This is a genomic window from Halomonas sp. BC04 (assembly GCF_000568385.1).
This window is the reverse complement of record NZ_AZQX01000411.1, coordinates 1-45,438: the sequence shown is the minus strand read 5'-3', so window position 1 is coordinate 45,438 and position 45,438 is coordinate 1. Positions and strand designations below refer to the sequence as shown.

Below are 45,438 nucleotides of genomic sequence, written 5' to 3'. Positions count from 1 at the left end.
TGTCGTTTGCATTGCCCAGGAATCCATTTATGACCCAATGGCTTACCCAAGCCGATTGCAAAGCGGTGATGCACTCCCTGTTTTGCGCTGAACTGGCCGCTTATCGGGGTGAACCAGTGCCTGGCTGGCAGGAGTTACAGGAGATTGATTCGCTCGAACGGTTGCATCTTGCTGCCTGTGTCAATGAGTTTTTCTGCTTGCATGAGACAGGTCTGGAAGACCGTCTGTTGATGACTTACAGCTTTGATGAATGGGTGTCTTTCGTGGCGGAAGCAATCACTGAAACGTCAGGGCTGACATTCCGTACCTCAGGGAGCACCGGTTCGCCCAGCGCTCATTTCCACCGCTGGGAACATATCGAGGCGGAGGCCAACGCACTGGCCCGTCGTTTAGCGTCGGTAATGTCGATGAAACGGGTCATCAGCTGGCTACCGCTGCACCATCTTTACGGCTTCATGCTGGGCGTTGCGCTCCCATGCGTGGCGGGTGTGCCGCGCAATGCCGTGAGTGGTGTTTCCTTGCCCGGTTTATCATCCGGCGACCTTGTCGTCACCGTCCCTCCACGCTGGGATTACCTGGCACGATCAAACACGCTGTGGCCAGGGCACATGGCAGGCGTTTCATCCACTGCGTCGTTATCACCTCAGACATCCAGCCGTTTGATCAACCAGGGCCTGATGGGGATGCTCGACATTTACGGCAGCACTGAAACCGGCGGTGTGGCGACTCGCTGGCAGCATGACATGCCCTATCAGTTGCTGTGCCACTGGCGGCAACATGATACCCAGAGCATTAAACGAGTTGATGACAATATCATCACTCCGTTATTGGATAAGGCTCACTGGCACAACGACACCACATTTACGTTAAATGGACGTCATGACGGCGTGGTTTCGATCGGCGGCGTCAATGTCAGCACTTCCTATGTCAAACAGCGATTGCTTTCGTTGGAAAGCGTCAAGGAGTGCGCCGTTCGTACCACGGGGAATCCCGCGCAGCAGCGCTTGAAGACATTCATCGTGCCGGCTAGTGGTCAGGAGCCAGTGGCGGCGCAAGACATTGCGCAACTGATTGCCAAGTGGCCCGCTGCAGAGCGTCCCGTCAGCGTCACGTACGGTGATGCCTTGCCAACCAATGCCATGGGCAAGCTCAGTGATTGGTAACAATCTATCAAGGAAGTTTCACCATGCATGACGGGCGGTTGACGCTGGATGAGATTGAGGCGATAGCGCTTGGCAACTTGGCGCTTACTCTGTCAGAGAGTGATAGGCGCGCAGTCGAGAAGGCCCATGAATTTCTTTGTGGCGCCATCGAGCGTCGACAACTCATCTATGGCGTGACGACGGGCTACGGTCCGTTGGCGACAACCTACGTTGACCCCACGCAGTCGGCGCTATTGCAGAAGAACCTGGTTTACCACCTGTGCAGTGGTGTCGGTGAGCCGCTGTCGCGTCCTCATGTCCGTGCGATGATGGCTGCACGTGCGATCAGCTTGGGACGTGGTCATTCTGGCGCCAACCCGGCGCTCGTCGAAAGGCTGCTCGCTTGGCTAAAAGCGGACTTGATTCCTGAGGTGCCGTCACGCGGTACCGTTGGTGCCAGCGGTGACTTGACCCCGCTGGCACACCTGGCCCGTGCTCTCAGCGGTGAGGAAGAGTGAGCCTCAAGGGCGGGGAGTGGATGGAGAGTGCGCTAGCCCATCAGCAGTTGGGCTGGCAGCCACTTCTGTTGCAGGGCAAGGATGCCATCTCGCTGGTCAATGGCACCTCAACCACAGTGGGTATCGCTGCCTTGAATGCCACTGGCGCACAGCGGGCGATAAAGCTCACTACGCTGCTGGTCTTGCTCTACGCGGAACTCCTCGAAGGCCACCGTGAGGCGTTTCACCCGGCGATCGGGGAGTTACGTCCTCATCCGGGACAACGGAAATTGCATCAGTGGTTATGGTCGCTTTCGGAAAGCAGTCAACTGCTTACCGCGTGGGAAGCAGCATCGGTGCCGCTTCCTGAAATGGAAAATGGCATCGAGCCGCACCGCCCGCTGCCCCAGGATGCCTACACGTTACGCTGTTCACCACAGGCCCTGGGGGCGGTGTGGGATGTGGTCGAGCAGCATGCCCAGACGGTGCGGATAGAACTGAATGCGGTGACCGACAACCCGCTACTGTTTCCTGACAATGATACTGTCCTTCATGGCGGGAATTTTTTCGGCCAGCACCTGGCTTTTGCCAGCGACCATCTCAACAATGCGTTGATCCAGATGGCCCTGTATAGCGAACGGCGCATCGCAAGGGTGACTGACCCGCTGAGGAACAAGGGGCTTCCCGCCTTCATGCAGCCATGCGATACCGGCTTGCATAGCGGGTTCATGGGTGCACAGGTGACTGCCACGGCGCTGGTGGCTGAGTTGCGTAGTCAGGCGATCCCTGCCTCGATCCAATCGATTCCGACCAATGCCGATAACCAGGATATTGTGCCGCTAGGCACGATAGCGGCAAGGCGCGCCAGCACCAGTATCGAGTATCTCTACCAGATATTGGCCATTGAAGCGTTGGTGCTGGTGCAGGGGGCCGAGCTGAAGGGCGCGAATTTGCTGAGTGAAGCTTCCCAGGCACTCTGTGCCTGGGTTCGCACCCATGCACCGACTCTCGAGCAGGATCGTCCGCTGGCAGAAGACATCGCCAGGGTTTCTCATGCGCTTTCCGACCCCGAAGAAGTGGCTTCGTTGATGGTGTTGCTGGACCCATAGACTTGGCCCCCCAGGCCGCTGCGCTACCCGACATGGCAAAACTCCCCAACTCCCGCTTATGCTGGAGAGATCGGGAATGGGCGAGATATCGCTCGGCGCGCAGAACAAGGAGATCGTCATGCGGCTCAGGGTGCTGTCAGACCTGCATCTGGAACATTTCGACGAGGGGCGGGAGCTGCCGGAGGTGGCGTCCGACGCCGTCATCCTTGCCGGCGATATCCACCGCGAGGCAGACGGCTTGACATGGGCTGCGGCGCGCTTTGCCGACCAGCCGATTCTCTATGTGCCGGGGAACCACGAGTTCTACGGCACCAGCATGCCCGTGCTGCGCCACACGCTTGCCCAGGAAGCCGAGCGACTGGGCATCCATCTGCTCGACAACCGTTCGCTGACGCTCAACGGGGTACGCTTCCACGGTACCACCCTATGGACGGACTTCGACCTCTATGCCGGTGAACTGGACAACGATCCGACGCTGACCGATCAGAAGGCGCGTTGGCTGATGCCGGATTTCAGCATCATCGAACAGCCGGCTGGGGAGACCTTCAGTCCCATGGAGAGCCAGCGGCTGCACGCCGAGGCACTGGCCTGGCTCGAGGCGGAACTGGCCGAGCCCTTCGACGGGCCGCGGGTGGTGGTCAGCCATCACGCGCCCCTGGCCGAGTGCATACCGCCACGCTACCGGGGTGACGCACTGTCACCTGCCTTTGCCTCGCACCTGCCGGCATTGATGGGGCGCGCGGAGCTGTGGATCCACGGCCATGTCCACGAGCCGGTGGACATGGCGTTCGCCGGCACCCGTGTCATCGCCAACCCCGGGGGCTACCCCGGAGAGTTCGATCCCCCGCTGTTCGTGTCGGATCTTGTCATCGAGGTGTAATCGGCGACCACATGGCTGGTGAAGTCCACCTCGTGGATGTTGTCATCCAGAAAATCGAGCAGGGCACGCACCGAAGGCAACAGCCCACGCCGTGACGGAAAGACGGCATGCAGAATCCCGCCCCGTGGCTGCCAGCCCGGCAGCACGTCGATGAGAGTGCCATCGGCGAGATCCCTCCCTGCCACCAGCAGGGCAAGCTTGACGACACCCAGCCCCTCCCTTGCCGCCTGATGCAGGGTTTCGGCGTTGTCGGTCACCAGCCGGGGGTGGTGGGGCACCTTGGCGGTGACGCCATCGGGGCCATCGAGAAGCCAGCTGTGCAGTTTGTCGACCTGTTCGAAATCCAGGCTTGGCAGTCCGGCCAGATCGCCGGGGGCGTGGGGTAGTGGATGCCGTTCGAACAGGGCAGGGGCCGCCATCAGTCGCTGTGGGCTGTTCGACAGCACCTTCATGGCCAGGTCGCTGTCCTCCAGCGGTGGAAAGCGGACCCGGATGGCGATATCGAGCCCTTCCTTGACCACATCGACGCGGCGGCTGGTGGCCTCGACCTGTATCTCTACATCCGGGCACTGCTTCATGAAGCGCACCAGCAGTGGCGAGATCAGGTAGTGCAATAAGCTGGGAGGACAGCTGAGCCGCACGGTTCCACGGGGCTGGCCCAGGTTTCGCTTGATCAGCTCATCGGCCGCTTCGGCCTCCACCAGCATCGCCGTGCAGTGGCGGTAATACGCCTGTCCAAGTTCGGTGACCGAGAGGTGCCGGGTCGAGCGGTTGATCAGGCGAGTCTCCAGGCGTGCCTCCAACTGCGCAATGCGCCGGCTGAGTTTCGATTTCGGAATGCCGAGCGCACGCCCCGCCGCCGCGAATCCGCCATGGTCCACCACCTTGACGAAATAGAAGAGATCGTTGAGATCCTGCATTCAGTGTTCCACTCATGGGACGGTGAGTCCGAATTATACCCTCTACTGCACCCGCCGTTCTTTCTTTAGTCTTGCTGCATCGGGGCCTTATGCCCCTCCAAAACCAGCAGGAGCTTCATCATGAAGACACTCCAGGGGGTATACAGCGCAGCCCGCGGCCATTGGGTCGGCGATGGTTTTCCCGTTCGCTCGCTGTTCAGTTACGACCGCATGGGTGCGCAGCACATCAGCCCGTTTCTGCTGCTGGACCATGCCGGTCCCTTCGAATTCTCCGCCGGTGGACGGCCGCGTGGTGTGGGTCAACATCCGCATCGTGGCTTCGAGACGGTCACCCTGGTTTACCAGGGCGAGCTCGAGCATCGCGATTCCACCGGTAGCGGCGGGCACATCGGGCCCGGTGACGTGCAGTGGATGACGGCGGGTGCCGGCATCGTGCACGAGGAGTTTCACTCCCGGGCCTTCACCGAGCAGGGTGGCGTTCTGGAAATGGTGCAGCTTTGGGTCAACCTGCCGGCGCGAGACAAGTCTGCGCCGCCGGCCTACCAGACCCTGCTGGCGAGCGCGATACCTGAGGTGTCGCTGCCCGATGGTGCCGGCAGATTGCGGGTGGTGGCCGGCGACTATCAGGCGCACCAGGGGCCGGCGAAGACCTTCACCCCAATCAATGTCTGGGACTTGCAACTGCGTCCGGGTGGGGTTGCCCGGCTTCCGGTGCCTGAGGGCCATACCACGCTGCTGGCGGTGCTCAGTGGCACGGTGCTGGTCAATGGTAGCGAACTGGTGCGTGAGTCTGGCCTGGTGTGCTTCAGCCGAGAGGGCGACGAACTGCAGCTCGAGCTAATAACGACGCCAAGGTGCTGTTGCTGAGCGGTGAGCCCATCGATGAACCCGTCGTGGGTCATGGCCCCTTCGTCATGAACAGTCCCGCTGAGATACAGCAAGCCTTCGCCGACTTCCAGCGTGGCAAGTACGGCGCCCTGAACGACTAGTGGCACTGGCCCACTGGCGTATTCCGGCAGCCGTGCTGCCGGGTTTTCCTGACGTGAAATGGAGACCGACTATGTCCTATACCTATAACCGTCTCGACAAGGACGATGTCGCCCTGCTGCTGGTCGACCACCAGGCAGGCCTGTTGTCACTGGTGCGTGATTTCAGCCCGGATGACTTCAAGAACAACGTGCTGGCGTTGGCTGATATCGCCAAGTTCTTCGATATCCCGACGATTCTTACCACCAGCTTCGAGGACGGTCCCAACGGACCCATGGTGCCGGAACTCAAGGAGATGTTCCCCGATGCGCCGTACTTTGCTCGGCCGGGACAGATCAACGCCTGGGATAACGAAGCGTTCCTGGCAGCAGTGAAAGCGACCGGCAAGAAGCAGCTGCTGATTGCCGGTGTGGTGACCGAGGTGTGCGTGGCCTTTCCCACGCTGTTAGCTCTGGAGGAGGGCTATGAGGTCTTCGTGGTTACCGACGCCTCCGGTACGTTCAACCAGACCACACGCGACGCCGCCTGGAACCGCATGTCCCAGGCCGGCGCCCAGCTCATGACCTGGTTCGGTGCCGGCTGTGAGCTGCATCGCGACTGGCGCAACGATATCGAAGGCTTCGGTGGACTGTTGGCCGGGCATCTACCGCAGTATGCCAACCTGATCCAGAGCTATAGCGCCACGAAGGCTGATCCGAAGCGGCGCCACCCCGGGCGGGCAGGATAGGCGCGGCCTATGCTGAGAGAGTCACCGTTCGGGGTTGCGCCAAGGCTTCACTCCCCACCAATTCGGCAGATAGACTCACTTCGTCCTCAAGGAGTGTTCCATGAGCAATCTCGTCAATGAAGGCAGGCTTTCCTCCTCCCTGGATTGTCCGCTGGTCGACGGCAAGCGCCAGGTTCAGCATGTATCGGCTCGCACCGCCGATGTAGGCGGGATCCCGGTCAATCGGGTGCTGCCCTCGCGCCAGCGTCGCCTGGTGGGGGCCTGGTGCTTTCTCGATCATGCCGGGCCGGCGGTCTTCAAGAGCGACAGCGCCGGCCTGCGCGTCGGGCCGCACCCGCATATCGGCCTGCAGACCTTCACCTGGATGATCCAGGGAGAGGTGCTGCACCGCGACAGCCTGGGCAGTGAACAGGTGATACGACCGGGGCAGGTCAACCTGATGACAGCGGGTCGCGGCATCAGCCATACCGAAGAGTCGGTGGCTGGCGAAAGCCACCTGCATGCCGCCCAGCTGTGGATCGCGCTGCCTGAGGCGAGTCGCAATACCGCGCCACGCTTCGATCATTATGCGGAGTTGCCGCGCTGGCAGTCACAGGGCGTCGAGCTGACCCTGCTGATCGGCGAGTTCGACGGCCGGCAGGCACCGACCCTGACGTTTTCCCCACTGGTGGGTCTCGATCTCGCAGCTGTATGGGCCGCAACGATCGACTTGCCACTTCGAGACGACTTCGAATACGCCGTGCTGCCACTGGAGGGTGAACTCGAGATTGGCGGAGAGCGCTTTGTCACCAATGAACTGGCCTACCTGGGTCGCGGCCGCGATACGGTGGAATTGTCGATGAGCGCAGGCGGTCGTGCCATTCTGATCGGCGGTGAGCCCCTGGGGGAAGAAGTGCTGGTCTGGTGGAATTTCGTCGGCCACAGTAAAGCGGAGATCGCCGAGGCCCAGCGCGACTGGGAGGCGGGCAGCGAGCGCTTCGGCAGCATTCCCGAATGGTCGGGCGAACGGTTGATGCCACCGCCGTTGCCGTGGAAGAGCTAGGAGCCTGTCGGACTTAACACTGATCTACTGCGAATCGTGACGACCGGCTAAACCCGACAGGCTCTAGGTGACACCCATGCACATTACGATTCTGACCATGGCCCTTTCACTGCCCGGCTGCGCGTCTCTCAAGGAGAAGCGGCAGCGCATGGGCGGCCTGCATGAGCGTTTCGGCCGCAATCCGGCGGTGGCGGTGTGCGAGAGTGGCGAGCACGACCGGCTGGAAGCGAGTGAATGGACCTTCGTGGTGACCGGCATGTCGCAGCAGAAGGTTGAATCCCTTTGCAGCGAAATCGAGGAGAAGCTCCAGCGCACGGTGGACGGTCGCGTGCTCGACGTGTCCCGGGAGAGCCTGTAGGCAGAACATGGATAAGTGCCATCTGGCCGAATGCAGAGTTGGCTGCACGGAGATGATGCAGGAAAGGCCAGCGCTGTATTTTGCTGGTGCAGCAGGGTTGCTGCAAGGCAGCACTCGTCGATATGAATCGTCAGAAAAGTTATGCAAGTTATTGATATTAATTGAGGTGATTTCGGCTTGGCATGTATTTCGTATAGGAATACATAGACAAGCTGAGCGGGTTGGCACCCGCAACCGAATTCAATGTCGCCATGCATGAAGGCGATAAACAGAGTGAGCTGGCGTGCTCCACTTGGGCCCCTTCGGGGGCCTTTTTTTTGTACGGTCGTATTCTTGGTGCCGGGCAATAGCATCGATGCCGGCATGCGCTAGGGCAATGGGACTTTAGTCGACGTGATCGATGGTGGGAGCCGCTACTGGCAGCATCGGTTAAATTTTTTACTCACGATAGGTAAAAATGGCAAACTAGCACCAATAAAGTGGGCCCTGGACGCTTCGGAAAGCCCCGATAACGCTGGCATCGCTTCCGCGCTACGTGGATGAAGGGTGCCACGACAAATGGTACGCATGGAAAAACCCGCTAGGCCCGCTGCGCCCGCCCGGCGCGCGGCGCGAATGACCTTCTACTATGCACTCATCGCCAGTGTATGGATTGTCGTGTCCGATTGGTGGCTCGGGGGACGTGTCGCCGGGGCCTCCTGGCTGACGCTGGCCCAGTCCGCAAAGGGACTGGGGTTTGTGGCTGCCACCAGCGTGGCGCTGTTTTTCCTGTTGAAGCGGGAGTGGCAGGCTGATGCGGCATTACTGCAGCGCAATCAACAGCAGCGGGCTGAGCTCCATGCCCTGAGTCAGTTTCGGGAAAGTGTCATCGAGAGTGCTCACGTCTGGATCAATGGGCTGGACCGCGAGGCGAGGGTGACACTGTGGAACGATGCAGCCGAACGCATCTCTGGGTACCGGCGTGATGAGGTACTGGGTAGTGACAGGATCTGGCAGTTGTTATACCCGGACCCCGATTATCGCAGCGAAATTGCTGGAGAAGTTCAGCAGATTCTGTGCGCCGGTGCCGAAGTCCAGGGTTTCGAAACCACCATTTGCACCAAGAGTGGCGAGGAGAAGGTGATTGCCTGGGACTCCAGGCAGCTGACCGATGAGCACGGTCAAGTTGTCGGGTCGGTGGCCATCGGCCGTGATGCCACTGCACGGCGTGCCGCCGAGCAGGCCCTGCTGAAGCGTGAACGGGAGCTGACGACACTGATCGCCAACCTGCCCGGCATGGCGTATCGCTGCCTCAACGATGCCCAGTGGACCATGCGGTTCGTGTCCAGTGCCTGCCTGGAGCTGACCGGATACCGGGCTGAGGAGCTGTTGGATAACCGGTGTGTTGCCTGGGCCAGCCTTATTCATCCGGAGTATCAGGAGCGGCTTCATGCCCAGGTCGATCAGGCTACCGAGCAGGGTGATCCCTTCGCCTTCGAGTATCAGCTTCGCAAGCGTAATGGTGAGCTGGTGTGGTGCTGGGAGCAGGGGCGTGCGGTGACCATCGATGGTGAGCAGTTCCTGGAAGGGATCATTATCGATATCAGCGAGCGGAAGAGGATGGAGCAGGCACTCGAGGCATTGGCGAAGCAGGATGCCTTGACAGGGCTGCCCAATCGGCGTGCATTCAACCGTCGCCTGGAGGAGGAACTGGCCCGGGCCCATCGCTATGAGCGCCCGTTCAGCCTGCTCTGGCTGGATTTGAATCATTTCAAGGTGATCAACGACAGCTATGGCCACCTGGCCGGCGACGCTGTACTGCGGCAGATCAGCCAGCTGATCAAGCACCATCTGCGCAAGATAGACTTTATCGCTCGATATGGTGGCGATGAGCTGACGGTGATTCTTCCCGAGATGTCATTCGAGGCTGGCCGGGAGACAGCCGAACGTTTACAGGCGCTGGTGGCATCGAAACGCTTTGATGCGCTCAACGGCCATACCATACCCCTCACGCTCAGTATCGGCGTGGCGGCGTTTCCCCAACATGGCAAGAGCGCCGTGGCGCTGTGTGATGCTGCTGACAGGGCCATGTATCAGGCCAAGAAGGGCAGTGACGCTCCAGATGTGAATCGCGGCCAGGCCTGATCGACGATTGCGAGCCGACCTATCTTGGTTTGAACAGGGTTGTGGGAACGGGACGGTCGCGGGGGTTGAAACAGGGAGGCGATATGGACGGATTCGTAGGGGCTGTTTCAGCTGAGGCCAGGCTGACGCCTGGGATTCCGGTGGGCATCAGCGCCTGCCTGATGGGCGAGCCGGTGCGCTACAACGGCGGTCACAAGCGCTCCCGCTACTGCCTGGAGGTGCTGCAGGAGTGCTTCGCCTTCGAGCCTTTCTGCCCCGAGCTGGAAGCCGGCCTCGGCGTGCCGCGGGAACCGATTCGCCTGGTCGGCTCGCCTGGCGAACCACCGCGGGTGAAGGGGACTGCGGACCCGCGTCTCGACGTCACCGAGCGGCTACGGGATGCCGGCGAGGCGTTCGTGGCGCGTCACCGTCACCTGCGTGGCTTCATCCTGATGAAGGGCTCGCCAAGCTGCGGGCTCGAGCGGGTCAAGGTGTATCACGACAACGGGATGCCGAGTCATTCCGACTCGGGCCTCTTTGTGCGCGTGTTGCGTGAGCACTTTCCGGAGCTGCCGCTTGAGGAAGAAGCGCGCATGAATGATGCCGTGCTGCGCGAGAATTTCATCACCCGGGTGTTCGCCTTCGATGACTGGAAGCGTCACGTCGAGGATGCGCAAGCGTTTCATGCGCTTATCCAGTTTCATAGTCGCCAGAAGTATTTGGTCATGGCGCATCACGTCGAGTCCTACCGTGAATTGGGTCGCTACCTGGGCAGCGAAGCCCACGCCCAACCGCTGGAAGCGGTGAAATACCGTTACCTGCAGGGGTTCATGTCGGCGCTATCGCATCCGGCCACCCGCAAGACCCATGCCAACGCGCTGATGCACGTGATGGGTTACCTGAAGCAGGCGGTGGACAGCGAAGTCAGGCAGGACCTGCTGCAGGCGGTGGAGGAGTACCGCCTGGGCCATGTACACCTCGCCGTGCCGGTGCGGTTGCTCAACCACTACGTGAAGCGCCACGGCTCTGACTATATTCGCCAGCAGACCTATCTCGACCCGCATCCTTACGAACTGGGTCTGCGCAACGCCATTTGAAAGAACCGCTGAAAACGACTTTAATGCTCGTAATGGTGATGGGGAGCTCACGATTATTCTGCCAGATATGGTATGTGCTTTCAAAAAACTGCCGGGTTTAATCCCGGCAGTCTCAGTGGTGTTATATCAACTTTTCCATCACATATGTTTCTTTAGAAGCAGGGGTGCCTGGTTGGTAGTGTAGTCGTAATATTTGCCAGATTAGAGAAAAACTCCTGAGTTGACTTATCCGACCTCGACATGGCTCCAGATGCATGCCTCTGCCTACGAACCATTCCTTTTGAGGCATTCTACAGTATTCTGGCCAAGTCAAACTCCTTGTCGTTTGTCTAACTAAACACTCCATAATCCTTTGGTAATTTCGGAGTTAACTCAAGGGCGACTCACTACAGTGACGTTAAGTTACGAGTTACGGCCGCCTTTCTTGCCTGCTTCGGATGCCTTCTTCGGATCATTGGCGAAGTTTCCACCGCTGTGCTGTCCGCCCTTCTGCCCGGCTTCGGAGGCCTTTTGCGGATCGTTGGCAAAGTTTCCGCTGCTTTCCTGGCCGCCTTTTTGACCGGCTTCAGAGGCCTTTCTCGGATCATTGGCGAAATTGCCACCGCTTTCCTGCCCCCCTTTCTGGCCAGCATTGGAGGCTTTCTGCGGGTCGTTGGCAAAGTTACCTGGATTCTGGTTGCTCTGTGCCATATCAGAACTCCTTTCTCGTTTACCTGTAGAACTACAGAAGCGAATCATACTTCCATTTATCGGCTTATCAGCACGGCTGGCGTCTGCCAGCAAGATTAAATGTAGGAGTGGCAGGGTGTTGTATCAATCCATATTGGGTTTCATGGTGCAAAGAATGGTTGGCGTTTATAACAGAAGATTTCCGACGGTGGCAACCCACGATAATCGATGCAATGTTTCTTGCAAGGACGTTATATCGCGATGAAGGTTCACGGATGGGCTAGGGTATCTGCAGGCAGTCATGCGATAGGCGAGGGAGAGGCATGTCGTCGACATTCGTTATGCTAAGCGGTTGTCTTCTGGTGGCGCTGGTGGTCTACGACGCTGTGCGGACGACCCTTTCGGCATCCGGTTCGGGCCCCATCACCCGGTTGCTGGGGTGGCTTGCATGGCATTCCGCGCTGGGGTTACACAAGCGGCAGTCCTTTCATGGTCTGCTTCAAGCCGTGGGCCCCTGGGTCACCGTCGCCTTGATGATGATCTGGGTGGGGTTGGTGTGGCTTGGCTGGTGGCTGGTGTTCAATAGCCACGAAGCAGCGGTGTACCATCCTGACACTGGCACCTTTGCCAATCCCATGGAGCGGCTCTACTTCGTTGGCTACACCATCACCACGCTGGGCTATGGCGACTTCGTCGCCGGTACAGGCAAGTGGCAGGTGCTGGCAGTGCTGGCAGCCATTAACGGGTTCTTTCTCCTGACCCTGGCGGTGACCTATATTCTGGCCGTGATGTCAGCCGTGGTACAGAAGCGGCAACTGGCGATCTCCATTCACGCGCTTGGCGACACCCCGGCCATGATCGTGCGTCGATTCGAGGAGGGGGGGGATTTCGCTGAACTGGCAAGCCAGGTCGATGACCTGAAATCGACCATTGTCAGTGTGGGACAACAGCATCTGGCCTACCCAATATTGCATTATTACCATCAGGGAAATGTCGATAGGGCACTACCGGTGGCCTTGTTCCGCCTCTATCAAGCGCTCGCCATGGTCTGTCAGGCCAGCGAAACGCTGACCCCCTCGGTGCGCGTCAAGCTGCACGCGACGCTTTACGCCCTGGATAGCTTTCTCACGGTATTGAGCGACAACTTCATACAGCCGGCCCACAGCGTACCCGATATCGAGCTGGCCTGGCTGCCGCCGATGCAAGCCCTTGGAAAGCCGGCCGAAGAGGTTAGGCATTACCTGGAAGGACTCGAGTGCCAATGCATCTGGCTTGCCTATATCGAGAAAGATGGCTGGGCATGGGAAGCGTTATGGAAGTCATGAATTGATGCTGCGAAAGGTAACTGGCGTCGCTCGCTACGTTTGCATCGGGTTCTTTCCCAGGTCTTCACTGGTTCTTGCGTCCACCCTTTGCCGGCCAAATTGCAGTTCCGCCAGGTGGCGGTAGAGCGGGCTCTGCTCGATCAGTTCGGTGTGGCGTCCGGCGGCGACCAGTCGTCCCTCGTCGAACACCAGCAGGCGGTCGGCGGCGGTCACGGTGGCCAGGCGGTGGGCGATWACCAGGCTGGTGCGCCCGGCCATCAGCCGATCCAGCGCCTGCTGCACCAGCCGCTCGCTCTCGGCGTCCAGGGCGCTGGTGGCTTCGTCCAGCAGCAGTACACGGGGGTCTTTGAGCAAGGCCCGGGCAATGGCCAGGCGCTGGCGCTGGCCGCCGGAGAGCTGCACGCCCCCGGGGCCAAGATCGGTGTCGAAACCGCGGGGCAGGGCTTCGACGAAGCCCAGCGCATTGGCATCGCGCGCCGCGTCACGCAGTTCATCGAGGCCGGCATCGGGCTTGCTGTAGCGCAGGTTGTCGGCCACCGTTCCGGTGAACAGCACCGGCTCCTGGGCCACCAGGCCCATGGCGGCCCGGAGTGCTTTCGGGTCGAGCTCGCGCAGGTCGATGCCATCCAGTGTCAGGCGGCCCCGATCGGGGTCGTGAAAGCGCAACAGCAGGCCGAGCAGGGTACTCTTTCCTGCGCCGGAAGGGCCGACCAGGGCGATGCGCTCGCCGGGACGAATCCTCAGGTCGAGGGAGTCGAGCGCAGGCATCTCGCGCCCGGGGTAGGCAAAGCGCACGCCCTCCAGGCGGATCTCCCCGCGGAGCGGCGAGGGCAGTGGTGTCGGCCGGGCCGGCGGTCGAATACTCGGCTCGGCGTCGATCAGTTCGAGCAACCGCTCGGCRGCGCCGGCGGCCCGCTGCACGTCGCCGGCCACCTCYGCCAGGGTAGCCACCGCACCTGCGGCGAGAACCGCATAGAAAACGAAGGCGGAGAGTTCGCCGGCCGTCATGGTRCCGGCCAGCACYGCCTGGCCCCCCTGCCACAGCATCAGCCCCACCGCGGCGAAGACCGCCAACATGGCCGCACCGGTCAGCCAGGCGCGCTGTCTCGTGCGCACCACGGCGGTGGCGAAGGCCTGCTCGACGCGCTCGCCGTAGTCGCGTCGATCGATCGCTTCGTGGGTGAAGGCTTGCACGGTGCGTATCCCATCGAGGGCTTCACTGGCGTAGCGTCCCAGCTCGGCCACGCGATCCTGGCTGTGACGGGAAAGCCGACGGACGCGACGGCCGAACCACAGGATCGGCAGTACCGTGGCGGGTATGCCGATCAGCACCAGCGCGGAGAGCCAGGGCTGTGTTACCAGCATCAGTGCAACGGCGCCCAGCAGCATCACCAGGTTGCGCAGCGCCAGGGAGATCGAGGAGCCGAACAGGGTCTGCAGCACGCTGGTGTCGGCGGTCAGCCGCGAGGCGATCTCGGCGGCGCCGCGGTCGCGGTGGGTGGCGCTCTCGAAGTAGGCCGGCTGAAGCTCGAGCAGATGATCGAAGACCTGCGTCGGAGGTCGCCGGCCAGGCGCTCGCCGATCCAGCTCACCTGGTAGTAGCGCAGGGCCGAGGCCGCGGCCAGCACGCTCACCACCGCGAGCATGGCGGCCAGGGTCTGGTTGAGTTGCGTGCTGTCCCGGGCCAGGAAGCCCTGGTCGATCACCAGGCGGAGCCCCTGGCCCAGCAGCAGCACGCTGGCGGAAGCCACCAGCAGGGCCAGGGCGGCGATGGCCAGCCGGCCACGGTAGGGCGCCAGCAGCTTGAGCAGGCGAAGCAGGACCGGGGGTCGGGGCGTGAAGTCATGGGAGGGTCGTCGCGATTGGCAGGCATGCGTACACGATACCATGCCACCCGAACGCTGCGGTTGGCTGGGCGACAGGAGACCCTGTCACGCGTTCAGCCCAGCAGTCGGCTCCAGCTGCCGTATTCGCCGCGTATCGGCCCGCGGCGCAGGCTCAGGGCGATCACGGCCACCCCACAGGCCAGGCTGTTGATCGTGGACAGCATGCCGGCGCCGTGCAGGAACGGCGTGAAGAACAGCATTGCCGCCAGCGGGATCAGCAGCCAGCGAACCGGGCGTGCCGACTCGGCCATGGCGATGATGCCCACGGTGATGATCAGCGCGCCCACCAGGTGGTCCCAGTTGGCCAGGGTTCCCTCGGCGCCGAAGGTGATGCGGGTGAGCATCAGCCAGGCGCCGATCAGGATGCACAGCGCCAGGTTCCAGGGCAGGCTCACCCCGGTGCCGAGCGCCTCGCCGACGATGGCCTGCGGCTTGCGCTGGAAGTCTTCATCCGGCGACTCGTTGGGGCCTTCGTCGGTATCGCCGGTGAAGAAGATCTTGAGTACCGGGGCGCCGGCCTTGTGGCGCCGCTTGAGGAATTCGCCAGTGGCGACGAACTCGTTGAAGGCGTAGGCGATCTGCAGCAGCATCGCGCCGGCCTGGATCAGGCACAAGGTGCACCAGGTGCCGATCAGGATCGGCTGGATGATGATGAAGGTCACCGAGACCACGCCGAGGGGCACGATCAATACGCCGAAGGAGGCAACGATCCAGGGCATGGTGCGCCAGCGGTTGGCCGCCCCGATGAAACCGAGCAGGATCTCCAGCATGTAGACGATGCCACCCAGGCCGGCATCGGGTATCGGCCAGGCTTCGGAGGCCTCCGAGGTGATGATGTCCTCGGTGCCGTTGAGGCCCTCGCGGGTGCCGTCAAAGAAGGGGTCCCATACGGCGTCGATGTGGCCCAGCTGGTAGGCGGCCAGATAGCGCGAAATAAAGAAGCCGACGAAGGCCAGCACGATGATGGGCATGCGCTGGAACCAGCTGGAAGGGTTATTGTTCCAGCCGGGCGGCGTGGTGGGGCCGGTCATCGCCGCCGCGGGGGATATGCCCGGGCACGGTCGTACCAGGGCGGCGAAGCCGATGGCCAGGGTGCCCACCAGGGTGCCGTTGAGGTAGGCGGCGGCACTGTCGCTCCAGAACACCAGCGGGGCGAACAGGACCCAGAGGCCGATCGCCGCACAAACCCAGCGCGCCCAGATGAGCTTCAGCGAGAGGGAGAGGGCGCCGAAAAGCGCCAGCAACAGCCCCGAGGCCATGTCGCTGTAGGCCATGGCGCCACCGTAGCCCAGCGTCGCAGGGGAGACCACCAGCCAGGCGCCCAGGCCGATGTTGAAGAAGTGCGCCCACAGGAAGCGGTAGTGCTCTCGCCGGGTGTGATTCTGGTAATCCTCGAGAACCCGTTCGGGGTTCTCCCCTTTCTCCTCGGCCTCATCGATCCAGTCGGGGGGAGTGATGCCATTCGCCTCATACCAGCCGCGAGGGTCGGCGAGCAGGTTGTCGACCATGGCCTCCAGGGTGTCGAAGACCTCATGCCGGGGTTCCCACCCCAGCTGATCCCGGGCCCGGCGGATGTCCAGTTCGTAATGGTCGTCGGCCATGTCGATCATGAAGGGGCGGATGAAGGGCTTCTCGCCCTTGTCGAAGTCGTCGGGCACCAGTGGTTCGCTCTTCTCCTCCAGCAGCGCCCCGGTCTTGGCCAGCGGCTTGGGCATCACCACGGTCTTCCACCGCTTCTTGCCGTGGATCAGCTCGCCCAGGCGGTTCTGCAATGCCTCGTAGCTGACGGCGTGCTCCTCGCCGATGAGGATCTCGTTCTGCTCGGGCAGGTCGTGGCGGCGATCGATGGTGCGGCGGAACGCATCGATCATGTCTTCCTTGTGCACGCAGGCCTGGCCGGCATTGGTATTGCCGGAGTAGAAATGGCTCTTGAGGGTATGTTCGTAGATGCGCGCGACCTGGTGAGAAAGCGTGGGCACGCTGGTCTTCTCATCGTACATGCCGGCCAGCCGCAGCAGGGTGTAGGGCATAGTGGCATGCTTGCGGATCACCGCTTCCGTGCGTGCCTTGGACTGGGGGTAGGCCCAGGTGGGGGCGATCGGGGTATCCTCGCTGACTCGACGGCCCGGCACCTGGGGTTCATGAACCAGCATGGTGCTCGAATAGACGAAGCGCTCCACGTTCATGGCTTCCAGCGCCTCGAGCAGGTTCCTGGTGCCCTGCTCGTTGACCTTCTCGTAGAGCGGGGACGCCTCGCCGGTGAAATCGAAGTAGGCGGCGAGGTGAACGACCGCGGCGATATCCCTGCCGTGACGGTCGGCAATCCTGTCCATCGCCGCCTTGATGGAGTCGACGTCGGTCAGGTCGAACTCGTAGCTTTCGTCCGCTTCTTCCGCTTCGTTCCTGTCCAGGGCTATGATTCGGTAGGTCTCGTTGAGGCTCTGCGTCAGGGCCGTACCGACGCCTCCAGCGGCTCCTGTGATGACGACCAGCGGTTTATCCCGGGTTGCCACATCCTTGTCATGCATGATCGGCTCCCTTGTCATGACCTTCTCGCAAATCCGTTGTAGCGCCTTCGCAATGCTGCACATTCAAGCTAGTCGGCTTTTTGCCGGCACGGCAAACGGGACTTGTTGCCTTGTGCCATTCTCTGTAAGAGTTCCATGGGATAGCGCTGCAATATTTCTCAGTTTGCTTGCCGTACCGTCAGGACAGAAAAAGGAGTTTCTTGCCCATGAAGAGTGTCGTTGCCATTCGCCACCTGGCCTTCGAGGACCTGGGAGTCTTCGAACCGGTGCTGGAGGAGCTGGGTTACCGGATTCGCTACCTGGATCCAGGGATGCTGGGCCCCGATGCCCTGGAAGCACTGGATGTGGAGAGCCCCGAGCTGATGGTGGTGCTGGGAGCGCCGGTCGGTGCCAACGACGAGGCGCTCTACCCCTTCCTGGGCGCCGAACTCGACGCCATTCGTCACCGACTCGACTCAGGTCGACCGCTGCTCGGGATCTGCCTGGGGGCGCAGTTGATCGCCCGCGCCCTGGGCGGAAGGGTGTTTCCCATGCCGGAGAAGGAGATCGGCTTCGCTGATGTCAGCCTGACCCGTGATGGGCTGGAAGGTCCGCTGCGCCATATCGGCAATCCGGATACCGTATTGCACTGGCATGGCGACATGTTCGAGACGCCACCCGGTGCCGTGCGCCTGGCCTATAGCCACGACTGTGCCCACCAGGCCTTCTCCTTGGGCGATACCGTGCTGGGGCTGCAGTTCCATCTCGAGGCCGACGCGGGGCGAATCGAGCAGTGGCTGATCGGTCATGCCGTTGAACTGGCGGGGGCCGACGTTGATCCGGTAGAGATCCGCCAGCAGGCCCGGTTGCTGGGGCCGGATCTGGAGCGGCGCGGTCAGCAGGTCTTCAGGGAGTGGCTGATGGCAGCGGAAGCGGCCAACCAGCTTATCCCTGCCGCTCCTTGAGCTGCTCCCTCAGTCCGCTGGGGACTTTCTTGATGATGAGCCGGTCCTGAGTCTCGTCGTATTCGATGCTGGAGCCGAGCAGGTGCGAGTCGAAGCTGATCGAGACGCCGTTGGAGCGCCCGGTGAAGCGACGAAACTGGCTGAGGGTTCGCTTGTCGGGGGGAATCTCGGGGGAGAGTCCGTAGTCGGCATTGCGAATATGGTCGAAGAAGGCCTTCGGCTGCTGCTCATCGAGCAGTTCCGAGAGTGCTTCGAGGGTCATGGGTTCGCCGCTGCGTGCCTGCTCGTTGGCATAATCGAGGAGCACGTCCGTCTTCTCCCGGCTCTGCTCCTCGGCAAAGTCTTCCTGTTCCACAAAGTCGCTGAAGGCCTTCAGCAGGGTACGGGTCTCGCCGGTGGCGTCCACGCCCTCTGTGGCGCCGAGCAGTTCGGCAAAGCCCTCGGCCAGCTTCTTGCCCCCGCGGTCCCGGGTCCAGGAGAGATATTGCCGGGAAGGGGAGTCGCTGCGCCACTGGCTGAGGTTGATCCGCGCCGCCAGACTCATCTGGGCCAGGTTTAGCTGTGCTGACGCTATCACGCTGTGGGCGTTGTCGATGGCATAGCCCCCGCGATGATGGAGCAGCGCCAGGCTCAGGTAGCGGGTGTCACCCTGCTGATAATCGACGAACAGCAGGTGCCCCGAGACCGAAAGGTGCGCATCGAGCAGTTCGGCGATGCGCTCTGCCACGTCACGGGTGAAGGCGGCAAAGTCGCTTTGGCCGTCCAGGTATCCCGTCAGCTCCCGTGGGAATCGCAGCGCCTGCGCATCCTCCACGTCCTGTGCGCTCTTGAAGTGACCCCAGGCCTTGGGCTTGGCGTGGTAGGCATCGTTGAAGCCGGCCAGGAGGTCTTCCAGGGTATCCGATGCTGTCGCTTCGGCAGGCGCCGGCTGCAGGGTGGTCGGCTGCTCGCCGGATGCCTTGGCGATGCGGTGGATGATGCTATGCAGTATCGGCATGAAAGGTCCGGGAAAAAGGGCGGGAAAGCGATGATACCCGCCCCGGGGCTGAGTTCAACCCGACGGTGGGCTCGGCAGGGGGCTCAGGCTTCGACGGCGGCCCGGGATGAAGGGGCGTCGGCCACCACGACACGGTTGCGGCCCTGTGCCTTGCTTCATAGAGTGCCTCGTCGGCGCGGAGCATGGCCGGGTCCAGCGTCATGTCATCCTCAGCCACATGGCTGATGCCTACCGTGACCGATAGCATGGGCGTATCGCCCAGCATGGGCAGGGACAGTCCGGACACTTTCCGGCGTAGCCGCTCGGCGATGAGGGTGGCGGTGGTGGTGTCGGCTTGGGGTAGCGCGATGATGAACTCCTCGCCGCCGTAACGACCGATGATGTCCGTGTCACGCAGTACCGACGCGCAGCAGGAGGCGATGGTGGCCAGGACCAGATCGCCCACCGCATGGCCATGATGATCGTTGAGCTCCTTGAACAGGTCGATGTCGACCATGCAGATGGCAAGCGGCGTCCCCTCGCGCTTGGTACGGTTCAATTCCCGCTCGGCCAGCTCGAAGAAATGGCGGCGGTTGGCGATGCCGGTCAGGTGATCGGTACTGGCCATGACACGCAGCTGCTGTTCGAGCAGGCGGCGTTCATCGATCTCGGCTTGCAGCTGGCGATTGATGTTCCGTTCCTCGATCAACAGGGCGAATTGCCTGCGCTGGAGACGGTTGAGCCGAGTGAGTGTCACCCAGCCCAGCAGGTTGGCGAAGCCGAGCAGTAGCAGGCCGCTGGCGAGCATGGCAGGCGGTATATCGGGCCGGTAACCGAGCGCGATGGCAAAGCGAGGACGAGATAGGCATTCCAGGCAAGAATCCAGGGCAGCCGGCTGGGCATTAGCAGGTAGAGCGTCGTGCAGGCCACCACCATGGTGGCGATATGCAGGCCGCCTGTGCCAGGGTGAAGGGGTATGGTGAGCAGTAGACCACTGATGCCGACGAAGTAGGCCAGGTTCACCGGCAAGCTTTGATGGACCAAGGCCGGCTGCAGCTTGACCGCCAGCGCCAGCGACAAGCAGGAAAGGGCAACGAACGCACGAATGGCCAGCAGAGCGAGGAACTCGCCGTTGAAGCCGAGCAGGGCGAGGTCGGCCAGGCTGAAGATGAAGAAGATGCCCGAGATCGCACACAGGGCGAGCATAAGCTGCCGGGCGTCCTGCGCCAGCATGGTGCGGCGATATAAGGCTTCCAGCGTCGAATCCTGGAACTCGGCTCGCCAGTCGAGAAGGGGCGCCTCCCTGGATTCGGTGTTGCCAGCAGCCATCGGCTCATTCCTTGGAAAGGAGGCACGCTTCGGTCTCATCGCAGGGCCAGGGTCCTTCCGGTTATTGTTTTCGTCTGTTTTCCACGGCACCGGTTCCTGGAGGAGCCGTCTCGTTGTACCTCCAAAGCATGGACGCGAGTCAACCGCTTTACCAGTCACTCCTGTGCGCGTTCGATACACAAGATTACACGGTGGCAAGGCAGTACAGGCAACAACGCCAGTTACGGCTTCAATCGATAGCCGGTCTTGAATATCCAGTTCACCACCGCCAGCGAGATGCCAAGGAATGCCATGATCATGAACACGCTGGCCCAGATGCTGACATCGCCGGTACCGTAGAAACTCCAGCGAAAGCCGCTGACCAGATAGACCACCGGGTTGAGCAGCGTCACCGTCTGCCAGAAGGGAGGCAGCATGTCGATGGAGTAGAAGGTGCCACCGAGGAAGGTCAGCGGCGTAACCACCAGCAGCGGTACGAGCTGCAGCTTCTCGAAGCCGTCTGCCCAGATCCCGATGATGAAGCCGAGCAGGCTGAAGGTCAGCGCAGTGAGCACCAGGAACAGCAGCATGACCAGCGGATACTGGATGGTAAACGGCACGAACAGCCGTGCCGTGCCGAGCACGATCAGGCCCAGGATCAGCGACTTGGTGGCCGCCGCACCGACGAAGCCCAGGACGATCTCCAGGTAAGAGATGGGGGCCGAGAGAATCTCGTAGATCGAGCCCGAGAAGCGCGGGAAGAAGATGCCGAACGAAGCGGTGGAGACGCTCTGGGTCAGCAGCATCAGCATGATCAGCCCGGGCACGATGAAGGCGCCATAGCTGACGCCGTCCACTTCGCTGATGCGCGAGCCGATGGCCGCACCGAAGACCACGAAATAGAGGGAGGTGGATACCACCGGCGAGACGATGCTCTGGAGTACGGTACGCAGGCTTCGCGCCATCTCGGCCAGGTAGATGGTCTTGACGGACTGCAGGTTCATGTTCTCTCCCTGACCAGGCTGACGAAAATTTCCTCCAGCGAACTCTGCCGGGTGTGGAGATCCTTGACCCGGATACCGGTGGCTTCCAGGTCGGCGAGCAGGCCGGCGATGCCGGTGCCTTCCTCCTGTCGTGTCACGTCATAGGTGTAGACCAGTGCATGACCCTCCTCCGTCAATGCCAGGTCGTGGCCGGCCAGTGCCGCAGGCACGTCATCGAGCGGCTGATCCAGGTGCAGGGTCAGCTCCTTGCGGCCCAGCTGGCGCATCAGCGCCGCCTTCTCTTCTACCAGCACCAGCTCTCCACGCAGGATCACGCCGATACGGTCGGCCATCTCCTCCGCTTCCTCGATGTAGTGGGTGGTGAGGATGATGGTGACCCCCTGGTCGCGTAGCTGCCGAACCACCTCCCACATTTCGCGGCGCAGCTCCACGTCGACGCCGGCGGTGGGCTCGTCGAGAAACAGGACCTTGGGCTCATGGGCGAGTGCCTTGGCGATCAGCACCCGCCGCTTCATGCCACCGGAGAGTTCCAGCAGGCGGTTATTGCGCTTCTCCCAGAGGGTCAGTGCGCGCAGCACGGACTCGATATGCGCCGGGTCGCGTGGCTTGCCAAACAACCCGCGACTGAAGCTCACCGTATCCCATACAGTGGTGAAGGCCTCGTTGGTCAGCTCCTGCGGTACCAGGCCGATCATGGCCCGTGCCTTGCGGTAGTCGGCCACGTTGTCATGACCATCGACGCTGACGCTGCCGCTGCTGGCTCGCACCAGTCCGCAGATCACGCTGATCAAGGTGGTCTTGCCCGCGCCGTTGGGGCCGAGCAGGGCGAAGATCTCGCCGCGCTGGATCTCCAGGCTGACGTTCTTCAACGCCTGAAAACCGCCCTCGAAGACCTTGTCGAGCTGCGCCACCCGGATCATCGGTGAGCCGGTGGCGGTCGTCTGTCCCAGGCTTGCGGCCGTTTCCGCCCTGGCCTTGGGCAGCTGGTTGAATGATAGGGTCATATCCCTGTTTCCGTTAGAGAACGAATCAATGGGCACCATCGTAACGCGAGATGTCACCCGGCACAGGGCGTGGAACGAGAAAAGCCGCCGTGACGGGCACGTGCGGCTTCTTCCCGTCCCGATACGGGCTCAACTGCGGCTGGTGACTTCCAGCAGGTGGTAGCCGAACTGGGTCTTCACCGGGCCGTGAACCGTGTTCAGTTCGCCGGAGAAGACGACCTCGTCAAATTCGCGGACCATCTGGCCCGGACCGAAGCTGCCCAGATCGCCGCCCTGGGCACCGGAGGGGCAGGAGGAGTTCTCCTTTGCTACCTCGGCGAAATCGCGCCCGCCCTCGATCTCCGCCTTGAGGGCCTCACACTTCTCTTCGCTGCTTACCAGAATATGACGCGCGGTTGCCCTTGCCATGTTGTACTCTCCAAAGTTGGCATCTTGCCGATGAAAGGAGGGTCAATCCTAACATGGTGACACGCCCGCCGGCGCTACCGGTGGGCCGGTATTGCCAGTGTCTTCACTGACCGCCTCCAATCCGAAGCCGCAGTGCCTGGAGTCCATCAAGCTCGACCCGGAGCTCCTCCGAAAAGATCGGGTGGCCGATGATCCGGATATCCAGCGTAGCCTCGGCGCCGCGGTAGTTCACGGTGGCCGTGATCCTTGCATCCGAGCTGACAGGCGCCAGCGGGCCATAGTGAATACTCTGCACCTCCAGTGCGGTGAGGCCGCGGTCGTCGATCTGCTGTTCGATGACCTGCTTCATCGCCATGCCGTAGTAGAGGTAGAGCCCACCATAGGCCAGGCCCACGATCACGATAAGAGAGAACAGGCGCCCCATGGGGATCTCCTTGAAGGCTGACGGTATGCTGGCAGGGTTATACCATGGTGAGAGCCGCGGCTCCCACCCGTTCCGCGAAAGTGCGCGGGTCAGCGTTAAAGCTGGGGAGCATCGAAATCGATCGGTTCGTCGGTGTAGACGCAGACATTGGCCGCCTCGACATCGCCGTCAGGGGATTCAACCTGTGACTGGAAGAACTGCTGGATCTCGCTGCGCTGGCAGTGTGCCTCGAAGGCTTCACGGTTGGCCCAGATCTCATGGAAGACGATGGGGAAGCTCTCGCCCTGGGCAAAGGGGCTGTCGATCTGGCGGGTGACGGTATAGAGCAGGCAGGCATCTTCCGATGGGCATTGGGCTCGAGCGCCTGGAGCGCCTTGAACACAGCCTTCTCCTTGCCGGGCTTGGGTCGGAAACTGGCGGTGCAGAAAATCTTCTGTGACATGGAATGTCCCTGCGAAATCAGTGGAGCGCAGACGATAACACTCAGGCCTCATAGGCGGCCAGGTCGACCGTTGCGGCGTCGTCGCGCAGCGGAATCAGCGCCTGATAAGCGGCAGAGGCGTACCACCGGTTTATCGAGTCCAGGTCGGGAAAGGAGAGCACCACCAGGTTGCGATGCGGCGCCTGGCCCGCCAGCAGAGCCGCCTGCCTGCCACGCAGCAGGATCTCCCCGCCCCATGGCGTGAGGGTGGCGGGAACCTCGGCGACGTATTGCGCCCACTTTTCGGCATCCCTGATGGTGACGTTTCCCACGACATAGGCTCTGCTCATTTCTCACAACCCTCCGGTGGATGTCGCAAAGGTGGCTGGCAGGTCAACCTTATCACTCCAGCGCAGGGAGTGGTGCGACTGCTTGTCGGAAACCCTTGATGGACGTGGGCTCTGGCGTCATCTTGTAGGCAATCCCGCTATCAAGGAGCCCTTCATGTCCGCTTCCACCATTCTTGGCTGCCCCAGTTGCGGCGCCGTCAACCGCGTCAGCCAGGCGCGCCTGGGCGATGGCCCGACCTGCGGCAGTTGCAAGAGCCGGCTATTTACCGGCGAGCCGGTCGAGCTGACCCAGGAGAATTTTCGTGCCATGGTCGAGCGTAGCGAAATGCCGGTCGTGGTGGACTTCTGGGCGAGCTGGTGCGGCCCCTGCAAGGCGATGGCACCGATTTTCGCCGAGGCGGCGAGGGAGCTCGAGCCGCGGATGCGGTTTGCCAAGCTGGATACCGAAGCCCAGCAGGCGTTGGCCGGCCGTTTCGGCATTCGCAGTATTCCCACCCTGATTGTTTTCCGGGGTGGCCAGGAGGTGGCACGTCAGCCCGGTTTGCTGCAGGGGCCACAGCTGCGTCAATGGCTAGAGCCTCATCTGCTGGCATAGCCATCGTCTGGCGGGTTCATCTCCGGTAGAACGGATAAGAGCGTATTGCATAGTGAACCCTGATGGCCGCGATGGCCCAGGGGGCCTATTCGGGCAAGGGGGAGCGCATGAGACAATGGCCAGCGATAGCATTCGGTATGATCCTGGTCGCAGGGCTCTGGCCGATACCGGCCATGGCGGAGCGCCTGGAAGGCGAGCTCGATGGCAACGAGCGGGAGTGGTATATCCTGCGCCAGGACAATGAGAGCAGTGCCACCTTTACCGATGTCGGCGACGGTGAATTCCTGATCGACATCGTCGGCTTCGCCGACCCCGACGGCAGGCGAAGTCGGGATTCACTCTCTATCAGCATGGCACTCAAGGACGGGGAACTGCTCCATTACGACGTGCTCAACCTGATCGGTACCTCGGCGATGCCGCCCGTCTACACCTCGGAAGGGGCCGATGTGCGGATGACCCTGGGTACCTTCGCGGTGGAGGGTGGCGTCGCGCGGGTGGTTGGCAGGGTGGAGGGTGTCCTGGCCTTGCAGGAGGCCCTGGGTGACGCGCCGAGCCTGGAAGAGGGGATCGATATCGCCGTGGCGTTCGATATCACCGCTTCCCGTATTGAGTACTAGCCATTGTTTGAGCCTGGACAAGGGGAGTCGACGCTGCCGGATAACCATCGCCTCGCCCGCCTCACCGGGCTGCTCGCCCGCTGGCAGCCGCTGTGGCGTCCGCTGCCGTTTCAGTATCGTCACCTGCCCTGGCCCGACGATTTTGCAGCACTCGGCGATGCCCTGCTGGGGTTGAGTGAGCAAGACGTGGTTCGGTTGCAGGCCTCCCCCTTCCATGCCTCGCCGCTGGCCGAGTGGCTGCCGGTGGCGGCGCTGGAGGCGCTGGTTGACCTGCCGACACTGCCCGCGCCAGTGGTCTCTCTGCCCTCCGAATGGGGCCAGCATGTGGGTGGGCGCAAGTGGCGCCAGATCGAGGCCTTCGTCGAACAGGTACGCCCCGGGACCGGGGAATCGCTGGTGGAGTGGTGTGCCGGCAAGGGCCACCTGGCCCGCACACTGGCACGGCGGCATGCCGTCGACGTCACCGCTCTGGAGTGGCAGGCCGCCCTGTGTGACGAGGGTCGCCAGTTGGCGGAGCGGCAAGGTGTGCCGGTGGACATGCGTCAGCAGGACGTGATGGCCTTGGACCAGGGGCCGCCGCTGACCGCGCAGACCCACATCGCGGCCCTGCATGCCTGTGGTGATCTGCATGTGCGTCTGCTCGAACTTGCCGCAGAAACGGGCAGTTCGGTGACCCTGGCGCCCTGTTGTTACCAGCGCACCCGCGACACGGCCTATCGACCGCTCTCCCGTCGCGCCAGGGCGCTGAGCGAGACTCATCAGCTGGCGTTCTCCCGGGAAGACCTGGCAATGGCGGTCCAGGAGACCGTAACAGCGCCAGGCGGGGTTCAGCGAAGCCGGGAGCGCGCCAACGCCTGGCGGCTGGGCTTTGATGAATGGCAGCGTCAGGTGCGTGGAATCGATGCCTATTTGCCCGTGCCCAGCCTGGCCTATGGGCGCATGCCCGATGATTTTGCCGGGTTCTGCCACTGGGCGGCGGAACAGAAGGGCCTATCGGTCCCTTCTGGCGTTGACTGGGCCGGCTTCGAGGAAGCCGGTTGGCGACGCCAGTTCCGGGTGAAGCGCCTGGAGCTGGTGCGCCATCTGTTTCGGCGCCCGCTGGAGGTGTGGCTGGCCCTGGACCGCATGACACTGCTGACGGAGTCGGGTTTCGATGCCGAACTCGGCATCTTCTGTGATCGTGAGCTGACCCCGCGCAACCTGCTGCTGCGAGCCAGCAGATCAGGTGGGCAGGCGGTCAACCCTTCACTTCGAGGTGGAGCTCGATCATTCGTAGCAGCCGCTGGCGGTCGATCCAGCCGCTGGCGCGACCCCGTGCCATGACCGGCACCTGGTTAAGGCTGTGCTCGTTCATCAGCTGCAGGATGTCGTCGGCCTTGGCATCGGGGGCGACATGGTGAAGCTTGTCTGCCGGCGTCATGATCTCGCTCACCGGCGTTGAGCCCCATTGCTCCTGGGGTAGGCGTCGCGTGTCGCTCAGCGAGACCAGGCCCAGCACCTGATTGGGGCTTCCCACCAGGAAGGCGCGCCGGCCGGAGGTCAGCACCTGCTCTCGCAGCCACGCCTCGATGGGTCGGCCTGCAGCAACGAAGGTATATCGGTGTCGGCCAGGTCCTGGGCGCGGACACCCGCCAGGCGATCGCGGAGGACGTACATGCGACTCTGGGCGTGGTTCATGGTGAGCAGGAACCAGGCGATCAGCATGATCCACAGCCCGCCGACCAGATTGCCCATGACCAGCATATTCCATAGGGCCAGGCCAAACAGCCCATAGGCCAGGAAGCGGCCGCTGGCGATGGCTGTCTCGTTGCCCCGCTGAGTGCTTCCCGTGACCTTCCAGACCAGGGCGCGAAGTACCCGCCCTCCATCCAGGGGGAAGCCGGGAATCAGGTTGAAGATCGCCACGACCAGGTTGATCATCGACAGCCAGCCAAGCGCCACGGGGATCGGTTCGTACCAGCCCGCGGTCACGCCAGCCAGGACGCCGAACAGAAAGGCCAGCGCAAAGCTGACCGCAGGCCCGGCGACGGCAATCCAGAATTCGTCGTTGGCCTGCTCCGGGTCACGACTCATTTGCGCCATGCCGCCGAAGATGAACAGGGTAATGGCGGTAACCGGCACGCCGCGCCGGATCGCCACCAGGCTATGGCCCAGCTCATGGGCCAGGATGGAGGCGAAGAAGACCAGTACTGTGACGAAGGCGGTAACGGCGGCATCCGCGGTGGTCCAGTCCGGGTACTGCTGCTGAAGGCCGGTGGTCATGCTGACCATCACCAGCGCGAAGATGATCAGCCAGCTGACATGGATTTCAAGCCGAATGCCTCGGAAATGACCCAGCACCCATACGGATTTGAACATGTTGAAACTCCCTGACGGCGTTATGACGGCACTCTTGTTGTAGGACTCAGGCTTGTGGGGCCGTGTGGCCCCACGGGTGATGGACTCACGTTTCCCGTTCCCCACGTGTCGCCCGCAGCAGGACCCGGTCCATGCCCCGTGTGGACAGGATACGCTTGAGGGCGGCAAACAGGTGGGTCGGCACCGTAATGTGGTAACGGGCCTTGGGCCGCCGGCTCTCCAGGGCATGAACCAGCTTGCGAATCACCGCATCGGCTTCGAGCGTGAAGGGGGCCGATGGCCCTTCCCCGGCAAGGCGGGCCTCAAGGGCGCAGTAGGTGACGGCATGATGGCTCGTCGCGGCCGTTATGTTGTCGCGAAAGGCGCGATAGGCGTTCTCGCGGAAGCGGCTGGCGATGGGGCCGGGTTGCAGCAGGCTGACATGAATGCCGGTACCGTAAAGCTCCTGGCGCAGGGTGTCGGTCAAACCTTCCAGGGCAAACTTCGAGCAGACATAGGCGCCGCGGTAGGGCAGGGCGGAAAAGCCAAGAACCGAGCTGTTCTGCACGATGCGTCCGCTGCCCTGGTCACGCATCACCGGAATGATGCGCGTCGTCAGCTCGTGGGTGCCGAGCAGGTTGGTTTCCAGCTGCTCACGCAGCACGGCGCGGGAGAGATCCTCCACCGCACCCGGCTGGCCGTAGGCGCCATTGTTGAACAGCGCATCGAGACGGCCACCGGTTCGCCTCAGGATTTCGTCGACGGCGGCCCCAATCGAATCGCTGCAGGCCAGGTCCAGAAGCAGTGCTTCGAAGCCCTCTTCCTGGAGTCGAACGACCTGATGCTCCCGCCGTGCGGTCGCGAAGACTCTCCACCCCCTTTGCACCAGGGTCTGGGCGGCGGCGTGGCCGATACCGCTGGAGCAGCCGGTGATGAGGATACTCGGTGGTGCCGAGGCCATCGTCTCGTCCATGTCCGTTTTCCTTGCACGAGCCAGTGAGATTCGCCGATAGGGTATACCATGAGGGAGACCCTGTCGGGAGTCGATGGGAATCGGTCATCGAGCCGGCCCGAATGGTATAGCGATAGGCGGACAGGAGGTCGGCCATGAAGCGTAACCTACTCTTGCGCATGAGCATGCTACTTGGGTTGCTCCTGTTGCTTCTCCTGCTGTCGTCAGGAGGGGGTTACTGGATGATACTGCATATGCCGGGGTCGTCCTTTCGGGGCGAGCCACCAGCGCTGGATGAAGAGACGCAAGCGCTGCGCGACCGGCTGCATGGCCATGTCCTGCAGCTGGCTGGCGAGATTGGCGAGCGCCACTACTGGCGTCCCGATGCCCTGCATGCGTCGGCCGACTACATCGAGCACGTCTTCCAGGAGGCCGGCCATGAGCCCCTTCGCCACGCCGTGCCGGCCGGCAACCGGACGTTCCATAACGTCGAGGTGCGGATTCCGGGGGGACGTCAGGCGTCCGAGGTGCTGGTCGTCGGTGCCCACTACGACACAGTGCGGGGCAGCCCGGGTGCCGATGATAACGCCTCCGGCGTGGCGGTCCTGCTCGAACTGGCGCGTCTTCTTCAGGATGTGCCGCTTGATCGATCCTTGCACCTGGTTGCCTTCGCCAACGAAGAGATGCCCTTCTTCGGTACCGATGCCATGGGCAGCCTGCGCTATGCCCGCCAGGCGCGCGAGGAGGGCATGGACATTACCGGCATGATAGCGCTGGAGATGTTGGGTTATTACACCGATACCCCCGGCAGCCAGTACCATCCGCCATTGCTCGGGCACTTCTATCCGGCGCGGGGCGACTTCGTGGCCTTTATCGGCAACCTCGACTCCCGATCACTGGTGCGCAAGGCCATCGGGGCGTTCCGGAAGAGTGCCCATGTGCCCTCGGAAGGGCTGGCTGCCCCGGAGCTGATCCGCGATATACGCCGCTCGGATCACTGGGCATTCTGGGAAATGGGCTACCCGGCGATGATGGTCACCGATACCGCCAACTTTCGTAACCCTCACTACCACGGCCCGACGGACACCCCCGATCGGCTCGACTACGAGACCATGGCCAGGGTCACCGAAGGCCTGGCCAGGGCGCTGGAGGTGATGGCCCGACGCTGAGGCAGCGGGAGCCCATACTCCCCCCCGGACGATAGGCGCTATCGTGGCCCGGGGGGAGTCAAAACAGCGTGGTTGGAAGCGCGGCCGCGCCAGGGAATCGCAGGCGCAGACTTCTTGCAGTGTTTTCCTAGTGGTGGCGACTGAACTGGCCATGGGGGCTATCGCCCATCAGGCGATCGAACTCCCTGCCGCTCATGTGCAGCAGCGTCTCGTGATCGCCGGCTTCGAAATAGATATCCGACTGATAGCGCAGCATGTCATCGACATAGACCTGGAGCCCGTAGGCCTGGCCGACAGGCGTCGTCGCGCCAGGGTCGCAGTCGCTGAAGCGGCGCACTATCTCCTCTTCCGAGGCGAGTTCGACGTTTTCGTTGAACAATTTCGACAGGCTCTCCAGGTCGGCGTCACAGGTGCTCGGCAGCACGGCGACCCGGTAGCCGGAGTCGCAATGGAGCATGACGGCCTTGGCGAGCTGGTCGCCGGTTATATGCGCCTTCTCGGCGATGCGACTGGTACTGACTTCACGGGGATGCTTGAGCTCCTCGTAGTCGATATCGCAGGCTCTAAGGTACTCCCGCAGGGTCATCGGTATGGACATGGTGGTCTCCTTCGGCCTTCAGGGCCGCGATCGGAAAAATGATATGCCTCCCTTCGTTGTTGGATTCTCCACATACAAAGCGTAGTTCCTAAATCCCGCTCGCCACACTCCGTTTGGCAGCTCCGTCTCTCCGAGCCCTGTTTGCCCATTTCTGCCTGCCGGCTTCTGGTATGTTGTCGGGTAAGAGCCGCCGGACAGCGGCTGACAGCCAGGACGCTGACGCATCAGGAGCCGCCGTGACGTTCGATAATCCTTCGCTAGACCCCGAATGCCTGCCGGCGCTGGAGCATGCACCGTTGACGCCGGTATCCCGTCGGCTGGCCCCCTGCCAAGCCTTGCTTCGCCTTTTTCACTGGGCCTTCATCACGCTGGTGGCCTGGCTCTTCCCGGTTCAGCATGAGCTGCTGGCGCAGTATCAGCCGTGGCTTGCCGCCACCGTGGCGGGGCTGGGGATGGTGGCGATCGTGCTGGGATGGCTGGAGGCGCGGCGTCGGAGCTATGGCCTGCGTGAGCACGACCTGATCTATCGACGCGGCCTGCTGGTGCGGCGTACCCAGGTACTGCCGCTGGTTCGCTTGCAGCATGTCGAGACCCTGAGCAATCCCGTGGAGCGCGCCTTCGGCCTGGTCCGGCTGGCCTGCTTCACGGCCGGTGGCAGAGGTGCCGACCTGCTGCTCGAGGGACTCACGGCCGAGCGTGCCGAAGCGGTCAAGCAGCATCTGCTGAACCGCCTGGCGGTGACGCCGGGCCCGTCTTCACCCGGTGGCCAGACATCATGAGCCCTGCGCAGGATGCCCCGTCCGCCAGGCCGGCGCTATCAGGCTGGCAGCGACTTTCCCCCTGGGCCGTGGGACTCTTGTTGATCAGCGCCGGGACGTCGCTGGTGCGCCAGCACATGCCGCTGTTGCTGGGCGCCGGGGCGGGCCTGGCCATGGTCGAGCGGGTCGGGTTGCGCGAGCTTGCCCTTGGGTGCGTGCTGCTGCTGCTGGTGGCTGGACTGGTGAGCCTGCTCTACTACCGGCGCTTCCGGTTTCGGCTCGATGGCGATGTGTTGATCGTCCAGAAAGGGCTGTTCGAGCACCGGGAGTTCAAGGTGGCGGCCCGTCATGTGCAGCATATCGCCCTGCACCAGCCGGCCTACATGCGCCCCTTCGGACTTGTCCTCTGGGAGGTCGAGACGCTGGCCGGCGAAGCATCGAGCATTCAACTGCCGGGCATACGCCGGCAGTTTGCCGAAGCCCTCGGCCATGGTCTGAGGGGCGCGGAGAGCCCCGTCGAGGAGCGGGGGGCTGCGGTCAGCAACAGTGTCCAAGTGGTGCCGGAGAAGGCGTCGTGCATTTCGTACTGACCCCGGGTGCCTGGTACTCCATGGTCTGACCAGCCGCTCGATCTATGTCATTGCGGCGATGCTTTCGCCGCTGATCCGGCCGCTGGAGCGCTGGATCCACGACCGCCTTCCACAGCTGGATCTGCAGGCATGGCTGCCCGACTCGCCGCTGCTGGCGATAGGGCTGGGGCTGCTGGGCGTGGTGGCCGTGCTGGCGCTGCTCGCCGTACTGGCCGCCTGGTGGCGCTTTCACGGCTACGTGCTGCGCGATGATGGCGAGCGACAGGTGCAGGTCAGCGGCCTGTTCGCTCGGCAGGAGCAGGCCCTCTCCCTGTCGCGGCTGCAAGTGGTTGAGTGGGTTCAGACCGGGCTTGGACGCCTGCTCGGTCGAGGCTACCTGGTCTGTCACCAGTTCGGTGCCATGGGTGGCGGCGGGGCGGCAGAGTCGCGACGCTTCCTGGTACCTGGCCTGACGGCAGAGCAGGGCAGGGAACTGACCGCTGTCCTGTGGCCGGGCTTGAGCATGGCCCAGCCGCTGGCACGGGTCGACGTCATCTATCGCCGCGTGGTGTTGCTGCGCCTGCTTGTGGCCTCGGCCCTACTGCTGCTGGTTGTACTTGGCCTGGTCGGCCCCGGCGGACTCGCCCCGGGGGCCTGGGCTGCGGCCGCCGCAACGCTGCTGGTCATTTCAGCCGGGGTGGCTCAGTTGCGCTGGATGGCCATGGGCTGGGCACTGGAGGGAGCGCACATGCGCATTCGACAGGGACTCTGGGGGCAGCGTACCAGCCTTTTCCCGCTGCACAACCTGATTTCGGTGGGCATTCAGCAGAGCTGGCTGCAGCGGCGGCGCGGCGTGGCCACGCTGCAGCTCGACCTGGCCAATGGCCGACTTAGCCTGCCGTATCTGCCGGAGCGGGTGGCATGGAGGCTGGCCAATCGACTGTTGGCCAGCGTGGAGGTTGGTCAGGCCGCCTGATGCTGCGCATCGCCGAAACGGTCGTGCAGCCAGGCATTGATGGCATTGGACTCGTAGAGCCACTGGTCCTGACCCTCTTCCGAGGTGATGCGCAGGCAAGGCACCTTGATGCGACCGCCGCCGGCTTCCAGTGCCTGGCGGTGTTCCGGGTCGTTGCGAGCATCGCGCAGCTCGATCTTCAAGCCTAGCCGGGCGATCTCCTTGCGTACCTTGATGCAGAAGGGGCAGCTCTGGAACTGGTAGAGCGACAGCTGGGCACAGGCGGCATCGACTTCGGCCTGCTTGTCTGGCGAGCGCACCATCGCGGTCGGAGTGCTCAGTTTCTCGGAGGCCAGCAGGATCGGCGAAAGCACCAGGCGCACGCCGCGGAAGAAGTAGCGAATCAGGAATCTCATGGGGTGTTGGGTGGTCTCGGTCGTGAATGTACGTGTGGTGGGTGCCCATGATGCCGGTCTAAGCGTCCGGATGCCATGGTCAGCCGATTTCGATGTCGAGCTGATCGATGAGCTTGTCGCGCCGGGAGAGGGCCTCGGCGGCTCTATCGCCACCCACCGTGGCGCAGGCATTGACCAGGCACTCCGCGGCGCCGAGAAAGGTGACCATGCTGTTTGAGATGAAGCTCGACTCATGGGGCGCCAGGATGACAATGTCCGAGTAGCGAACGAGGGGGGAGCTCGAATAGTCGGTCACGACGATGGTGCGAATTCCATTTTCGTGTGCCGCTCGGCATACGTCGATAACATGACGCGTATAGGGCTTGCAGCTCGCGGCGATCAGCACATCGCCCGCCGCCATGGAGGCGAGCCCCTCCGCCACTCCCAGGCTATCGTCGCTGAGCAGGCCCACATCCGAGCGGATCATGCCCAGCCCGTAGGCGAGAAAGCTGGAGAAAGCATGAAACTGACGCATGCCATGAAGGCGCACCCGTCGAGCTCCCATCACCGCAGTGGCGAAGGCATCCAGGTCTTCGTTGGTCAGTCCTTCCATGAAGCGTTCGATATTGAGCTGATGCTCCCCGCACAGCTGGCGGGCCTGGGCCTGCAGGTCCTGCTTGTTGGCCGCGAGTGCAGCGGTGGCGTGTTGACGATAGAAGGAGCGGGCGGGTGTCAGCCCGGAGCTCAACAGCAGGCTCTGCAACTCGCCGAAGCGTTCATACCCCAGCGCCCTGGCCAGCCGGGAGATGGTCGATGGATTGACGTCCAGGCGCCGGGCCAGGGAGGAGATCGACAGTAGCGACTGGTCGCCGCGCAGTTCTATCAGCTGCGACAGCACTTCACGGGCACGGGGGCCCAGGTGGAGGTCGGCGTCGCCGCGCGAAATCGCGATGGACAGGGCCTGGAGTTCCTCGAGCGTGCGAGGTGCCCGGTCGTTATGCGAAGAGTGAGCTGTCGGTGCCATGGAGTGGTCTGCGTCCCCCCGGGGTATGAACTTCCCATTGAATGGCGTCATTAAGCAGGCGGAAGACGCCCGTCGCAAGGGTGTTCTCGCGATCCGGATCGTCCGGTTCGCGCCGATAGATCGGCAGGCCGCCTCCGCCCGTGTCGGAAAGGATGGTGAGCGGGTCTCGTTCACCGGCGGCAAGCAATTCACTCCCCCGGACCTGGCGGTCATGGGAGGAGCGCGTGACGATCTGGCGAGTCTGGCGACAGTCGTGATGCAGGGCGTGGTTGGCATGGATCATGGGCGTTTCCACGTGGCGATGCGACGCCTGGCCGGCGCCAACCTCGATCGAATGCAGCCTCGGATCGCCACGCTGGGCCAGGGTGAAGTGAAAGCCGCCGCTGGCTGGCGCCTGGCGCAGGAGTTCATGGATCTTGCCCAGCGAGTTCAGGGAGAGCATGGCTCGTCCCAGCACCATGCGTGGCACCTCTGGCTCGACACGCTTGAGGCGCAGGTTGTTTACCGTCTGGACGATGCCGGCCGCCGTCAGCGCGAAGGTATGCCCTGGAATGGAACCGGGATAGCAGAAGGCCAGGAAGCCGGGCGCCCCATCGGGTTTCACGCTGGCCAGGAAGCTGGCGCCATCGAAGAACGGCAGGCCATCCTCATTGTGGGCGATACAGGGTTCGTCGCCGGGCAGCATCACGGTGGTACAGCCGTCGGGACTGTTGGCCAGCAGGTCGCCGCGACAGTTCCAGGCGAATACCGATTGGAAGGGCAGCTCCAGGCCGTGGGCGAGCCCGCGTATCTCCTCCACCACGGCGGGGTGGTGGCGACGGCTATGGTCGAGCATGCGCGCCACCCGGGGGTGGTGTCGTTCACCGGTGACGTCGTGCCAGATGTCGCTTTTCACCAGATGCTCGTGCACTGCAAGGCGCCCGTGCCGGCCCAGGGCCTGACCGGTCTCGTAAGGCCCGCCGCTGATCGCTACCAGCGGCAGGCCGCCGGCACCCATGGCCATGGGAGAGGCGTCAATGGACATGGCGCAGGAAGTCCTTCAGTCGTGGGTTGCTGTCGCCGGACAGGATCTCGTGCGGGTTGCCATCCACCGCGATCTTGCCGTTCTCCATGAAGATCAGCCGGGAGCCGACATGCCTGGCAAAGGACATCTCATGGGTCACCACCACCATGGTCATGCCTTCTTCGGCCAGGTCACGCATGACATTCAGCACCTCCTGCTTCAACTCGGGGTCGAGCGCCGAGGTTGGCTCATCGAACAGCATCACCTTGGGCTTCACGGCGAGTGCCCGGGCGATGGCGACCCGCTGCTGTTGGCCGCCCGAGAGTTCGTTGGGAAAGTGGTCGGCACGATCCTTGAGCCCGACCTTGTCGAGCAGCGCCAAGGCCTGGGCCCTGGCCTCGCGAGTGGACTGCCCGCGGACATGCTTGGGACCGAAGGCGACATTGTCCAGCGCCGTCAACTGAGGAAAGAGGTTGAACTGCTGAAATACCATGCCGGCTTCCTGGCGAATCTCGCGCAGTTTCGCATAGCCAGCCAGTACGCTGATCTCATCGACCAGCAGGTCGCCGCCGGTGATCATTTCCAGGCCGTTGATGCAGCGCAACAGGGTCGATTTACCCGACCCCGAGGGCCCGATCAATACGACCACTTCCCCCTGGTCGATATTGAGGTCGACCTCGTCGAGCACTTTGAGCGCACCGAAATGCTTGGAGACGTTCTTGAATTCGATGATGCTCATAGGATCTTCATCCTTCTCTCGATGAAGCGCAGGATCAGGGTAAGGGAACCCGTCATGATCAGGTACATCACGGCGATGGCACTCCATATCTCCACGGCACGGAAATTGGCTGCCATGATTTCCTGACCGGTCCGGGTCAGCTCACTGACACCGATGACGATGAACAGCGACGTGTCCTTGAGACTGATGATGAACTGGTTGCCCAGCGGGGGAATCAGCCGGCGAAACGCCAGCGGACCGACGATATGCACCAGCACCTTCCATCGCGGCAGGCCCAACGCCAGTCCCGCCTCGGCAAGCCCGCGGCTGATCGATTGCAGCGAGCCGCGGACGATCTCGGCAATATAGGCACCGGCATTGACGATGATGGCGATCATTGCCGCCGTCAGGGGGTCGATGCGAATACTGGCCAGCACCGGCAGGGCGAAGTAGAGGAACATCACCTGGACCACGATGGGGGTTCCGCGAATCACCTCGATGTAGACCATCGCCGTGTAGTTGAGCAGCCAGTTGCCGTAGGTTCGCATGAGGCCGGCGATTGCGCCGACCACCATGCCACCGGACAGCCCGACCAGGGTGATGAAGAGCGTCATCTTGGCACCGTTCAGCAGCTGCGGCATGAAGGTGGCGATGACGGACCAGTCTGTGTTCATCGGATACCTCGGATCTCGTCAGGGGCGTCGTTGAAGGGGTGTGGCGAACGGCTTCACTCACCCGGACGGGAACCGAACCACTTTTCAAAGATTTCGTCGTAGCGGCCATCTTCACGCATGGCGGCAAGCGATGCGTTCACGTCCTCGACCAGCTCGCTGCCCTTGGGGAAGCCGATGCCATACTCATGAGCCATCATCTGTTCGCCGACCGCCTTGACCTGGCCATCGCCGGCGGTCGCGATGTAATAGAGCACGTTGGGTGTATCGTGCATGGCGGCGTCGACACGGCCCGAGCGGAGCTCCAGGTAGGCGTTGTCGATATTGGGCAGCAGGCGCAGCTCGGTCTCGTTGAAGTGCTCCTGGGCATAGTCGGCGGCGGAGGTGCCCATGCGCAGGGCGATCCGCTTGCCGGCCAGGTCCTCGGTGCTTTCGATCTCACTGTCGACCGGGACCATCAGGGTGAAACCGCTGTCGTAGTAGCCGTCGGAAAAATCGATGACCTCGGCGCGGTCCTCTCGGATGGTGATCCCGGCCAGGGCGACGTCGACCTGGTTGGTCTGCAGAGCAGGGATGATCCCCGAGAAGTCCATGGGACGCAGTTCATAGTCCCAGCCGTTGTCCTCGGCGATGGCGGCCCACATGTCGATGTCGAAGCCGACGTATTCCCCATCCTGCATGAACTCGAAGGGTACGAAGGCGGTATCGGTGGCAACGATCAACTTGTCGGCTGTGGCGGCGGAAGCGACGGCCAGTGACAGGCCCAGGGCGGACCAGGCAAGCAGCTGTTTCATGATTCTTTTCCTCTTGTCGTTGTTGTACGTGTCGTTGTTGTACGGCGCAGGCATGCGGGAGGCGGCATGTCTGCAAATATATTTGTTCAAATAATCTTCAATAGCAAGATATTTGCGTAAAGAAATGTAAGCATCTCCGCCAGTCGATGGGATCAGTGGAGAATGCAGCTCTCCTGAAACAGCCTGGGCTGATTTACGTTGAAGCCGCCGCGGGCAACTTCTGCCATGGCTGTCCATACTGGTGCCATGAGCCGCGCTTGTACGCCTGCACTGGCGGATACCGACCTGTGCAGAAAGGCGTTTGACGAAGAAGAACAAGACATTGCAATCAGAACCATTGCAGAGAGGTAGTGCCATGATTGACGCTTTGTTTACAGCCACTGGACCGAGACGACAGGTGACGATCAGCAGCTTGCTGGCGGCTGGTCTGCTGGTTTTCTTCCTATCCGGCGTGGCCATCGCTCAACAGGACGATGAAGCGGCCGAAGCGACGGCCGATATGGCCGTTGAAGAGAACGTCGACACCGAAGCCACGGACGAAGCGACGATGGAAGGCGAGGCGACCAATGCTCAGGTCGAGGAGTTGTCGGCTCAGTTGGAAGAGCGCGAGGCCCAGCTGCGTCAGGCCCAGCGTGAGCTGACGGCATTGCGCGCGCGCCTGCCGCAGGAGGAGGGCGGCAATCTCGATCTTGATTCCGCGGTCAATTCGGCACGTCTCACGGCCGAGGCCATCCGCGCGGCGCGCAGCGAACTGCTCGCCGCCGGTGGCAGCGACGCCGCGCTGGAAGAGAACATCGACCAGCTCATCGAAGAACTGGCGCGAGACCAGGCCCTGGTCGCGCGTGGTCGCGGTGATACGCTATACGAGGTACGGCGGGGAGAGACCCTGGCCGGCATCGCGGGGCGCTATTATGGCAACAGCAATCGCTGGGAGGCGATCCATGAAGCCAATGCCCATGTACTGCGCAATCCGGATCTGGTCTGGCCGGGTCTGACGCTGGTGCTGCCCCGCTGAGATAACCGGCTGCCATCAGTGAACGACTCGGCTGTCGGCAATGCCGGCAGCGAGGGAGAGCGAGAGAGAACGACATGTATTGTCTGCGAAAACCAACCGTGGCGAAATGGCGTGCCGGCCTGGTTGCTGGTGCCTGCCTGCTGTTGCTGGTGGCCTGTGGGGCCGATGATGGCAAGACGGAGGTGACGCTCTCCGTGCTGGCGGCAAACCCGGCTGCCCATGATGGTGGCATGGTTGCCACCGAGGGCGTCGTGCGTCATTTTGATGAGCCTTGCACTACTGGATCGAGGATCAGGATCTCAACCGGGTGGAAATCTTCCCTCATGAGGAGATCGCGCCACATCTTGGTGAGCGCGTGCGTGTCGTCGGCCATTTCGAATACTCGTCGGCGGAAGGGCGTCGGCTGATGCTGGAGCATGTCGAGTCGTTGAGCGCGCAGGAGTGAGCGCAGGAAAGGATTTCGTGACATGCGAGGGAAGGCAGTGAGGCCAGATCTCGCGGGGCGGCCGGTGCTGCCGCCATCACCTGGGCGTATCGAGGCGATCGACCTGGCGCGTGGCTTTGCCATCGCACTGATGATCGTCAGCCATGCCGTCAGCGGCTTGCTGGGCATCCGGCAGGTGCCCGACTGGGGCCTGGTGCCGATTCATCTGCTGACGAAATTCTCCTCATCGCTGTTCATCATCGTCTTCGGCATCGCACTTGCCGTTGCCTTCCTGCCGAAGAGCGATACCCCCGAGTGGCCGCGGCGGCGCCTGAAGCTGATGCTTCGCGGCCTTCAAGTGCTGTTCTGGTACAAGGTGCTGACCGTCGTCGAGATGATGCCGCTCTACGCCCCCGAGGACATACTCGATACCCTGCTGTACCAGCGTTTTCCCATTTGGGTCGAGATTCTGGGTTTCTATGCCATCGCTCTGCTGTGGATTCCCTGGGTACTGCCGCTGTGGCGCAGGATGCCGCTCTGGTCCCGACTGGGCAGTCCATTGCTGGTCGCCCTGTTGGCGGGATGGCTTGAGCGTCACTTCGGCTTCTGGGGCCTCGAGCCGCTCAAGGCAATACTGGTGGAAGATGCCGACCATTACACCTGGGGCCAGCTCTCTCGGCTACCGCTGGTGATGGTGGGGCTGCTGATCGGTGAGGCGGTGCTGCGCTGCTACTGGCAGCAGGCAGCGCGTCACCGGCTGGTGCTTGGGCTGGCGGTTTTCGGGGTGGTACTGTTGCTGGGGTTCGTGGCGGTGTCGCTGCCCGGGCTCGGCGAGGCGCTGGTGATGGTGGCCTGGAACGTCGGCAAGCACCCTCCGGAGCTGCCCTTCATGCTGTTCAGCGTAGGTGGCGCACTGGTCATTCTGGCACTCTGCCTGCTCGGGGGAGGTGTGGCGGCAGCCTGGCTGAAGCCGATCACGGTGATCGGCTCAGACGCGCTGATGGCTTTCATCTTCCATATCGTGGTGATCTTCCTGATCTTTCGCTTCCTGCTGGGGTACTGGCAGGTATTCAGCTATCCCCAGGTGCTGGGCTTTGGCCTGGTACTGGTACTGGCCACGGCGGGCTGGATCAGCCTGCTGCGCTGGTTCCGACAGTACGCCTGACGGGGTCGCCCGTTGCCTACAGCCGGTGTTCGCTATGCTCCGTTGGATTTCCCCACCCTCTCTGTTTCTTCCGGCGCTTGTCCTGGCCCTGCTGTTGACGCCGCTGTCCAGCGAGGCCGACTGGCGCCAGCGGGTCGAGACCCGTATGACCAGCCCCCCGGTCTGGATGGAGCGACTCGATGCAAGGCTGGCGCTGCTCGAGGCCGGTTTCGGCGGCGAACTAGGCGTGTATGTGTGGATGCTGGGGAATGAAGGGCCGGAGGCTCGCTATGGCTGGCGTGACCGGGAAACCTGGTACCTGGCATCACTGATCAAGGTGCCGGTGGCCATCGAGTTGATGGCTCGGGTCGAGGCGGGCAGTGCCTCGCTGGACGATCGCCTGGTGCTGCGCCAAAGCGACTACGTCGACGGTGCGGGTCCCACCAACTGGGCCTCACCCGGCAGCGAACTCTCCTTGCGTGAGCTGCTCGAGCCGATGCTGACGGTCAGCGACAACACGGCCAGCGACATGCTGATCGATTTCCTCGGCCTCGTCAGTGTCAATCGGCAGGCTCAGTCTTTGGTGCATGACCCGGATGGACTGGGGCCGATTACGACCCTGGTCGACGTTCGCCGTCATGTCTACAGCCAGCTCCATCCCGATGCCTTCGGGCTGACGGGGCTCGACTTCATTGAGCTGCGCGAGCTGGAAAGCGATGAGCAGCGCCTGCGATGGTTCGCCAGGCGGCTGGGGATCGAGCGTGATTCGCTGCAACTTCCGTCATTGGAAGAGGCCTTCCGGGCCTACTATGCGACCGGCCTCAATGGCGGCCGGCTCGATGCCTTCGCCGAGCTGCTCGTTGCGCTGGGCGAGGGCAGGGCACTGGGGACCGAAGCCACGGCGGAGCTGTTGGCGATCCTGTCACGTACCAGCAGCGGGGAAAGGCGGCTCAAGGCGGGACTGGGGCGAGACATACGGTTTGCCCACAAGACCGGCACCCAGCACCGGCGCGCCTGCGATGCCGGTATCGCCAGTCATGGTGAGGGCAGTGCACCCCAGCGCGCGGTTGTTGTGGCCTGTACCCGCGGTGTGCTCGACGTGGCACGCTCCGAGCAGATGCTGGCAGCCGTGGGGCGCGCCATCTACGAATCCGGTCTCTTTTCCGATGTGCCCTGACGCTGGCAGGGCGTCATTTCCGCGGTTTATGCAACGAAAGTCTAGGCCCAGTCGTCGCGATAAGCGTTGACAGTTTCCCCATCCATCACTAGCCTCAGATATATCGAATGTTACCGGTAACACTGGCTGCCTTTCCCATTCGGTCGCTACTTGTCGGTGGCTTCCGTTGGCAGAGCCAGCACTGAACCAGCGGGCTTCGATGTTTCCTGTTCAATAATGACAATATGTGGAGAATTCGCCATGACACGCTTCTGGCGCAGCACGCTAACCCTGGCCGGCGCGGCCACGCTCACTCTCGGCATGGCGCATGCCCAGTCACCGGAGCTGTCCGACCCGCCCACCATCGACGGCGCCGTACTCGACGATCACGGCAGCCACACCATCCGCATGGGCATCGGCCTGGCCGAGACCTCGCCGCAGTATCTCTCCAGTCGCTATTTCGCCGATATCCTTGCCGAGCGAACCGACGGCCGCATCACCGTCAATATCTTCCCCAACAGCCAGCTGGGCGACGACGTGCAGATGATGGAGATGCTCCAGACCGGCACCCTGGACATGAGCTATCCCTCCTCATCGCCGGCCACCACCTATGTCTCGGAACTGGCGGTCTTCGATCTGCCGTTCCTGCTGCCGACCCGTGAAGCCGCCATCGCGGTGATGAACAGCGACGTGGCCCAGGAGATGCTCGATGCCTTTGAGGGCACCGGCATCAAGGCACTGACCTTCTCCGAGAACGGCTATCGCCAGCTCTCCAACAGCGCCCGGCCGGTCGAGTCGCCGGAAGACGTCGCCGGCCTCGACGTGCGCGGCTTGACCATTCGCACCATGGAAAACCCGGTGCACCTCGCCATCTGGGAGACGCTCGGTGCCAACCCCACGCCGATGGCCTTCGGCGAGCTGTTCTCGGCCATGGAGCAGGGCGTGGTCGACGGCCAGGAGAACCCCTGGAGCACCATCCTGACCTCCAACTTCCATGAGGTGCAGGACTACGGCTCCGAGACACGCCACGTCTACACACCCTTCATCATGATGATGTCCGAGCGTACCTGGGACCGCCTCGACCCGGCCTATCAGGAGCTGGTGCAGGAAGCGGCACGCCAGTCGGCGGAGTACGAGATCCAGCTGGCGGCTGAATACGACGACTGGTCGCGTGACCAGCTCGAGGCGCGCGGCATGCACATCACCCGCCTCGATGACGAGCAGATCGCCGCCTTCCAGGAAGCGGTGCAGCCCGTCTACGACGAGTGGGCGCCGCGCATCGGTGAGGACCTGATCGCCAGCATTCGGGAAATCGCCAACGCGGCCGGCAACGACTGATTCCTTCCCTGGACTGATTGGCAGGGCCGGGGCCTGTGCGCCCTTGCCCTGCCAGCGGAGCTTTGCATGATCTCATCCACCCCTCCGCCCGATCCCTCCGAATATCTCGACGACCCCAATCGCAAGCCGCTGGAGATCAACATCGAGGCGCGCAAGGGGCCGGCGCTGTTCCGCTGGCTGACGGTGCTCATGGAGCACCTGATCGCCACCATCCTGGTGGCGCTGATCGTGTCGGTGTCGGCCAACGTCATCGGCCGGGCGCTGTTCAATCGCTCGCTGCCCTGGGCCGACGAGCTGGCCCGCATGCTGTTCATCTGGCTGATCTTCATCGGCGCCGCGGCGGCCTTCGCCCGCTACGAGCACATCGCCGTGGACTTTCTGGTGCGCCGCCTCAAGCCGCGCGCCGCCCATGTGCTCTACCTGATCCAGCACCTGATCATCACCGTCCTGATGGGCGTACTGATCTGGGGCGGCTATGTCGTGATATCCCGCTCCACCGGCCGTACTGCACTGCTCGGGGTACCCTGGAACCTGATCAATGTCTCGCTGGTACTCTGTGCCGCCTTTATCGGTGCCGTGGCCATCTGGCGCGCCTGGCAAAGCATCACCCTGATTCGTACCGGCCGGGAGGCGTAACGCATGCTGTGGATCTTTCTCGGAATTCTGTTTGCCTCCATTGCCCTGGGCCTGCCGATCGCCTTCGGCCTCGGCGTGGCGGCGGTGGTCCTGGCGGTTCTCTCCGACATTCCCCTGTCGATCCTGATCGAGCAGTCGGTGCGTGGGGTCAACAACTTCCCGTTGCTGGCGATCCCGTTCTTCATCCTGGTGGGGGAAGTGATGAGCACCGGCGGCATCGCCCGGCGGCTGATGGAGCTGGCCGGCGCGCTGGTGGGTTTCGTGCGCGGCGGCCTGGGCCAGGTGGCCATCACCGGCTCGATGTTCTTCGGCGGCATCAGCGGCTCGGCGGTGGCCGACACCGCCGCCACCGGCTCGATGATGATCCCGTCGATGAAGCAGCAGGGCTATTCCGCTCCCCATGCCACTGCCATCAATACGGTATCGTCGGTGATCGGCATCATCATCCCGCCGTCGATTCCGCTGATCCTGTTCGGCATCGTCACCGAGACCTCGATCAGCCGGCTGTTCATCGCCGGCATCGTGCCGGGCATGCTGATCGCCTTCGGGCTGATGGTCACCACCTTCATCATGGCCAGCTTCGGTGGCGCCGGGCAGACCCGCAAGTTCCGCCTCGACCTGCTGTGGCAGGCCTTCAAGGCCGCCTGGCTGGCCCTGGTGCTGCCGGTGATCGTGATCGGCGGCATCATCGGCGGAGTGTTCACCGCCACCGAAGCCGCGGTCGCCGCACTGCTCTACTCGCTGTTCATCTCTCTGGTCTTCTACCGCGAGATCCGCCTGCGCGACCTGTGGGGCATGCTGATCCGCACCGCCCGCCTGACCGGCATGGTGCTGCTGTTGCTGGCCTTCGCCACGGTGATCGCCTGGTTCCTGACCATCAACATGGTGCCCCAGACCCTGGTGCGCCAGGTGCAGGCGATCACCCAGGAGCCGTTCCTGCTGCTGCTGATCGTGGCCGCACTGCTGCTGCTGGTGGGCTTCGTCATGGACCTGACCCCGGCCATGGTGATCATGGCGCCGATGCTGACGCCGATCGTCACCACGGTGGGTGTCGACGCCGCCTACTTCGGGGTGCTGATGGCCTTCATCCTCGGCATCGGGCTGCTGACGCCACCGGTGGGCACCTGCCTCTATGTGGGTTGCGGGGTGGGCAAGGTCTCGATGGAGTCGCTGGTCAAGGCGATGCTGCCGTACTACGCGGCGCTGCTGGTGGTGCTGGTGATCCTGATCGCCTTCCCCGGCATCGTCACCTGGCTGCCGGACCTCACCGCCGTGCGCGGCAATTAATTCATCTGCCGCGACACGACAAGGAGTAGACAATGCGACTGATTCAATATATTGACCAGGGCCGGCTGCGGGTGGCCATGGTGGAAACCTCCGATGCGGTGCGCCCCATCAACGTAGAGGGTGGCACCTATGCCCTGGCGCGTATCGCCATGGAGTCAGGCCAATCGCTCGGCAGCGTCATCGAAGCGAGGCTCGACGACACCCTGATCGACTATCAGCCACTGATCGACGAGCAGCAGCTACTCCCGCCGCTGACCCATCCCGACGCAGCCCACTGCCTGGTCACCGGCACCGGCCTCACTCACCTGGGCAGCGCCGATACGCGCTCGGCGATGCATGCCAAGACCCAGGTGAGCGAAGAGGAACTGACCGACTCCATGCGCATGTTCAAACTGGGCGTGGAGGGCGGCAAGCCTGAAGCGGGCGCCATCGGTGCCCAGCCGGAGTGGTTCTACAAGGGCGACGGCGACTGCATGGTCGCCCCGGAAGCGGGATCCCGGTACCCGCCTTTGCCGAGGATGCCGGCGAGGAGCCGGAACTCGCCGGGCTCTATGTAATCGGCGACGATGGCCAGCCCCGGCGAGTCGGCTACGCCATCGGCAATGAGTTCTCCGACCACGTCACCGAACGCTTCAACTATCTGTGGTTGGCTCATTCCAAGCTGCGTGCCTGCAGCGTCGGACCGGAGCTGTTGATCGGCGAGCTGCCCGGCCACCTGGAAGGCACCAGTCGCATCGTGCGCGGTGGCAAGACCCTATGGGAGAAACCCTTTCTCACCGGTGAAACCAACATGGCCCATAGCCTGGCCAACCTCGAGTATCACCACTTCAAATATCCAGGCTTCCGACGCCCCGGCGACGTCCACGTGCACTTCTTCGGCACCGCCACCCTGAGCTTTGCCGATGCCATTCAGACCCAGGAGGGCGACCGTTTCGAGATCAGTCTCACCGAGTTCGGACGCCCCCTGCGCAATCCACTACGCTTCAAGACGGACAGCTCCGCCATCGAAGTGAAACCGCTCTGACAGCAAGCAAGGAGTTCATCATGTCCCTGGAAGGCAAGATGCTGATCGGCCGCGAGGCCATCAACGGCAGTTCCCAGCCCATTCACGCGGTCAACCCCGCCACCGGCGAGCGCCTCGAGCCCGTCTACGGCGGCGGCGGCAAGGGCGAGG

The 45,438-nt window shown here is 62.7% G+C and carries 46 protein-coding genes and 4 pseudogenes; 27 read left to right on the top strand and 23 right to left on the bottom strand.

What is annotated here, in order from left to right; genetic code table 11:
* From Q427_RS27405 to Q427_RS27395, 4 genes are all read left to right on the top strand, one after another.
* Window positions 1-1,163: AMP-binding protein (locus Q427_RS27405; protein WP_331280722.1), on the top strand; the 1,163-nt coding region annotated here is incomplete at its 5' end.
* Between the two features lie 23 nt (window positions 1,164-1,186).
* Window positions 1,187-1,660 (top strand): aromatic amino acid lyase, encoded by a 474-nt coding sequence (locus Q427_RS35820; protein WP_269321334.1) that lies wholly within the window; start codon window positions 1,187-1,189, stop codon window positions 1,658-1,660.
* Window positions 1,657-2,748, top strand: a complete 1,092-nt coding sequence (locus Q427_RS27400; protein ID WP_269321333.1) for an aromatic amino acid ammonia-lyase — start codon at window positions 1,657-1,659, stop codon at window positions 2,746-2,748. Before Q427_RS35820 ends, Q427_RS27400 begins: the two co-directional genes overlap by 4 nt.
* Before the next feature lie 76 nt (window positions 2,749-2,824).
* Window positions 2,825-3,628: a metallophosphoesterase gene (locus Q427_RS27395; RefSeq protein ID WP_331280721.1), complete on the top strand. Its 804-nt coding sequence runs from the start codon at window positions 2,825-2,827 to the stop codon at window positions 3,626-3,628.
* On the opposite strand, the gene Q427_RS27390 is transcribed toward Q427_RS27395, so the two are convergent.
* Entirely contained in the window at window positions 3,571-4,548 is a 978-nt protein-coding gene (locus Q427_RS27390; RefSeq protein WP_081786241.1) for a LysR substrate-binding domain-containing protein, read from the bottom strand. The two genes, Q427_RS27395 and Q427_RS27390, sit on opposite strands and share 58 nt — an antisense overlap.
* 120 nt (window positions 4,549-4,668) lie before the next feature.
* On the opposite strand from Q427_RS27390, the pseudogene Q427_RS27385 reads away from it, so the two are divergent.
* The 6 genes and pseudogenes from Q427_RS27385 to Q427_RS27360 all read left to right on the top strand — a co-directional run bounded on the left by Q427_RS27385 (window position 4,669) and on the right by Q427_RS27360 (window position 10,862).
* Window positions 4,669-5,537: pseudogene (locus Q427_RS27385) on the top strand (pirin family protein).
* A gap of 71 nt (window positions 5,538-5,608) precedes the next feature.
* Window positions 5,609-6,262 carry an isochorismate family cysteine hydrolase YcaC gene (ycaC, locus tag Q427_RS27380; RefSeq protein ID WP_051496774.1) on the top strand — a complete coding sequence of 218 codons (654 nt, stop codon included), beginning with the start codon at window positions 5,609-5,611 and terminating at the stop codon, window positions 6,260-6,262.
* Window positions 6,263-6,362: 100 nt separating this feature from the next.
* The gene (locus tag Q427_RS27375; protein WP_043518710.1) at window positions 6,363-7,304 is read left to right on the top strand and encodes a pirin family protein; all 942 of its coding nucleotides are present in this window, start codon (window positions 6,363-6,365) and stop codon (window positions 7,302-7,304) included.
* Window positions 7,305-7,380: 76 nt separating this feature from the next.
* Window positions 7,381-7,662: a DUF503 domain-containing protein gene (locus Q427_RS27370; RefSeq protein ID WP_043518709.1), complete on the top strand. Its 282-nt coding sequence runs from the start codon at window positions 7,381-7,383 to the stop codon at window positions 7,660-7,662.
* A gap of 615 nt (window positions 7,663-8,277) precedes the next feature.
* On the top strand, window positions 8,278-9,786 hold the full coding sequence (locus Q427_RS27365; RefSeq protein WP_051496773.1) for a sensor domain-containing diguanylate cyclase: 1,509 nt from the start codon (window positions 8,278-8,280) through the stop codon (window positions 9,784-9,786).
* 83 nt (window positions 9,787-9,869) lie between these two features.
* The gene (locus tag Q427_RS27360) at window positions 9,870-10,862 is read left to right on the top strand and encodes a YbgA family protein (protein WP_051496772.1); all 993 of its coding nucleotides are present in this window, start codon (window positions 9,870-9,872) and stop codon (window positions 10,860-10,862) included.
* A 402-nt stretch (window positions 10,863-11,264) separates the two neighbouring features.
* Here Q427_RS27360 and Q427_RS34955 read toward each other — a convergent pair whose 3' ends face one another.
* The gene (locus Q427_RS34955) at window positions 11,265-11,552 is read right to left on the bottom strand and encodes a general stress protein (protein WP_043518708.1); all 288 of its coding nucleotides are present in this window, start codon (window positions 11,550-11,552) and stop codon (window positions 11,265-11,267) included.
* A gap of 302 nt (window positions 11,553-11,854) precedes the next feature.
* Here Q427_RS34955 and Q427_RS27350 point away from each other — a divergent pair, with 302 nt between their 5' ends.
* Complete coding sequence (locus tag Q427_RS27350; RefSeq protein WP_043518707.1) at window positions 11,855-12,856, top strand: potassium channel family protein; 1,002 nt, start codon at window positions 11,855-11,857, stop codon at window positions 12,854-12,856.
* Between the two features lie 33 nt (window positions 12,857-12,889).
* Here Q427_RS27350 and Q427_RS27345 read toward each other — a convergent pair.
* Both Q427_RS27345 and Q427_RS27340 read right to left on the bottom strand, forming a co-directional pair.
* Window positions 12,890-14,745: pseudogene (locus Q427_RS27345) on the bottom strand (ABC transporter transmembrane domain-containing protein).
* Between the two features lie 50 nt (window positions 14,746-14,795).
* Window positions 14,796-17,270 carry an NAD-dependent epimerase/dehydratase family protein gene (locus Q427_RS27340; RefSeq protein ID WP_043518706.1) on the bottom strand — a complete coding sequence of 825 codons (2,475 nt, stop codon included), beginning with the start codon at window positions 17,268-17,270 and terminating at the stop codon, window positions 14,796-14,798.
* A gap of 206 nt (window positions 17,271-17,476) precedes the next feature.
* Here Q427_RS27340 and Q427_RS27335 point away from each other — a divergent pair, with 206 nt between their 5' ends.
* Window positions 17,477-18,214, top strand: coding sequence for a glutamine amidotransferase (locus tag Q427_RS27335; RefSeq protein WP_043518704.1), 738 nt, complete (start codon window positions 17,477-17,479; stop codon window positions 18,212-18,214).
* Here Q427_RS27335 and yejK read toward each other — a convergent pair.
* From yejK to Q427_RS27295, 9 genes and pseudogenes are all read right to left on the bottom strand, one after another.
* Complete coding sequence (gene yejK, locus Q427_RS27330) at window positions 18,195-19,211, bottom strand: nucleoid-associated protein YejK (protein WP_043518702.1); 1,017 nt, start codon at window positions 19,209-19,211, stop codon at window positions 18,195-18,197. The genes Q427_RS27335 and yejK overlap by 20 nt on opposite strands.
* Window positions 19,195-19,998, bottom strand: a complete 804-nt coding sequence (locus tag Q427_RS29490) for a GGDEF domain-containing protein (RefSeq protein WP_051496770.1) — start codon at window positions 19,996-19,998, stop codon at window positions 19,195-19,197. The genes yejK and Q427_RS29490 overlap by 17 nt, the downstream gene beginning before the upstream one ends.
* The gene (locus Q427_RS29485) at window positions 19,944-20,519 is read right to left on the bottom strand and encodes a hypothetical protein (RefSeq protein WP_051496769.1); all 576 of its coding nucleotides are present in this window, start codon (window positions 20,517-20,519) and stop codon (window positions 19,944-19,946) included. The genes Q427_RS29490 and Q427_RS29485 overlap by 55 nt, the downstream gene beginning before the upstream one ends.
* Before the next feature lie 221 nt (window positions 20,520-20,740).
* Window positions 20,741-21,502 carry an ABC transporter permease gene (locus Q427_RS27320; protein WP_043518700.1) on the bottom strand — a complete coding sequence of 254 codons (762 nt, stop codon included), beginning with the start codon at window positions 21,500-21,502 and terminating at the stop codon, window positions 20,741-20,743.
* Window positions 21,499-22,422 carry an ABC transporter ATP-binding protein gene (locus tag Q427_RS27315; RefSeq protein ID WP_043518721.1) on the bottom strand — a complete coding sequence of 308 codons (924 nt, stop codon included), beginning with the start codon at window positions 22,420-22,422 and terminating at the stop codon, window positions 21,499-21,501. Before Q427_RS27315 ends, Q427_RS27320 begins: the two co-directional genes overlap by 4 nt.
* A gap of 213 nt (window positions 22,423-22,635) precedes the next feature.
* Window positions 22,636-22,914, bottom strand: coding sequence for a peptidylprolyl isomerase (locus tag Q427_RS27310; protein WP_043518699.1), 279 nt, complete (start codon window positions 22,912-22,914; stop codon window positions 22,636-22,638).
* 103 nt (window positions 22,915-23,017) lie between these two features.
* On the bottom strand, window positions 23,018-23,338 hold the full coding sequence (locus Q427_RS27305; RefSeq protein ID WP_043518698.1) for a hypothetical protein: 321 nt from the start codon (window positions 23,336-23,338) through the stop codon (window positions 23,018-23,020).
* A 95-nt stretch (window positions 23,339-23,433) separates the two neighbouring features.
* Window positions 23,434-23,780, bottom strand: a pseudogene (locus Q427_RS27300) (putative quinol monooxygenase).
* Between the two features lie 41 nt (window positions 23,781-23,821).
* A complete protein-coding gene (locus Q427_RS27295) occupies window positions 23,822-24,109 on the bottom strand; it encodes a DUF1330 domain-containing protein (protein WP_043518697.1) in 288 nt (95 codons plus the stop codon).
* A 154-nt stretch (window positions 24,110-24,263) separates the two neighbouring features.
* Here Q427_RS27295 and trxC point away from each other — a divergent pair, with 154 nt between their 5' ends.
* The 3 genes from trxC to Q427_RS27280 all read left to right on the top strand — a co-directional run bounded on the left by trxC (window position 24,264) and on the right by Q427_RS27280 (window position 26,644).
* Window positions 24,264-24,704: a thioredoxin TrxC gene (trxC, locus tag Q427_RS27290; protein ID WP_043518696.1), complete on the top strand. Its 441-nt coding sequence runs from the start codon at window positions 24,264-24,266 to the stop codon at window positions 24,702-24,704.
* A 62-nt stretch (window positions 24,705-24,766) separates the two neighbouring features.
* Entirely contained in the window at window positions 24,767-25,321 is a 555-nt protein-coding gene (locus Q427_RS27285) for a hypothetical protein (protein WP_051496768.1), read from the top strand.
* A 3-nt stretch (window positions 25,322-25,324) separates the two neighbouring features.
* On the top strand, window positions 25,325-26,644 hold the full coding sequence (locus Q427_RS27280; RefSeq protein ID WP_231613954.1) for a methyltransferase: 1,320 nt from the start codon (window positions 25,325-25,327) through the stop codon (window positions 26,642-26,644).
* Here the strand turns inward: Q427_RS27280 and Q427_RS32870 are convergent.
* The 3 genes from Q427_RS32870 to Q427_RS27270 all read right to left on the bottom strand — a co-directional run bounded on the left by Q427_RS32870 (window position 26,559) and on the right by Q427_RS27270 (window position 28,631).
* The gene (locus Q427_RS32870; RefSeq protein WP_197030844.1) at window positions 26,559-26,867 is read right to left on the bottom strand and encodes a CBS domain-containing protein; all 309 of its coding nucleotides are present in this window, start codon (window positions 26,865-26,867) and stop codon (window positions 26,559-26,561) included. The two genes, Q427_RS27280 and Q427_RS32870, sit on opposite strands and share 86 nt — an antisense overlap.
* On the bottom strand, window positions 26,861-27,679 hold the full coding sequence (locus Q427_RS27275) for a site-2 protease family protein (protein ID WP_197030843.1): 819 nt from the start codon (window positions 27,677-27,679) through the stop codon (window positions 26,861-26,863). The genes Q427_RS32870 and Q427_RS27275 overlap by 7 nt, the downstream gene beginning before the upstream one ends.
* Window positions 27,680-27,764: 85 nt before the next feature.
* Complete coding sequence (locus Q427_RS27270) at window positions 27,765-28,631, bottom strand: SDR family NAD(P)-dependent oxidoreductase (protein ID WP_043518695.1); 867 nt, start codon at window positions 28,629-28,631, stop codon at window positions 27,765-27,767.
* Window positions 28,632-28,765: 134 nt separating this feature from the next.
* Here Q427_RS27270 and Q427_RS27265 point away from each other — a divergent pair, with 134 nt between their 5' ends.
* Complete coding sequence (locus tag Q427_RS27265) at window positions 28,766-29,779, top strand: M28 family peptidase (protein WP_051496767.1); 1,014 nt, start codon at window positions 28,766-28,768, stop codon at window positions 29,777-29,779.
* Window positions 29,780-29,906: 127 nt separating this feature from the next.
* On the opposite strand, the gene Q427_RS27260 is transcribed toward Q427_RS27265, so the two are convergent.
* Window positions 29,907-30,377 carry an aminoacyl-tRNA deacylase gene (locus tag Q427_RS27260; RefSeq protein ID WP_043518693.1) on the bottom strand — a complete coding sequence of 157 codons (471 nt, stop codon included), beginning with the start codon at window positions 30,375-30,377 and terminating at the stop codon, window positions 29,907-29,909.
* 236 nt (window positions 30,378-30,613) lie between these two features.
* Here Q427_RS27260 and Q427_RS27255 point away from each other — a divergent pair, with 236 nt between their 5' ends.
* The 3 genes from Q427_RS27255 to Q427_RS27245 are packed head-to-tail and all read left to right on the top strand — an operon-like array spanning window position 30,614 to window position 32,680.
* Window positions 30,614-31,156 carry a PH domain-containing protein gene (locus tag Q427_RS27255; RefSeq protein ID WP_043518692.1) on the top strand — a complete coding sequence of 181 codons (543 nt, stop codon included), beginning with the start codon at window positions 30,614-30,616 and terminating at the stop codon, window positions 31,154-31,156.
* Window positions 31,153-31,725 (top strand): PH domain-containing protein, encoded by a 573-nt coding sequence (locus Q427_RS27250; RefSeq protein ID WP_043518690.1) that lies wholly within the window; start codon window positions 31,153-31,155, stop codon window positions 31,723-31,725. Before Q427_RS27255 ends, Q427_RS27250 begins: the two co-directional genes overlap by 4 nt.
* Window positions 31,682-32,680: a PH domain-containing protein gene (locus tag Q427_RS27245; protein ID WP_155833718.1), complete on the top strand. Its 999-nt coding sequence runs from the start codon at window positions 31,682-31,684 to the stop codon at window positions 32,678-32,680. Before Q427_RS27250 ends, Q427_RS27245 begins: the two co-directional genes overlap by 44 nt.
* On the opposite strand, the gene Q427_RS27240 is transcribed toward Q427_RS27245, so the two are convergent.
* From Q427_RS27240 to glnH, 6 genes are all read right to left on the bottom strand, one after another.
* A complete protein-coding gene (locus tag Q427_RS27240; RefSeq protein ID WP_043518686.1) occupies window positions 32,668-33,075 on the bottom strand; it encodes a glutaredoxin family protein in 408 nt (135 codons plus the stop codon). The genes Q427_RS27245 and Q427_RS27240 overlap by 13 nt on opposite strands.
* A 79-nt stretch (window positions 33,076-33,154) precedes the next feature.
* A complete protein-coding gene (locus tag Q427_RS27235) occupies window positions 33,155-34,078 on the bottom strand; it encodes a MurR/RpiR family transcriptional regulator (RefSeq protein ID WP_231613953.1) in 924 nt (307 codons plus the stop codon).
* Window positions 34,050-35,102: a C45 family autoproteolytic acyltransferase/hydolase gene (locus Q427_RS27230; RefSeq protein WP_231613952.1), complete on the bottom strand. Its 1,053-nt coding sequence runs from the start codon at window positions 35,100-35,102 to the stop codon at window positions 34,050-34,052. Before Q427_RS27230 ends, Q427_RS27235 begins: the two co-directional genes overlap by 29 nt.
* A complete protein-coding gene (gene glnQ, locus Q427_RS27225; RefSeq protein WP_043518685.1) occupies window positions 35,092-35,820 on the bottom strand; it encodes a glutamine ABC transporter ATP-binding protein GlnQ in 729 nt (242 codons plus the stop codon). The genes Q427_RS27230 and glnQ overlap by 11 nt, the downstream gene beginning before the upstream one ends.
* On the bottom strand, window positions 35,817-36,473 hold the full coding sequence (gene glnP / locus Q427_RS27220; protein WP_043518684.1) for a glutamine ABC transporter permease GlnP: 657 nt from the start codon (window positions 36,471-36,473) through the stop codon (window positions 35,817-35,819). The genes glnQ and glnP overlap by 4 nt, the downstream gene beginning before the upstream one ends.
* Before the next feature lie 53 nt (window positions 36,474-36,526).
* Entirely contained in the window at window positions 36,527-37,264 is a 738-nt protein-coding gene (glnH, locus tag Q427_RS27215) for a glutamine ABC transporter substrate-binding protein GlnH (RefSeq protein ID WP_043518683.1), read from the bottom strand.
* Window positions 37,265-37,661: 397 nt separating this feature from the next.
* On the opposite strand from glnH, the gene Q427_RS27210 reads away from it, so the two are divergent.
* The 8 genes and pseudogenes from Q427_RS27210 (at window position 37,662) to araD1 (ending at window position 45,288) form a co-directional block, all read left to right on the top strand.
* Entirely contained in the window at window positions 37,662-38,279 is a 618-nt protein-coding gene (locus tag Q427_RS27210; RefSeq protein WP_043518681.1) for a LysM peptidoglycan-binding domain-containing protein, read from the top strand.
* Window positions 38,280-38,550: 271 nt separating this feature from the next.
* Window positions 38,551-38,724 (top strand): hypothetical protein, encoded by a 174-nt coding sequence (locus Q427_RS34940; RefSeq protein ID WP_231613951.1) that lies wholly within the window; start codon window positions 38,551-38,553, stop codon window positions 38,722-38,724.
* Between the two features lie 22 nt (window positions 38,725-38,746).
* Entirely contained in the window at window positions 38,747-39,868 is a 1,122-nt protein-coding gene (locus Q427_RS27200) for an acyltransferase family protein (protein WP_051496766.1), read from the top strand.
* A 34-nt stretch (window positions 39,869-39,902) separates the two neighbouring features.
* Window positions 39,903-41,024: a serine hydrolase gene (locus Q427_RS27195; RefSeq protein ID WP_051496765.1), complete on the top strand. Its 1,122-nt coding sequence runs from the start codon at window positions 39,903-39,905 to the stop codon at window positions 41,022-41,024.
* A 240-nt stretch (window positions 41,025-41,264) separates the two neighbouring features.
* Window positions 41,265-42,341, top strand: a complete 1,077-nt coding sequence (locus Q427_RS27190) for a TRAP transporter substrate-binding protein (RefSeq protein WP_043518680.1) — start codon at window positions 41,265-41,267, stop codon at window positions 42,339-42,341.
* 66 nt (window positions 42,342-42,407) lie between these two features.
* Entirely contained in the window at window positions 42,408-42,977 is a 570-nt protein-coding gene (locus Q427_RS27185; protein WP_043518677.1) for a TRAP transporter small permease, read from the top strand.
* 3 nt (window positions 42,978-42,980) lie between these two features.
* Window positions 42,981-44,264 carry a TRAP transporter large permease gene (locus Q427_RS27180; RefSeq protein WP_043518676.1) on the top strand — a complete coding sequence of 428 codons (1,284 nt, stop codon included), beginning with the start codon at window positions 42,981-42,983 and terminating at the stop codon, window positions 44,262-44,264.
* Window positions 44,265-44,296: 32 nt separating this feature from the next.
* Window positions 44,297-45,288, top strand: a pseudogene (gene araD1, locus Q427_RS27175) (AraD1 family protein).
* Window positions 45,289-45,438 lie beyond the last annotated feature (150 nt).

Coding starts and splice junctions, on each gene's coding strand:
- Q427_RS29485 (WP_051496769.1), bottom strand. CDS start 20,519: ATGGCTGCTGGCAACACCGAATCCAGGGAGGCGCCCCTTCTCGACTGG.
- Q427_RS27320 (WP_043518700.1), bottom strand. CDS start 21,502: ATGAACCTGCAGTCCGTCAAGACCATCTACCTGGCCGAGATGGCGCGA.
- Q427_RS27390 (WP_081786241.1), bottom strand. CDS start 4,548: ATGCAGGATCTCAACGATCTCTTCTATTTCGTCAAGGTGGTGGACCAT.
- Q427_RS27335 (WP_043518704.1), top strand. CDS start 17,477: ATGAAGAGTGTCGTTGCCATTCGCCACCTGGCCTTCGAGGACCTGGGA.
- Q427_RS27375 (WP_043518710.1), top strand. CDS start 6,363: ATGAGCAATCTCGTCAATGAAGGCAGGCTTTCCTCCTCCCTGGATTGT.
- Q427_RS29490 (WP_051496770.1), bottom strand. CDS start 19,998: ATGCTCGCCAGCGGCCTGCTACTGCTCGGCTTCGCCAACCTGCTGGGC.
- Q427_RS35820 (WP_269321334.1), top strand. CDS start 1,187: ATGCATGACGGGCGGTTGACGCTGGATGAGATTGAGGCGATAGCGCTT.
- Q427_RS27350 (WP_043518707.1), top strand. CDS start 11,855: ATGTCGTCGACATTCGTTATGCTAAGCGGTTGTCTTCTGGTGGCGCTG.
- glnH (WP_043518683.1), bottom strand. CDS start 37,264: ATGAAACAGCTGCTTGCCTGGTCCGCCCTGGGCCTGTCACTGGCCGTC.
- Q427_RS27190 (WP_043518680.1), top strand. CDS start 41,265: ATGACACGCTTCTGGCGCAGCACGCTAACCCTGGCCGGCGCGGCCACG.
- Q427_RS27315 (WP_043518721.1), bottom strand. CDS start 22,422: ATGATCCGGGTGGCGCAGCTCGACAAGGTCTTCGAGGGCGGTTTTCAG.
- yejK (WP_043518702.1), bottom strand. CDS start 19,211: ATGCCGATACTGCATAGCATCATCCACCGCATCGCCAAGGCATCCGGC.
- Q427_RS27275 (WP_197030843.1), bottom strand. CDS start 27,679: ATGTTCAAATCCGTATGGGTGCTGGGTCATTTCCGAGGCATTCGGCTT.
- Q427_RS27185 (WP_043518677.1), top strand. CDS start 42,408: ATGATCTCATCCACCCCTCCGCCCGATCCCTCCGAATATCTCGACGAC.
- Q427_RS27235 (WP_231613953.1), bottom strand. CDS start 34,078: ATGGCACCGACAGCTCACTCTTCGCATAACGACCGGGCACCTCGCACG.
- Q427_RS27285 (WP_051496768.1), top strand. CDS start 24,767: ATGGCCGCGATGGCCCAGGGGGCCTATTCGGGCAAGGGGGAGCGCATG.
- Q427_RS27395 (WP_331280721.1), top strand. CDS start 2,825: ATGGGCGAGATATCGCTCGGCGCGCAGAACAAGGAGATCGTCATGCGG.
- Q427_RS27305 (WP_043518698.1), bottom strand. CDS start 23,338: ATGGGGCGCCTGTTCTCTCTTATCGTGATCGTGGGCCTGGCCTATGGT.
- Q427_RS27195 (WP_051496765.1), top strand. CDS start 39,903: ATGCTCCGTTGGATTTCCCCACCCTCTCTGTTTCTTCCGGCGCTTGTC.
- Q427_RS27200 (WP_051496766.1), top strand. CDS start 38,747: ATGCGAGGGAAGGCAGTGAGGCCAGATCTCGCGGGGCGGCCGGTGCTG.
- glnP (WP_043518684.1), bottom strand. CDS start 36,473: ATGAACACAGACTGGTCCGTCATCGCCACCTTCATGCCGCAGCTGCTG.
- Q427_RS27340 (WP_043518706.1), bottom strand. CDS start 17,270: ATGCATGACAAGGATGTGGCAACCCGGGATAAACCGCTGGTCGTCATC.
- glnQ (WP_043518685.1), bottom strand. CDS start 35,820: ATGAGCATCATCGAATTCAAGAACGTCTCCAAGCATTTCGGTGCGCTC.
- trxC (WP_043518696.1), top strand. CDS start 24,264: ATGTCCGCTTCCACCATTCTTGGCTGCCCCAGTTGCGGCGCCGTCAAC.
- ycaC (WP_051496774.1), top strand. CDS start 5,609: ATGTCCTATACCTATAACCGTCTCGACAAGGACGATGTCGCCCTGCTG.
- Q427_RS27230 (WP_231613952.1), bottom strand. CDS start 35,102: ATGTCCATTGACGCCTCTCCCATGGCCATGGGTGCCGGCGGCCTGCCG.
- Q427_RS27250 (WP_043518690.1), top strand. CDS start 31,153: ATGAGCCCTGCGCAGGATGCCCCGTCCGCCAGGCCGGCGCTATCAGGC.
- Q427_RS27265 (WP_051496767.1), top strand. CDS start 28,766: ATGAAGCGTAACCTACTCTTGCGCATGAGCATGCTACTTGGGTTGCTC.
- Q427_RS27180 (WP_043518676.1), top strand. CDS start 42,981: ATGCTGTGGATCTTTCTCGGAATTCTGTTTGCCTCCATTGCCCTGGGC.
- Q427_RS27270 (WP_043518695.1), bottom strand. CDS start 28,631: ATGGACGAGACGATGGCCTCGGCACCACCGAGTATCCTCATCACCGGC.
- Q427_RS27295 (WP_043518697.1), bottom strand. CDS start 24,109: ATGAGCAGAGCCTATGTCGTGGGAAACGTCACCATCAGGGATGCCGAA.
- Q427_RS27360 (WP_051496772.1), top strand. CDS start 9,870: ATGGACGGATTCGTAGGGGCTGTTTCAGCTGAGGCCAGGCTGACGCCT.
- Q427_RS34955 (WP_043518708.1), bottom strand. CDS start 11,552: ATGGCACAGAGCAACCAGAATCCAGGTAACTTTGCCAACGACCCGCAG.
- Q427_RS27310 (WP_043518699.1), bottom strand. CDS start 22,914: ATGGCAAGGGCAACCGCGCGTCATATTCTGGTAAGCAGCGAAGAGAAG.
- Q427_RS27370 (WP_043518709.1), top strand. CDS start 7,381: ATGCACATTACGATTCTGACCATGGCCCTTTCACTGCCCGGCTGCGCG.
- Q427_RS27365 (WP_051496773.1), top strand. CDS start 8,278: ATGACCTTCTACTATGCACTCATCGCCAGTGTATGGATTGTCGTGTCC.
- Q427_RS27260 (WP_043518693.1), bottom strand. CDS start 30,377: ATGTCCATACCGATGACCCTGCGGGAGTACCTTAGAGCCTGCGATATC.
- Q427_RS27240 (WP_043518686.1), bottom strand. CDS start 33,075: ATGAGATTCCTGATTCGCTACTTCTTCCGCGGCGTGCGCCTGGTGCTT.